49 protein-coding genes and 1 pseudogene are annotated in these 57,671 nt (G+C 73.5%); 17 read left to right on the forward strand and 33 right to left on the reverse strand.

From position 1 onward, the window contains the following. Window positions 1-780: pseudogene (locus AB0K25_RS25370) on the forward strand (hypothetical protein); the annotation flags it as partial. Here the strand turns inward: AB0K25_RS25370 and AB0K25_RS25375 are convergent. Beyond that, a complete protein-coding gene (locus AB0K25_RS25375; RefSeq protein ID WP_357533464.1) occupies window positions 768-2,873 on the reverse strand; it encodes a molybdopterin oxidoreductase family protein in 2,106 nt (701 codons plus the stop codon). The pseudogene AB0K25_RS25370 and the gene AB0K25_RS25375 overlap by 13 nt on opposite strands. Before the next feature lie 253 nt (window positions 2,874-3,126). On the opposite strand from AB0K25_RS25375, the gene AB0K25_RS25380 reads away from it, so the two are divergent. Then, window positions 3,127-3,468: an RNA polymerase-binding protein RbpA gene (locus AB0K25_RS25380; RefSeq protein WP_007070998.1), complete on the forward strand. Its 342-nt coding sequence runs from the start codon at window positions 3,127-3,129 to the stop codon at window positions 3,466-3,468. A 171-nt stretch (window positions 3,469-3,639) separates the two neighbouring features. Here the strand turns inward: AB0K25_RS25380 and AB0K25_RS25385 are convergent, their stop codons facing one another. The 9 genes from AB0K25_RS25385 to AB0K25_RS25425 form a co-directional block, all read right to left on the reverse strand. Beyond that, window positions 3,640-4,173, reverse strand: coding sequence for an FxsA family protein (locus AB0K25_RS25385; protein WP_219461984.1), 534 nt, complete (start codon window positions 4,171-4,173; stop codon window positions 3,640-3,642). 96 nt (window positions 4,174-4,269) lie between these two features. Next, window positions 4,270-5,043 carry a polyprenol monophosphomannose synthase gene (locus tag AB0K25_RS25390; RefSeq protein ID WP_219461981.1) on the reverse strand — a complete coding sequence of 258 codons (774 nt, stop codon included), beginning with the start codon at window positions 5,041-5,043 and terminating at the stop codon, window positions 4,270-4,272. Between the two features lie 23 nt (window positions 5,044-5,066). Next, a complete protein-coding gene (lnt, locus tag AB0K25_RS25395) occupies window positions 5,067-6,626 on the reverse strand; it encodes an apolipoprotein N-acyltransferase (protein WP_308291095.1) in 1,560 nt (519 codons plus the stop codon). Between the two features lie 606 nt (window positions 6,627-7,232). Next, window positions 7,233-8,579: a glutamate mutase L gene (locus AB0K25_RS25400; RefSeq protein ID WP_363823097.1), complete on the reverse strand. Its 1,347-nt coding sequence runs from the start codon at window positions 8,577-8,579 to the stop codon at window positions 7,233-7,235. Continuing rightward, window positions 8,576-8,968, reverse strand: a complete 393-nt coding sequence (locus tag AB0K25_RS25405) for a hotdog domain-containing protein (RefSeq protein ID WP_208565960.1) — start codon at window positions 8,966-8,968, stop codon at window positions 8,576-8,578. The genes AB0K25_RS25400 and AB0K25_RS25405 overlap by 4 nt, the downstream gene beginning before the upstream one ends. After that, on the reverse strand, window positions 8,965-9,759 hold the full coding sequence (locus tag AB0K25_RS25410; protein WP_363823173.1) for an OAM dimerization domain-containing protein: 795 nt from the start codon (window positions 9,757-9,759) through the stop codon (window positions 8,965-8,967). The genes AB0K25_RS25405 and AB0K25_RS25410 overlap by 4 nt, the downstream gene beginning before the upstream one ends. 92 nt (window positions 9,760-9,851) lie before the next feature. Next, on the reverse strand, window positions 9,852-11,447 hold the full coding sequence (locus tag AB0K25_RS25415) for a lysine 5,6-aminomutase subunit alpha (protein ID WP_307799036.1): 1,596 nt from the start codon (window positions 11,445-11,447) through the stop codon (window positions 9,852-9,854). After that, window positions 11,444-13,009: an amidohydrolase family protein gene (locus AB0K25_RS25420; RefSeq protein ID WP_219461976.1), complete on the reverse strand. Its 1,566-nt coding sequence runs from the start codon at window positions 13,007-13,009 to the stop codon at window positions 11,444-11,446. Before AB0K25_RS25420 ends, AB0K25_RS25415 begins: the two co-directional genes overlap by 4 nt. 5 nt (window positions 13,010-13,014) lie before the next feature. Continuing rightward, the gene (locus AB0K25_RS25425) at window positions 13,015-14,064 is read right to left on the reverse strand and encodes a zinc-binding alcohol dehydrogenase (RefSeq protein WP_219469976.1); all 1,050 of its coding nucleotides are present in this window, start codon (window positions 14,062-14,064) and stop codon (window positions 13,015-13,017) included. Between the two features lie 214 nt (window positions 14,065-14,278). On the opposite strand from AB0K25_RS25425, the gene AB0K25_RS25430 reads away from it, so the two are divergent. Beyond that, complete coding sequence (locus tag AB0K25_RS25430; protein ID WP_219469975.1) at window positions 14,279-15,667, forward strand: lysine 2,3-aminomutase; 1,389 nt, start codon at window positions 14,279-14,281, stop codon at window positions 15,665-15,667. 61 nt (window positions 15,668-15,728) lie between these two features. On the opposite strand, the gene AB0K25_RS25435 is transcribed toward AB0K25_RS25430, so the two are convergent. The 3 genes from AB0K25_RS25435 to AB0K25_RS25445 all read right to left on the reverse strand — a co-directional run bounded on the left by AB0K25_RS25435 (window position 15,729) and on the right by AB0K25_RS25445 (window position 17,617). Beyond that, the gene (locus AB0K25_RS25435; RefSeq protein ID WP_219461973.1) at window positions 15,729-16,064 is read right to left on the reverse strand and encodes a YnfA family protein; all 336 of its coding nucleotides are present in this window, start codon (window positions 16,062-16,064) and stop codon (window positions 15,729-15,731) included. A gap of 64 nt (window positions 16,065-16,128) precedes the next feature. Continuing rightward, window positions 16,129-16,320 carry a CsbD family protein gene (locus AB0K25_RS25440; protein WP_219461971.1) on the reverse strand — a complete coding sequence of 64 codons (192 nt, stop codon included), beginning with the start codon at window positions 16,318-16,320 and terminating at the stop codon, window positions 16,129-16,131. A 178-nt stretch (window positions 16,321-16,498) separates the two neighbouring features. After that, the gene (locus AB0K25_RS25445; protein WP_219461969.1) at window positions 16,499-17,617 is read right to left on the reverse strand and encodes an NAD(P)/FAD-dependent oxidoreductase; all 1,119 of its coding nucleotides are present in this window, start codon (window positions 17,615-17,617) and stop codon (window positions 16,499-16,501) included. Window positions 17,618-17,670: 53 nt separating this feature from the next. On the opposite strand from AB0K25_RS25445, the gene AB0K25_RS25450 reads away from it, so the two are divergent. Together AB0K25_RS25450 and AB0K25_RS25455 are read left to right on the forward strand one after the other, a co-directional pair. Then, complete coding sequence (locus AB0K25_RS25450) at window positions 17,671-18,363, forward strand: TetR/AcrR family transcriptional regulator C-terminal domain-containing protein (RefSeq protein WP_219461968.1); 693 nt, start codon at window positions 17,671-17,673, stop codon at window positions 18,361-18,363. 150 nt (window positions 18,364-18,513) lie between these two features. Continuing rightward, on the forward strand, window positions 18,514-19,080 hold the full coding sequence (locus AB0K25_RS25455; RefSeq protein ID WP_208565966.1) for a histidine phosphatase family protein: 567 nt from the start codon (window positions 18,514-18,516) through the stop codon (window positions 19,078-19,080). A 49-nt stretch (window positions 19,081-19,129) separates the two neighbouring features. Here AB0K25_RS25455 and AB0K25_RS25460 read toward each other — a convergent pair whose 3' ends face one another. Genes AB0K25_RS25460 through AB0K25_RS25470 form a run of 3 tightly spaced genes read right to left on the reverse strand, consistent with a single transcriptional unit; the run spans window position 19,130 to window position 21,048 of the window. After that, window positions 19,130-19,621, reverse strand: a complete 492-nt coding sequence (locus tag AB0K25_RS25460) for an Lrp/AsnC family transcriptional regulator (RefSeq protein ID WP_208565967.1) — start codon at window positions 19,619-19,621, stop codon at window positions 19,130-19,132. Between the two features lie 59 nt (window positions 19,622-19,680). Then, entirely contained in the window at window positions 19,681-19,896 is a 216-nt protein-coding gene (locus tag AB0K25_RS25465; protein ID WP_208565968.1) for a DUF433 domain-containing protein, read from the reverse strand. Between the two features lie 9 nt (window positions 19,897-19,905). Beyond that, window positions 19,906-21,048: an acyl-CoA dehydrogenase family protein gene (locus AB0K25_RS25470; RefSeq protein ID WP_219461965.1), complete on the reverse strand. Its 1,143-nt coding sequence runs from the start codon at window positions 21,046-21,048 to the stop codon at window positions 19,906-19,908. Between the two features lie 192 nt (window positions 21,049-21,240). Between AB0K25_RS25470 and AB0K25_RS25475 the strand changes: the two genes are divergently transcribed. Further along, on the forward strand, window positions 21,241-22,374 hold the full coding sequence (locus AB0K25_RS25475; RefSeq protein WP_363823104.1) for a glycoside hydrolase family 5 protein: 1,134 nt from the start codon (window positions 21,241-21,243) through the stop codon (window positions 22,372-22,374). Between the two features lie 117 nt (window positions 22,375-22,491). Here the strand turns inward: AB0K25_RS25475 and AB0K25_RS25480 are convergent, their stop codons facing one another. After that, a complete protein-coding gene (locus AB0K25_RS25480) occupies window positions 22,492-23,559 on the reverse strand; it encodes a DUF4037 domain-containing protein (protein WP_363823107.1) in 1,068 nt (355 codons plus the stop codon). 239 nt (window positions 23,560-23,798) lie between these two features. Here AB0K25_RS25480 and AB0K25_RS25485 point away from each other — a divergent pair, with 239 nt between their 5' ends. Continuing rightward, on the forward strand, window positions 23,799-24,719 hold the full coding sequence (locus AB0K25_RS25485; RefSeq protein ID WP_363823110.1) for a 5'-3' exonuclease: 921 nt from the start codon (window positions 23,799-23,801) through the stop codon (window positions 24,717-24,719). Window positions 24,720-24,897: 178 nt separating this feature from the next. Here the strand turns inward: AB0K25_RS25485 and AB0K25_RS25490 are convergent, their stop codons facing one another. Together AB0K25_RS25490 and AB0K25_RS25495 are read right to left on the reverse strand one after the other, a co-directional pair. Next, window positions 24,898-25,785 carry an MHYT domain-containing protein gene (locus AB0K25_RS25490; RefSeq protein WP_219461955.1) on the reverse strand — a complete coding sequence of 296 codons (888 nt, stop codon included), beginning with the start codon at window positions 25,783-25,785 and terminating at the stop codon, window positions 24,898-24,900. Window positions 25,786-25,952: 167 nt separating this feature from the next. Then, window positions 25,953-28,757, reverse strand: a complete 2,805-nt coding sequence (locus AB0K25_RS25495; protein ID WP_363823112.1) for a DEAD/DEAH box helicase — start codon at window positions 28,755-28,757, stop codon at window positions 25,953-25,955. 164 nt (window positions 28,758-28,921) lie between these two features. Here AB0K25_RS25495 and AB0K25_RS25500 point away from each other — a divergent pair, with 164 nt between their 5' ends. Continuing rightward, on the forward strand, window positions 28,922-29,611 hold the full coding sequence (locus tag AB0K25_RS25500) for an HAD-IA family hydrolase (RefSeq protein ID WP_363823176.1): 690 nt from the start codon (window positions 28,922-28,924) through the stop codon (window positions 29,609-29,611). Next, a complete protein-coding gene (locus tag AB0K25_RS25505; protein ID WP_363823114.1) occupies window positions 29,608-30,477 on the forward strand; it encodes an EamA family transporter in 870 nt (289 codons plus the stop codon). Before AB0K25_RS25500 ends, AB0K25_RS25505 begins: the two co-directional genes overlap by 4 nt. 62 nt (window positions 30,478-30,539) lie before the next feature. Here AB0K25_RS25505 and AB0K25_RS25510 read toward each other — a convergent pair whose 3' ends face one another. Continuing rightward, entirely contained in the window at window positions 30,540-31,466 is a 927-nt protein-coding gene (locus AB0K25_RS25510; RefSeq protein ID WP_091240171.1) for a diacylglycerol kinase family protein, read from the reverse strand. 401 nt (window positions 31,467-31,867) lie between these two features. After that, the gene (locus AB0K25_RS25515) at window positions 31,868-32,191 is read right to left on the reverse strand and encodes a TraR/DksA C4-type zinc finger protein (protein WP_091240169.1); all 324 of its coding nucleotides are present in this window, start codon (window positions 32,189-32,191) and stop codon (window positions 31,868-31,870) included. 412 nt (window positions 32,192-32,603) lie between these two features. Between AB0K25_RS25515 and AB0K25_RS25520 the strand changes: the two genes are divergently transcribed. From AB0K25_RS25520 to AB0K25_RS25530, 3 genes are all read left to right on the forward strand, one after another. Then, window positions 32,604-34,262 carry an FAD-dependent oxidoreductase gene (locus AB0K25_RS25520; RefSeq protein WP_363823116.1) on the forward strand — a complete coding sequence of 553 codons (1,659 nt, stop codon included), beginning with the start codon at window positions 32,604-32,606 and terminating at the stop codon, window positions 34,260-34,262. Next, window positions 34,259-35,695, forward strand: a complete 1,437-nt coding sequence (locus AB0K25_RS25525) for an ATP-binding protein (RefSeq protein ID WP_357018565.1) — start codon at window positions 34,259-34,261, stop codon at window positions 35,693-35,695. The genes AB0K25_RS25520 and AB0K25_RS25525 overlap by 4 nt, the downstream gene beginning before the upstream one ends. A 231-nt stretch (window positions 35,696-35,926) precedes the next feature. Then, window positions 35,927-36,664 (forward strand): MerR family transcriptional regulator, encoded by a 738-nt coding sequence (locus AB0K25_RS25530; protein ID WP_219461946.1) that lies wholly within the window; start codon window positions 35,927-35,929, stop codon window positions 36,662-36,664. 46 nt (window positions 36,665-36,710) lie between these two features. Here the strand turns inward: AB0K25_RS25530 and AB0K25_RS25535 are convergent, their stop codons facing one another. The 10 genes from AB0K25_RS25535 to AB0K25_RS25580 all read right to left on the reverse strand — a co-directional run bounded on the left by AB0K25_RS25535 (window position 36,711) and on the right by AB0K25_RS25580 (window position 49,364). After that, on the reverse strand, window positions 36,711-39,590 hold the full coding sequence (locus AB0K25_RS25535; protein WP_219461945.1) for a LuxR family transcriptional regulator: 2,880 nt from the start codon (window positions 39,588-39,590) through the stop codon (window positions 36,711-36,713). 196 nt (window positions 39,591-39,786) lie between these two features. Continuing rightward, window positions 39,787-40,440, reverse strand: a complete 654-nt coding sequence (locus tag AB0K25_RS25540) for a DUF305 domain-containing protein (RefSeq protein WP_363823119.1) — start codon at window positions 40,438-40,440, stop codon at window positions 39,787-39,789. 35 nt (window positions 40,441-40,475) lie between these two features. Further along, entirely contained in the window at window positions 40,476-41,231 is a 756-nt protein-coding gene (locus tag AB0K25_RS25545) for a lytic polysaccharide monooxygenase (RefSeq protein ID WP_363823121.1), read from the reverse strand. 186 nt (window positions 41,232-41,417) lie between these two features. Continuing rightward, window positions 41,418-44,444 (reverse strand): M48 family metalloprotease, encoded by a 3,027-nt coding sequence (locus tag AB0K25_RS25550; RefSeq protein ID WP_363823123.1) that lies wholly within the window; start codon window positions 44,442-44,444, stop codon window positions 41,418-41,420. Continuing rightward, entirely contained in the window at window positions 44,441-45,022 is a 582-nt protein-coding gene (locus AB0K25_RS25555) for a hypothetical protein (protein WP_219461932.1), read from the reverse strand. The genes AB0K25_RS25550 and AB0K25_RS25555 overlap by 4 nt, the downstream gene beginning before the upstream one ends. A gap of 155 nt (window positions 45,023-45,177) precedes the next feature. Then, the gene (locus tag AB0K25_RS25560) at window positions 45,178-46,170 is read right to left on the reverse strand and encodes a zinc-binding dehydrogenase (protein WP_363823126.1); all 993 of its coding nucleotides are present in this window, start codon (window positions 46,168-46,170) and stop codon (window positions 45,178-45,180) included. Then, complete coding sequence (locus AB0K25_RS25565) at window positions 46,170-46,532, reverse strand: hypothetical protein (RefSeq protein WP_208565987.1); 363 nt, start codon at window positions 46,530-46,532, stop codon at window positions 46,170-46,172. Before AB0K25_RS25565 ends, AB0K25_RS25560 begins: the two co-directional genes overlap by 1 nt. Next, window positions 46,529-47,392 carry an extradiol ring-cleavage dioxygenase gene (locus AB0K25_RS25570; protein WP_145920058.1) on the reverse strand — a complete coding sequence of 288 codons (864 nt, stop codon included), beginning with the start codon at window positions 47,390-47,392 and terminating at the stop codon, window positions 46,529-46,531. Before AB0K25_RS25570 ends, AB0K25_RS25565 begins: the two co-directional genes overlap by 4 nt. 32 nt (window positions 47,393-47,424) lie before the next feature. After that, complete coding sequence (locus tag AB0K25_RS25575) at window positions 47,425-48,222, reverse strand: citryl-CoA lyase (RefSeq protein ID WP_219461930.1); 798 nt, start codon at window positions 48,220-48,222, stop codon at window positions 47,425-47,427. Continuing rightward, the gene (locus AB0K25_RS25580) at window positions 48,204-49,364 is read right to left on the reverse strand and encodes a CoA transferase (protein ID WP_219461928.1); all 1,161 of its coding nucleotides are present in this window, start codon (window positions 49,362-49,364) and stop codon (window positions 48,204-48,206) included. Before AB0K25_RS25580 ends, AB0K25_RS25575 begins: the two co-directional genes overlap by 19 nt. A gap of 249 nt (window positions 49,365-49,613) precedes the next feature. On the opposite strand from AB0K25_RS25580, the gene AB0K25_RS25585 reads away from it, so the two are divergent. Together AB0K25_RS25585 and AB0K25_RS25590 are read left to right on the forward strand one after the other, a co-directional pair. Beyond that, the gene (locus AB0K25_RS25585; protein WP_219461925.1) at window positions 49,614-51,074 is read left to right on the forward strand and encodes an amidohydrolase family protein; all 1,461 of its coding nucleotides are present in this window, start codon (window positions 49,614-49,616) and stop codon (window positions 51,072-51,074) included. 61 nt (window positions 51,075-51,135) lie between these two features. Continuing rightward, a complete protein-coding gene (locus AB0K25_RS25590; RefSeq protein ID WP_208565991.1) occupies window positions 51,136-51,954 on the forward strand; it encodes an IclR family transcriptional regulator C-terminal domain-containing protein in 819 nt (272 codons plus the stop codon). Here AB0K25_RS25590 and AB0K25_RS25595 read toward each other — a convergent pair. Further along, window positions 51,885-52,583 (reverse strand): TetR/AcrR family transcriptional regulator, encoded by a 699-nt coding sequence (locus tag AB0K25_RS25595; protein ID WP_357533484.1) that lies wholly within the window; start codon window positions 52,581-52,583, stop codon window positions 51,885-51,887. The genes AB0K25_RS25590 and AB0K25_RS25595 overlap by 70 nt on opposite strands. Window positions 52,584-52,774: 191 nt before the next feature. Here AB0K25_RS25595 and AB0K25_RS25600 point away from each other — a divergent pair, with 191 nt between their 5' ends. Beyond that, window positions 52,775-53,941, forward strand: a complete 1,167-nt coding sequence (locus tag AB0K25_RS25600) for an acyl-CoA dehydrogenase family protein (protein WP_363823132.1) — start codon at window positions 52,775-52,777, stop codon at window positions 53,939-53,941. Further along, window positions 53,931-55,070 (forward strand): CaiB/BaiF CoA-transferase family protein, encoded by a 1,140-nt coding sequence (locus tag AB0K25_RS25605; protein ID WP_357533486.1) that lies wholly within the window; start codon window positions 53,931-53,933, stop codon window positions 55,068-55,070. The genes AB0K25_RS25600 and AB0K25_RS25605 overlap by 11 nt, the downstream gene beginning before the upstream one ends. A 16-nt stretch (window positions 55,071-55,086) precedes the next feature. Here the strand turns inward: AB0K25_RS25605 and AB0K25_RS25610 are convergent, their stop codons facing one another. Beyond that, entirely contained in the window at window positions 55,087-55,734 is a 648-nt protein-coding gene (locus AB0K25_RS25610) for a DUF2238 domain-containing protein (RefSeq protein WP_219461912.1), read from the reverse strand. 259 nt (window positions 55,735-55,993) lie between these two features. On the opposite strand from AB0K25_RS25610, the gene AB0K25_RS25615 reads away from it, so the two are divergent. Then, window positions 55,994-57,604, forward strand: a complete 1,611-nt coding sequence (locus AB0K25_RS25615; protein WP_219461909.1) for an RICIN domain-containing protein — start codon at window positions 55,994-55,996, stop codon at window positions 57,602-57,604. Window positions 57,605-57,671: the final 67 nt, after the last annotated feature.

Consider the following 57,671-nt stretch of genomic DNA (forward strand, 5'->3'; position numbering starts at 1 on the left):
TACGTCTTGGTCAGGGCCCGGGCGAGCAGCCGCGACACGTGCATCTGCGAGACGCCGATCTGGTCGGCGACCGACGCCCGCGCCGCCGAAGCACAGCAGCGGGCCGGGCAGGCCGACACCGCCGCCGACGCGGCCCGCCGCGACGCCAGCGCCGCGCAGGCGCTGCGGGTGCAGGCCGAACGTGACCGGGACGCCGCCCGGCACGAGCTGCGGACCCTGCGCGCGGAACGCGACGCCGAACGGCAACGCACCGCCGACCTGACCGCCGAACGTGACGCCGCCCGCGCTGACGCCGCCCGGGAGTCGGCCGACGCGCAGCGCGCCGCCGCCGAGGCCGCCGCCGCCCGCCAGGAGACCCGGCAGGCCCACGCCGACGCCGCGGCGGCCCGCACCCGGGCCGACACCGCCACCGAGCAGGCCCGGCAGGCGGAGGCCACCGCCGAGGCGGCCCGGCGGGACGTCGCCGCCGCGCGGGCCGACGCGACGGCCGCCCGGCAGGAGACCGCCGCGCTGACCGCCCGCGCCGCCGAGGACCTGGCCGCCGCCCTGGCCCGGGTGGACACGCTGACCGCCGAGCTGACCCGGGCCCGCGCGGAGGTGACGCAGGCGCACCGGGCGACCGCCGCCGACCGGGCCCGGCTGGCCGAACTGGACCGGCTGCTGCCGGCGGCGCAGGCCGACCGTGACGCCGCCCAACGCCGGGCCGGTCAACTCGCCGACCAGGTCAGTGACCTGGCCGGCGCGCTGGCCCGGCTCAGCGGCCCCACTCAGCCGGGCTGAGTCGACCCCGACGGGTCACCGCCCGCGTCGCCCGGTCGGCCCACCGGGGCGGGGTGCACCTCGACCCGGGTGTCGTGGAACGTGGGCCCCCCACCGAGGTCGGTGTCCCGGACCCCGGTGACCGCGTTGACGGTGCTGCCGCCGGGGCTCAACCGGGCCCAGTACGCCTTGTAGGTGAACGCCAACCCGGGGCGGGTCGCGTCGTCCACGGCGACGGTGGCGAGGAACTCGCCCCGGTCGTTGTGCACCCGCGCCGGGTCACCGTCGGCCAGGCCCCGGGCGGCGGCGTCGACGGGATGCAGATGGATGCGCGGCGGACCGGTGCGACCGAGGTGCCACGGCAACGACGCGAACGTCGAGTTGAGGAAGAACCGGCCGGCGGGGGAGATCAACGCCAGGGGGAACCGGCGGGCCAGCGCCGCGTCACCCACCTCGACCGGCGGGGTGTACCCGACGAGCGGGTCGACGCCCTGCGCGGTCAGCCGCGGGTCGTGGAACCGGGCCCGCCCGTCGAGGCTGGGGAACCCACCCTCGGCGTACGGGGCGGACCCCACCGCCACCCCCGTGGCCCGCACGTACGTGCTGCGCACCAACTCGTCGTAGCTGATGCCGGTGCCGTCGAGCAGCTGCCGGGCCAGGTCCTCGTCGCTGTCCCGCAGCCGGGGATGGTCCAGCCCGAGCGCGGCGGCGATCCGCCGGAAGATCTCCGTGTTGGGCAGCGCCTGCCCCGGCGGGTCCAGCACCGGCAGGTTCAGGGTGGCGTAGTGGTGACCGTAGGAGGTGTGCAGGTCCAGGTGCTCAGGTTGCATGGTGGCCGGCAGCACCACGTCGGCGAAGTCGCAGGTGTCGGTCCAGCGTTGCTCCAGCACCACGGTGAACAGGTCACCGCGGGTCAACCCCCGACGCAGCAGGTTCTGGTCCGGGACGGTGGCGACCGGGTTGGTGTCGAACACCACCAGCGCGGTGACCGGCGGGTCCGCCTCCCCGGTCAGGGCGGCGGCGAGTCGACTCATGTTGATCGACCGGGCCGGGGGAGCGGGCATCCCGGCGGGCCGGGCGACCCGGTCGGAGTCGACCCGGTGATGCCCGCTGGTGGTGGCCAACGCCCCGCCGCCGGGATACCGGAAATCCCCGGTGAGCAGGGGGATCGCCGCGATGGCCCGGACCGCCTGCCCGGCCCCGGCGTGCCGTTGCAGGCCGAGCCCGATCCGGATGGCGGTGGGACGGGTGGTGGCGATCCGCTCGCCGAGGCGACGCACCACGTCGACGTCGAGGCCGCACTCGGCGGCGGCACGCTCCACCGGCCACTCGTCCAGGCGGGCCGCCATCCGCTCCCACCCGACGGTGTGCGCGTCCAACCACCCACGGTCGACCCCACCGACGTCCCGTACGTGCCGCATCAACCCCAGGGCGAGGGCGGCGTCGGTGCCGGGCAGCGGTGCCACGTGCTCGTCGCTGCGGGCCGCGGTGTCGGTGCGCAACGGGTCGATGGTGACCACGTACGCGCCGCGTTGTTGGGCCTGCCGCACGAACGGCCAGTGGTGCAGGTTGGTGGAGAGCAGGTTCGCCCCCCACAGGACGATCAGTTTCGCCTCGACCACCGACTCCGGTTCGAAACCGACGGACCCGCCGTAGATCGACCCGAGGGCGGCCCGGGACGCCGCGGTGCAGATGGTGGTCCGCAACCGCGACGCCCCCAGGTGGGCGAAGAGCCGCGGACCCATCGACCAGCCCTGCACCAGACCCATGGTGCCGGCGAAGTAGTACGGCAGGACCGACTCCGGTCCGTTGAGGTCGATGCTGGCCCGCAACCCGGCCGCGACCCGACGCACCGCCTCGTCCCAGCTCGCCGGCCGGTACGACACCGGCCCGACCCCCTTGGGGCCGACCCGCACCAGGGGGGTGGTCAGCCGGTCGGGCCCGGTGACCGCGTCGAGATAACGGTTGACCTTGCCGCACAACGCGCCCCGGGTGAACGGGTGACCCGGGTCGCCGCGCAGCGCCACCGGCCGCCCGTCGGTGACGGTGAGCTGCCAGACACACGTGTCGGGACAGTCCAGGGGGCACGCGCCGGGATGCACGGTGGTGGCCATGCCGCGGATGCTATCGCCACCGGCCGCCCCGGCACGGCCCGTCGTCGGCGCGGGACGCACCGGCGGCGGCTACCATCGCGGTGCACACCCGGGACACGGCACCGATGTCGACCCGGCCGCAGACGAACCCGCCGGGGCGGTGCGACGGCGGGCTACCCTTGCGGGGGCCGTCCCACCCGACGGGCGGGAATGCCCCGGCGGTGACCGGCCGTTATACCGGAAGACCAGCACCACGAACGAGGGGAAGTCGATCATGGGCGAGCGCATGCTGCGCGGAAGCCGTCTGGGCGCGGTCAGCTACGAATCCGACCGCAACACGGAGCTCGCGCCGCGCCAGACCCGCGAGTACCTCTGCGCCAAGGGCCACCAGTTCGAGGTCCCCTTCGCCGTCGACGCCGAGGTCCCCACCACCTGGGAGTGCAAGTTCGACGGCAGCGTCGCCCGGCTCGTCGACGGCACCGAACCGGAGCAGAAGAAGGCCAAGCCGCCACGCACCCACTGGGACATGCTGCTGGAACGGCGCTCCATCGCCGAGCTGGAGGACATCCTCGCCGAACGGCTCCAGGAGGTCCGCACCCGCCGCGGCCGCGCCTGACGTACCGCACCACGACGGCGCCCCCGGGGAGGAGATCCCCGGGGGCGCCGTCGTGTCACCACCGCTTCCCTGCCCACCGGGACAACCGGAGCCCACGCCCCACCCGGGCTGCGGGGCGGACCGAAAGGTGTGGGACGACAGTGCCCGCTCCTGGGCGGGACCACCGGCCGGTCAGGGCCGGCGGGGCTCCACGATCTCCCCCTCGATGGCCCGACCCCCGTCGACCGGCGGCGGGGCCACCACGTCACCATCGACCGGCGGCGTCGACGTCGCCGGCTCGCCCCGACGCACCCGCACCGTACGCGGGCCGAACAGGTCACCGGCCACCATCGACGACACCCGCCGCTCAGTGGCCCGCTGCACCCCCGAGCGCACCAACCGGCGCACCGGCGGCACCAGCAACACCAAACCCACCACACCACTGAACAGACCCGGCACCGCCAGCAGCAACGCACCAGCCAACCCGACCAGACCATCGGTCACCTGCCGGCCCGGCGGCTGCCGCGACTCCACCGACGTACGGAACCCCCGCCAGGCGCGCATCCCCTCCCGGCGCAGCAACACCAGACCCACCAGGGACGCGGCGAACACCAGCAGCACCGCCGTGCCGAACCCGACGGCCCGGCCCACCACGACGAACACCGCCAACTCCGCCACCACCGCCAACAGCAGGGCCGGTGGCACGAACCTCAGGTATCGGCGCATCTCACCTCATCCGCGTCGCGCGGCACCCGCCCACCACCGTCAACCGGACAACGCCCGGGGCGACAGGCCCGCTCCTCCAGCATGCCACGCCCCACCTCACGGCCACCGGTCGTGACCGCGACGCAGCCGACCCGGCCGCCGGTCCCGCAGCCCCCAGGTGGTGATCCGCCACAACGCCTCCGCCACGATCAACGGACTCATCTTGCTGGCCCCCCGCTCCCGCTCGACGAACGTGATCGGCACCTCCACGATCCGCACCCCCGCCCGGTGCGCCAACCGCGACAACTCCACCTGGAACGAATACCCCTGCGAACACACCGACTCCAGACGCATCGCCCGCAACGCCGACAACCGGTACACCCGGAAACCACCGGTGGCGTCCGACACCGGCATCCCCAACGCCATCCGCGCATACAGGTTCCCGCACCGCGACAGCACCAACCGCCGCCACGGCCAGTTCACCACCCGCGCCCCACCCACCCACCGCGACCCGATCACCACATCCGCGTCGCGGGCCGCAGTCAACAACGCCGGCAGATCCTCCGGGGCGTGCGAACCGTCGGCGTCCATCTCCACCACCGCGTCGTAGCCGCGCTGCCGCGCCCACCCGAACCCCGCCAGGTACGCCGCCCCCAACCCCTCCTTACCGGGCCGGTGCAGCACGTGCACCTGCGCGTCGGTGCCGGCCATCGCCTCCGCCAACGCCCCCGTACCGTCGGGACTGTTGTCGTCGGCGACCAGCACGTCCACCGCCGGTGCCGCCCGGCGGACCCGGGCCACCACGTCGGCGACGTTGTCGGCCTCGTTGTAGGTGGGAATCACCACCAGCACCCGACCCACCCCGGGCTGCCCCGCGACTGCCTCACCCACGCCTGTCCCCCGTTCCTGCCGGCTCACCCGGCGACGGTGACCTCCCGCCGACGGCGCAGCATCCCCGCGACGACCAACGCCGCCACCGCCAGACCCGCCAGCGTCGACTCCGGCCACCGCCCGGCCCGGGTGGCCGGGGTACGCCCGTCGGAGAGCGTCACCTGCCGCACCACCACCGCCCGGGTGTTGAACCCGGTGGCGTCGCTTACCCGCCCGTCCGGGGCGACGAACCCGGACACCCCGACCGTCGAGGCCATCAACGCCGCCCGACCGTGCTCCACCGCCCGCAACCGCACCATCGCCAACTGCTGCCGGGCCTCCGCCACGTCGAAGGTGGCGTTGTTCGTCTGCACCACCAGCAACTGCGCCCCACCGTCGACGGTGTCGCGCACCAGACCGTCGTAGGCCACCTCGAAACAGATCACGTCACCGAGGACCACCGGGCCCACGTCCACCACCCCCGGGGTCGACCCCGGCACGAAATCCGCCCGCACCCGGTCGACCTGCGACGACACCTTCCGCGCCAACGACCGCATCGGCACGTACTCGGCGAACGGCACCGGATGCCGCTTGGTGTACAACTGGGCCATGTCCGGGCCGGTGCCCGGCCGCCACAGGATGCCGGCGTTGCGCACCTCACCGTCACCCGGACCGGCAAGCACCGCACCGACCAGGATCGGCGCACCGATCGCGTCCGCAGCCGCGGAGATCCGCGCCCCGGCGGCGGCATTGCGCAACGGGTCGATGTCCGAGGAGTTCTCCGGCCACACCACCAGGTCCGGACGCGGCACCGCACCGGCGGCGACCCGCCCGGCCAACTCCACCGTCGCATCGGCGTGATTGTTGAGCACCGCCTGCCGCTGGGCGTTGAAATCCAACCCCAACCGCGGCACGTTGCCCTGCACGATCGCCACCCGCACCGACCGGCCACCGCCGGCACCCGTGGGCACCGCCAACCCCACCCCCACCAGCAGCAACAACCCGACCGCGACCCCGGCCACCGGCCGCCACACCCCGTCCGGGCCCGGCCACCGCCGCCACGACCCCACCACCAGCAACCCGCCGGCCACCGCCACGACCCCGGTGACCAGTGGGGCCCCACCGAGCCACGCCCACCCCAGCAGCGGCGACGCGTCCTGGCTGAACGCCAACCGCCCCCACGGGAACCCCCCGAACGGCGTCCGGTCGCGCAGCGCCTCCTGCCCCACCCACAACACCCCGGTCACCACCGGCCACGCCCACCGCCACCGGTCCACCACCGGCGACACCCACGCCGACGCCGCCCCCAGCAACGCCACATAGCCGGCCTGCAACAACGACAACAACACCCACGGCAGCAGCCCGGTGTGCAGATTCGTCCACGCCAACAACGGGGCGAACAACGCCACCCCCGTCAGGAACCCCAACCCCGCGCCGGCCCGCAACCGCCGCCGGTGCACCGCCACCGCCAACCCGGCCACCCCCACCGGCGCCAACGGCCACCACCCGTACGGCGGGAACGCCACCAGCAGCGCCAACCCGGCCGCCACCGCCACCGGCACCGCCACCCGCAACGGCACCGGCCCCCTGGTCGGTCGTACCACCACCGGGGTACGCGTCTCATCCCGGTCGAGCGTCGTCACCGGCACCTCACCACGATCACGGGCCGAAGGCTACCCGCCCCACCCCGGCACCCCCGAACCACCGAGCCGCAGGCCCGAGCCCACCCGACGCCGACCCGCCCCGCCCCGGACAACGCGACGCCGGTCGGCCCGCCCCGGGGAACACCGGTGACACCGACCCCCGCAGCGGGCGGACACGAAATCGGGGCGCGGCCTCAGCCGCGCCCCGATGCTCCCAGGCCCTTCCCGGCCGGTGGGACAAAATGAGCGACGCCGACCTTCGGACCGACCCGACGGTGGACTGGCTGCCCCCGCCCGGCCGTTGTCTACTGGCCGTACCACTCACCCTGCCCGTACACCGGTAACCGCGGCCGGTTCGCGCCGCCCCGCCGACCCCCGCCCGCTGGACCTGGCCGCCGCGACAAATACGCACCAACAATGTCGCTCGGCCAGCGGACGAAGGGACGAAGCGAACAACAGCCGCTTCCCGTAGTAGGACTCAAAGACGGTACGGCCTACACCCCCGCCGCTGTCAACCCACCACCGGCCAGTCACGTCCACCAACCCGGCGTGTCGCGTCGGCGGGTCTCAATCCCCACCGAGATGCCGACGCAACAAAGCCGCCGCCGCCACCGGATGCTCCCCCGCCAACAACCCCCCGGCGGCCAGCACATAATCCACATCCACCACCGGCCGCGCCGCCCGCGGCAACGGCCACCCACCCGCACGATCCGCGAGCACCTGCGCCAACACCCCCACCCCGGCACCGGCCGACGCGTGACGCAGCACACCACCGGAACCCACCAGCAGCCGCACATCCCGCAGATCCCGACCCGCCCGCTCCCCCGTCGCCGCACCCCGGGCATGCCGCCGCAACGCCACCGTCGCCGCCAACACCGCGATCCGCCCGTCCACCGCCCGACCCGCCGCATCAACCGGCAGGAACCCCGGATCAGCCGCCCGCACCGCCGCCGCCGCCGCCAACTCCTCCTGCCCGACCGCATCGAGCAACCGTTCCTGCACCGCCGCCCGGACCACCCCCGGCGCGCTCCACCGCATCCCCAGGTCACCCTCCACGGTGCGGGCCCGCCACAACGCCCCAGCCACCTCCCGACCCGGCCCACCGGCCCGCTCGTCCGGCGTCAACACCGAATACACGTCGGTCGTCGCCCCACCCACGTCCACCACCGCCAGATCACCCCCCACCACGTCGGCGAGGACCTCCACCCCGGTCAACACCGCATCCGGGGTCGCCGCCCGCACCAACCGGGCGAACCGGGACCCCCGCGACAACCGCTTACCCCCGATGACGTGCCGCAGGAACACCTCCCGGATCGCCGCCCGCGCCGACGCCGGCGCCAACACCCCGATCCGGGGCAACACGTTGTCCGCCACCGTCACCGGCACCCCCGCCGCCGCCAACACCTCCCGCAACCCCTCCCGCACGTCCACGTTGCCGGCCAACACCACCGGCACCCGCCACCGGGCCCGCGCCAACCGCGTCGCGTTGTGCGTCACCGTGTCGACGTCCCCACCGTCGGTGCCACCGACCAGCAACACCACATCCGGCCGGGCCGCCCGCACCGCCGCCAGCTCCGCCGCCGCCAACCGGCCCGCCGCCACGTGCACCACGTTCGCCCCCGCCGACAACCCCACCCGCCGACCCGCCTGCGCCGTCACCAACGGCTCGTAACCCACCACCGCCAACCGCAACCCACCACCCGCCGACGAACACACGTACCACGGCAGAGCACCCGCACGCCCCGCGCCGGCCCCGTCGACCGCCGCACCCACCGCCGCGTCCAACCCGTGCAGCACGTCCGTACCGACCGTCGTCGGCGCCGACGCCGCCCCCACCAACCGCCCCACGGCCAGGTCCACCACCGCCGCCTTCGTCCAGGTCGACCCGACGTCGGCGCAGACCGCCAGACTCACGCCGCCCCGGGAACGACCACGGTGCCCGTAGCCGTCACCGCCACGACCGGCTCCGCCAACACCTCCGCCGCCGACCCACCCCGCTCCGGCCGACCCCGACACACCACCCGCGCCACGAAATCGACCGTCCGGCTGCGGGTACCCACCCGCACCACCGTCGCCGTCACCTCCAGCACGTCACCCGCCCGCACCGCCGCCAGGAACTGCACATCCGCGTACGACGCGAACAACCCCTCGTCACCATCGGTACGGATACACACCTCCGTCGCCACGTCCCCGAACAACCCCAACGTGTACGCCCCGTCCACCAGGTTCCCCGCGTAATGGGCGTGCGAATACGGCACATACCGCCGATGCGTCACCGTCAACCCGACCCGCGAATCGCTCATGCCCCCGCCTTCCTGCTCGTCACCAACGCGTGCACCAGATACGACGCCACCTCACCCGGCGTGGTGCCCCGACCGAAGATCCGGTCCACCCCCAACTCCGCGGTCATCGTCTCGTCGAACCGCGGCCCACCCACGATCAGCAACGGCCGCTTACCCGCCGGCAACGCCTCCCGGAACGCCGCCGACATCTCCCGCGTGTTGTGCAGATGCGCATCCCGCTGCGTCACCACCTGCGACACCAACACCGCATCCGCCCGCTCCCGCCGCGCCGCCTCCACCAACTCCGGCACACTCACCTGCGCACCCAGATTGGTCACCTTCAACTCCCGGTAATACTCCAGCCCCTTCTCCCCGGCGATACCCTTCACATTCAGGATCGCGTCGATACCCACCGTGTGCGCATCCGTGCCGATACACGCCCCCACCACCGACAACTTCCGACGCAACCGCTGCTTCACCACCGCGTTGACCTCCTTGGCGCCCAGCAACGGAAAGTCCCGCTCCACCACCTGCACCTGATCCAGATCCACCAGGTGGTTCACCCGCCCGTACACCACGAAGAACGTGAACCCGTCACTCATCGGCTTCGCGTGCACCAGCATCGCCGGATCGATACCCATCCGGTTCGCCAACTGCACCGCCGCACCCTCGGCCCGCTTGTCGTGCGGCACCGGCAACGTGAACGACACCTGCACCATCCCGTCACCGGTGGTGTCCCCGTACGGCCGCACGACCCGCTTCCCGGCGACCGCGCCAGCCCCCACGACACCCGTGCCGTTCCCGTTGGGCATGCCTTCGCGGCCCTCACTGCGTTCGGTGCGCTCACTCATGCCGTTCCCGCCGGGCATGCTCTCGCGGCCCGCACTGCGTTCGGTGCGCTCACTCATGCCGGCTGCTCCAGGATCTCCGTCGCCGGGTTGTAGTAGCCGGCCTCGTGCCGCGCCACCCCCGCCAACCCCTTACCCCGGTCCGCCGGGCGCTTCATGATGCCGAACGTGCCCTCGGCGATCGCCGTCAACAACGACTGGTCCCCGATCCGCTCCAACAACTGCACCGCCTCACCCAACACCCGGTTCGCCCGCTGCTGGATGAACCCACCCGGCGCCGGCACGAAATCCTCGTGCAACCCACCCGCCGCACCCAACACGTACCGCACGTTCTGCAACGCGATGTCCCGATCCGACAACCACGGCGTCACCACCGCCTCCGTCATCATCCCCACCAACAGGATCCCCTGCCCCGTCATCGTGCCCACCAGATTGAAGAACCCGTCCAACAGGTTCCCCCGGAACACGTCACCCGTCATGTGCTTCGTCGGCGGCATCCACTTCAACGGCGCATCCGGAAACAACTCCCGCGCCAACAACGCATGCGCCAACTCCAACCGGAACGACTCCGGCACATCCGGATTGATCTCGAACGCGTGCCCCAACCCCAACTGCCAGTCCGCCAACCCCGCCTCATGCGCGAAGAACTCGTTGAGCAACTGCGACACCGTCACCGTGTGCGCCTCGTCCACCGCATCCGCCGTGGTCAGATAGTTGTCCTCACCGGTGTTGATGATGATCCCCGCCCGCGCGTGCACCTGCCGCGAAAACCGCTGGTCCACGAACGTCCGGATCGGATTGATGTCCCGGAACAAAATCCCGTACATCGAATCGTTGAGCATCATGTCCAGCCGTTCCAGACCCGCCAACGTCGCCATCTCCGGCATACACAAACCAGACGCATAATTCGTCAACCGCACATACCGACCCAACTCCTTCGACGTCTCATCCAACGCCGCCCGCATCAACCGGAAGTTCTCCTGCGTCGCATACGTCCCCGCGAAACCCTCCCGGGTCGCCCCCTCCGGCACATAGTCCAACAACGACTGCCCCGTCGACCGGATCACCGCGATCACATCCGCACCCGCCCGCGCCGCCGCCTGCGCCTGCGGAATGTCCTCATAGATGTCCCCGGTCGCCACGATCAGATAGATCCACGGCCGCCGCACCGGATCCCCGTACCGCCTGACCAGACGCTCCCGCTCCACCCGCCGCCGATCAACCCGCCGCACCCCCGCCGCCACCGCCCGCCGCGACACCCGCCGCGCCGCCGTCGCCGCCCTCCCCGACGGCACCACGAACCGCACCGACCCCGCTGCCGCCTCCTGCGCCAACACCGTCACATCGTCGACACCCTCCCGCGCCAACGCGTCGAACACCGGCAACGCCACCCCGTGCCCCAGCCCCACATCCGCCACCACCGCATCGACCAACCGGTTCACCCACGGAATACCGTCCGGATCCGCCCCCGACACCCCCGCCAGCCGCAACACCGCCCGCTCCACCGACACCGTCGTGTGACTCCGCGCCAGATCCACCACCGGCTGCCCGGCCCGACGCGCCAACTCCCGCGCCCGACCCACCAACACCGGATCAAGACCAAGCTTGCCCGACCCGCCCTGCCGCGCCGTACCGATGGATCGCTCGCTCACGAAACGCCTTCCTCATAGATGACCTCACCACGCAACACCGTGCGCCGACACACCGGCAACGGCGTCGGATCCGCCGGACCCCGCAACTCAGGATCCTCGGCCTGCACCACCGGCAACCCCCGCTCCACCCCCGCCGGACTCGACCACACCGCGAACGTCGCCGGCGCACCCAACGCGATCACCCCCTCGTTGTCCAGATGCACCGCCCGCCACCCGCCCCGGGTGTGCGCCGCGAACGCCGCCCGCACACTCATCCGCTGCGACGCACTGTGATGCGCCGCCGCCGCCCGCACCGAACCCCACGGATCCAACGGCGTCACCGGCGAATCCGACCCGAACGCCAACGCCACCCCCACCGCGTGCATCGCCCCCATCGGATTCGACTCCAACGACCGGGCCAGACCCAACCGCGACTCATACATCCGACCCGCACCACCCCACAACCGGTCGAACGCCGGCTGCATACTCGCCACCACCCCGTACTCCACGAACCCCGCGATCAACCGCTTGCTCATGATCTCCGCATGCTCCACCCGGTGCCGCGCCGCCCGCACCCGGTCCGTGCCCAACACCGCCGCCGCCCCCGCGAACCCCTCCAACACCGTCGCGATCGCCGCATCACCGATCGCATGGAACCCGCCCTGCATCCCGTGCGCCGCACAATCCACCAAATGATCACGAACCTGACCGGCACTCAGATAACCGTGACCGCAACCCTCACCGTCGAGGTAATCCCGCGACACGTGCGCCGTCCGCGACCCCAACGCCCCGTCCGCGAACAGATCACCACCCGCACCCACCGCACCCAACTCCCGCGCCCGCGCCGCCCCCGACAACTCACCCCAGTACCCGTACACCTCCGGCAACCCCGCCCCCGACAACGCCAACAACCCGGTGAAGTCCTCCTCGTCGGAAATCTGCGGACCACCACACTCGTGCACCGCCGCGATCCCCAACGACGCCGCATGCGCCAACGCCACCCGCTGCGCCGCCACCCGCTGCGCCCGACCCACCGAACCCAGCGCCGCCGCCCGCACCACATGGTGCGCGTCGCGCCGCAACCACCCCGACGCATCGAAACCCGGCACCACCGCCGCCTGCGGACACGCCGCCAGCAACGCCTGCGACACCAACGCCGAATGGATCGACGCCTGCGACAGGTACACCCGCCGGCCACCCGCCGCCCGATCCAGCTCCACCGCATCCGGCAGCCGCGGATCCCCCCACGCCGACTCGTCCCAACCGTGTCCCAACACCACCGCGTCACCCGGCAGACCCGCCGCGAACGCCGACACCGCCGCCAGCAACTCCCCCGCCGACCGCACCGACGACAGCTCCAGACCCGACAACACCAGCCCGGTATCCGTCGCGTGCACGTGCGCGTCCACGAACGCCGGCGTCACCAACGCCCCGTCCAGCTCCACCACCCGATCGGCGGCCGGCGCATCCGCCGCACCACCCAACCAGGCGATCCGCCCGTCCCGCACCAACAGCGCCGTCGCGCTCGGCTCCGCCGGACAGTGCAGCACTCCACCGCGATACAACGTCGAGGGGTTCGTCATGGCACTCAGTCTGCCGCCAACCGGGACTCGAAGAGACCACGTACCCCCGGCTCCGACCGCAACAACCCCAACGCCAGATCCGCGTGCCCCGGCACGAACCCGTTACCCACCAGCATCGTCACGTCCGCCGCCAACCCCTCCGCACCCAACGCCGCCGCCGCGAAACTCGTCGCCATCGAGAAGAAGATCACCGTGCCGCCGTCCGCCGTGGCCAACACCGCACCGTGCTCACACCCCGGCACGTCCACGCACACCACCGTCACGTCCGCCGGCCCACCCAACGCCGTCGTCACCGCCGACGACAACCCCACCGGATCCCGGGCATCAGCCAACGCCACCACCGACGCCAGACCAGCCGCCACCAGCGCATCCCGCTCCGCCGCCACCGGCACCACCCCCACGGTACGACCCGCACCCGCCCGCCGCGCCGCCGCCAACGACAACGACCCGCTCTTACCGCCCCCACCGATCACCGCCACCGTCACCGCCGACCCGTCACCGGCGCGTTCCCGCCGCGCCACCTGCTCAGCGACCACCCGGGCCGTCAACGCCGGCGCCCCACACACGTCCAGCACCGCCAACGCCAACTCCGGATGCAGGTCCCCCGGCAGCACCGCCGCGATCGACCGGGCGAACAGGATCGCGTACCCGTCACACGGCACCTGCTCGCTGCGCCCGTCCCAGCGGGCCAACCCGTCGAGGATCGTCAACGGCGTCAACGTCAACGACACCAGCGTCGCCACCCGGTCACCCACCGCCAACCCCAACGGCGACCGACGACCGACCTCCTCCACGGTGCCGATCAGCATCCCCCCCGAACCGGTCACCGGATTCTGCATCTTGCCCCGCGTCGACACGATCTCCAGCACCTCGGCGCGGACCTTCTCCCCGTCCCCGTCGTGCTTCTGCGCCAACTGCCGGAAACTCGCCGCGTCGAGATTCAACCGCTCGACCCGGATGCGCACCTCGTTCGGGGCGATCCGGGGGTCGGCGTCCAGCCGCCAGGCCGCCTGCGGCAGCACCCCCGCCGGCTCCACGACACGGTGCAGGCCCACCGGTGACGTCACACCAACCTCCCCCCTCAACCGCCCGAAGCCCCGACCAGGACTCGCATCGCGGGAAAACTTACGGCAGACTAATTTCTTCGCCGGATATTTTCCAGTAGCCTTCGGATCTACCGATCATCAACCGCCGGCCACCCCGGCTCGCACCCGCCGGCCACCCCGGCCACGCACACCACGAGGAGGGGCCGTGACCCAGACCCAACCGATGGCGACCATCCCTGGGCCCCGCCCCGCCCCGGTCGCCGCACCGACCGCCGGCCAGCCCTACGAATACCGCCGCAGCCCCCTGGTCGAGCCCGACTGGACCCGCTTCCCCGGCTGGCGTCACGTCACCCGCGAGCAGTGGGAGAACGCCCAGTGGCAACGCGTCAACTGCGTCAAGAACATCAAGCAGCTGCGCGCCGTCCTCGGCGACACCGTCGACGAGACCTTCTACACCGACCTCGCCGCCGACCAGCAGGCCCTGGCCACCATGTCGATGCTGGTGCCACCCCAGATGATCAACACGATGGTGCCGTTCGCCCCGATGACCACCGAGGCGTTCCGCGCCGACCCGATCCGCCGCTACATGATCCCCGTCGCCGCCGACCGGCGCACCGACTGGCCGTCACACCCCTACGCCAGCCGTGACTCACTGCACGAACACGACATGTGGGTCGCCGAGGGTCTCACCCACCGCTACCCCACCAAGGTCCTCGCCGAACTGCTCTCCACCTGCCCCCAGTACTGCGGACACTGCACCCGGATGGACCTGGTCGGCAACTCCACCCCCGCCGTCGACAAACTCAAGCTCACCCTCAAGCCCGTCGACCGCTACGACGCCCACATCAGCTACCTCAAGGCCCACCCCGGCGTCCGCGACGTGGTCGTCTCCGGCGGCGACGTGGCCAACGTCCCGTGGCGCAACCTTGAGTCGTACCTCATGCGGCTGCTCGAACTCGAAACCGTCCGCGACATCCGGCTCGCCACCAAGGCCCTCATGGGCCTGCCCCAGCACTGGCTCCAGAACGACGTCGTCGAGGGCCTGGAACGGGTCGCCCGCACCGCCGCCCGCCGCGGCGTCAACCTGGCCATCCACACCCACGTCAACCACGCCCAGTCGATCACCCCGCTGGTCGCGAAGGCCACCCAGACCGCCCTCGACGTCGGCGTCCGCGACGTGCGCAACCAGGGCGTACTCATGCGCGGCGTCAACGCCACCACCCCCGACCTGCTCGACCTGTGCTTCGCCCTGCAGGGCGAGGCCGGCATCCTGCCGTACTACTTCTACATGTGCGACATGATCCCCAACGCCGAACACTGGCGGGTCCCGGTCTGGCACGCCCAGCAGCTCCAACACGACATCATGGGCTACCTGCCCGGCTACGCCACCCCCCGGATCGTCTGCGACGTGCCCTTCGTCGGCAAGCGCTGGGTGCACATGCTCACCGAGTACGACCGGGAACGCGGCATCTCCTACTGGACGAAGAACTACCGCACCTCCATCGAGTCGGCCGACCTGGAGGCGCTCAACAAGCGCTACGCCTACTACGACCCGATCGACACCCTCCCCGAGGCCGGCCAGCAGTGGTGGGCCGCACACCGCGACGACTGACCCCACGACACACCCACCCCGCCGCCCCCGACGACCCGACCGGTCCCGGGGGCGGCGCGCGTCACACCCCGCGCGGGGCGTACATGATCACAGCGACGCCGAGCAGGCAGATCGCCGCGCCCGTCAGGTCCCACCGGTCCGGCCGGAAACCGTCCACCAGCACCCCCCACGCCAGCGATCCCGCCACGAACACCCCGCCGTACGCGGCCAGGATCCGGCCGAAGTTCGCATCCGGCTGGAAGGTCGCCACGAAGCCGTACACGCCCAACGCGAGCACCCCGGCGGCGATCCACCACAGCCCCCGGTGCTCCCGCCAGCCCTGCCAGATCAGCCACGCCCCACCGATCTCGGCGAGCGCGGCCAGGACGAACAACACCAACGACCGGGCGACCACCATGCCCGCACGCTAACCCGGACAGCCCCCTGAGCATGCTCAGGGGGCTGTCCGGATGGTGATCCGCTCAGCGCATGGCGTCCCGGGCGTCGCGACCGGCGTCCTTGACGTGCTCACCGGCCTGCCGGGCGCGCGCCTCGCTCTGCTCGGTGGCACCCTCGGCGCGCATCCGCTCGTTGTCGGTGACGTCGCCGATCCGTTCCTTCGCGGCGCCGGTCAGCTCCTGGGCCTTGTTCTTCGCCTTGTCGGTGAAGCTCATGTCGCCTCCTGTCGCTCCGGCGGTCACGGGGCCGATGCCCCGCACCCGTGGCGTCCCCGCTCTGTCCGGCTCGAAACGGATTTGCGCCGTGGGCGCTGATGTTCGTGGTGTGCCGGGGCACACCACCGGTAGGCCATCCTAGGACAATAGGCGGCAAGCGGTGGTCTGCTGCCGGTGGTCAGGAGGGCTGGACCTGGTCGAAGAGGGCGAGGGCTTCGGCGGGGTCCGGGCTCACCAGGCGTTCCAGACCGGCCGTCGTGATCCTCGACCAGGTGGCGGCCCGGGCCCACATCCGTTCCTCGAAGGCGCGGACCGCCTCGTCCAGATTCTCCGGGTCGGCGGCGATGGCCTCCGCGAGCTCGGCACCGTCCAGCATCGCGAGGTTCGCGCCCGCCCCCAACGGTGGCATCAGGTGGGCGGCGTCGCCCAGTAGCGTCACCCCCCGGACATGGTCCCAGGTGTGGGACGCGGGTAGGACGTACACGGGTCGGTGGGCGAAGGCGGTGCCGTGGCCGAGCAGGTCGCGCACGGGAGCGGCCCAGCCGTCGAACAGCGCCAGCAGACCCGACCGGGTGGCCTCGACATCGGCCAGGTCCAGGTGCGCGTGCCAGTCCAGCGGCGCGCGGAGCCTGGCGTACACCTTGACGTGACCGCCGCTGTTGCGTTGGGCGACGAGAGACCGGTTCACGCCGTACACGGACACCGAACCCTCACCGATGAGCCGGGCGAGGTCAGGGTGGCGGGTGTCGACGTCGTCGAGGGAGGTCTCGACCGAGGTGACGCCGGTGTACTGCGGCGTCACCGACGAGACCGCCGGACGGACCCGGGACCAGGCGCCGTCGGCGCCCACCACGAGATCGAACGCCTCCGGCGGCCCGTCCGCGAAATGCACCAGGACGCCCTCCCCCGCCCCCGGCACCACCCGCGTCACCTCCCGCCCCCACCGCACGTCCAGAGAGCCGAGCAGCAGATCGCGGAGTTGCCCGCGGTCGATCTCCGGATTGGCCCGCTCGTCCGGGGCGGGTTTCCAGTCCCGCAGCACGGTCCCCGCGGCGTCCAGGATGCGCATGGCCTGTCCTTCGGGACGGGACAGCGCCTCGAACTCCGCCAGCAACCCCGCCTTGTCCAGGGCCCGCTGCCCCAGCCCCTCGTGCAGGTCCAGCGTGCCGCCCGGAGGGCGGGAGTCGGGCGAGGGATCACGTTCGAGGACGGCGACGGGGTGGCCGTGGCGGTGCAGGACCCGGGCGAAGGTCAGACCCGCCGGGCCACCCCCGACCACAGCAATACGATGTCTCATGGCGATACACCGTATAGCTCCCCTACAATTCAGCGCAACGACAGGGAGTGATCATGAGTGTCTGGGACCGGCCCGCCCCGCCGAACCCCCCCGTACCGCTCGACCGGGGGCAGATCATCGCCGCCGCCATCGCGCTGGCCGACGAGGGCGGGCTGGCGGCGGTGTCGGTGCGTAAGGTCGCCGCCCGACTGAACGCCGGCCCGATGCGGCTGTACGGCCACATCTCCACCAAGGACCAACTGTTCGACCTCATGGTGGACGAGGTGTACGCCGAGATCCTCCCCGGGGAGCGACCCGGTGACTGGCGGGAGGCGTTGCGCGGCCTCGCCCACCGCACCAGACAGGCCGCGCTGCGGCACGAATGGCTGGCGGACCTGCTCGGCGGCCGCCCGGCCCTGGGCCCGAACGGCCTCGCCGTCACCGAAGCCACGCTGGCCGCCCTCGACGGCCTCGCCGACGTCGACACCGTCATGCGCGCCGTGGAGACGGTCAGCGCCTACTTCACCGGCGCGATCAGGCGCGAGGTCGCCGACCTGCGGGCCGAACGCGCCACCGGCCTGTCCAAGCGCGAGTGGCAGCGTGCCTGCGGCCCGCACGTGACGAAGATGTTGGCCACCGGCCGTTTCCCGGCGCTGAGCAGGGCCGTGCACGACGGCACCGAGGTGGCCGCCGAGGTCTCCTTCGCCACCGGCCTGGACTGGGTCCTCGACGCCGTCGCCGCCAGACTCACCCGACCGGCGGGGTGACGATCCACTCCCGCCGCAGGTGGGAACCCCGCAGAACGACGGCACGCTCCCGGTGGCGGTGGCGGAAACCGGCAAACGGACCGGTGTCTCCGCGCCGGGAACTGCGGGCGGAGCCGGGCCGGGCCCGGCGAATGCTGGTTGACTGGGGGGATGAGCGAGATCATCCTGATCCGGCACGGCGAGACGACGTGGAGCGCCAGCCGGCGGCACACCTCGTACACCGACCTGGAGCTGACCCCCGACGGCGAGCGGCAGGCCCGCGCGCTGGCCGGGGTGCTGACCGGCCAGCGCCTCGCCACCGTGCTCGCCAGCCCCCGGCGGCGGGCGCTGCGCACCGCGCAGCTCGCCGGCCTCACCGTCGACCACACCGACGACGACCTCGTGGAGTGGAACTACGGCCGGTACGAGGGCCGCACCACCGCCGACATCCACACCGACCGGCCGGACTGGGACATCTGGACCGACGGCTGCCCCGACGGGGAGGCCCCCGACGAGATCGGCGCCCGGGTCGACCGGCTGCTCGCCCGGCTCACTCCCCTGCTGGAGCGGGGCAACGTGGGCCTGGTCGGGCACGCCCACCAGCTGCGGGTGGTCGGCGCCCGGTGGATCGGGCTGCCCCCATCCGGCGGCGGCAAACTCCGCCTGGACACCGCCACCGTCAGCGTGCTCGGCCACGAACACGGCCGACCGGTGCTCCTGCGCTGGAACGGCCGCTGAGCGGGCCCCGCGTCACGCCACCGACCGACGGCGCACCCACCGGGGGGTGTCAGGCCGACGCCTCCGCGCCACCCCGGGCCCGGGGCCGCAACTCGCCGACGGTGATCTTCGGCGGTCGCCCCTCGTACGGCGTCGACAGCACCACCGTCGTGCGGGTGGTGACGTTCGCCGCGGTGCGGATCTCCTGGAGCACCCGTTCCAGGTCGGCCGGCCCGGCCACCCGCACCAGCAGCAGGTAGAAGTCCTCCCCCGCCACCGAGTAGCAGGAGTCGATCTCGGGCAGGTGGGCCAGCCGCTCCGGCGCGTCGTCCGGTTGGGACGGGTCGAACGGCCGGATCGCCACGAACGCCGTCATCGGCAGGTCCAGCGCCTCGAACGACACCCGGGCGGTGTACCCGTTGATCACGCCGCGCTGTTCCAGCCGGCGGACCCGCTGGTGCACGGCCGAGACCGACAGGCCGACCCGCTCCGCCAGATCCGTGTACGACAGACGGCCGTCGGCGGTCAGCGCGGCGACGATGGCACGGTCGATCTCCTCCACGCGTGCAACCTACCCGGTGGAGCGCTCCCCTGGCGACGACGTCCCGCCGGAGATGACGCTCAGCGGGCCGCCCGGTCGCGCACCGCGTCCGCGGCGAAGTTCAACACCTCGGCCAGATCGTCCTCGTCGAGGAAGGGCAGATCGGTGAGGATGTCCGTCACCGACATCCCCTCCGCCATCATCGCCAGCAGGGTCGCCACCGGGATCCGGGACTGCCGCACGCAGGGTGCGCCACCCATCACCTCGGGGTCGATGGTGATCCGGGGAAAGGTCACCGGCACAGGCTAGTCCCTCGCCAACGCCCGGGAGATCACCAGCCGTTGGATCTGGTTGGTGCCCTCGACGATCTGGAGCACCTTCGCCTCGCGCATGTACCGCTCGACCGGATGGTCGGACACGTAACCGGCCCCGCCGAGCACCTGCACCGCGTCGGTGGTCACCCGCATCGCCACGTCGGTGGCGAACAGCTTCGCCTTGGCCGCCTCGATCGAGTACGGCCGGCCGGCGTCGCGCAGCCGGGCGGCGGCCAGGGTGAGCGCCCGGGCGGCGGAGATCTGGGTGGCCGCGTCGGCCAGCAGGAAGCCCAGCCCCTGGAAGTCGATGATCGACCGGCCGAACTGCTGCCGTTCCCGGGCGTAACCGACGGCGTAGTCCAGCGCCGCCTGGGCCAGGCCCACCGCGCAGGCGGCGATGCCGAGCCGCCCCGAGTCCAGCGCGGACATCGCGATGGTGAACCCCGCCCCCTCGCCGCCGATCAGCCGGTCGGCCGGCACCCGGGCGTCGTCGAAGGCGACCTGAGCCACCGGCGAGGAGCGCAGCCCCATGGTCCGCTCGGCCGCCTGCGGCACGATGCCCGGCGTGTCCCGGTCGGCCAACAGGCAGGAGATGCCCTTCGGGCCCGGCTCGCCGGTGCGGCAGAAGACGTTGTAGAAGTCCGCCACCCGGGCGTGCGTGATCCACGCCTTGACCCCGGTGACCCGGTAGTCGTCGCCGTCGCGGACCGCCCTGGTGGTCAGCGACGCCGCGTCCGAGCCCCCCTGCGGCTCGGAGAGGCAGTACGCCCCGAGCAGTTCCCCGCCCACCAGGTCCGGCAGCAGTTTGCGTTGGGCGTCGGTGCCGAACTCGGCCAGCGGGTAGCAGGACAGGGTGTGCACGCTGACCGCCTCGGCGACCGCGAGCCAGCGCCCGGCCAGGATCTCCAGCACCTGGAGGTACACCTCGTACGGCTGGGCGGCACCGCCGTGCTCCTCGGCGTAGGGCAGGCCCAGCAGGCCCGCCCGGCCCAGGGTGCGCAGCACGTCCCGGGGGAACTCGGCGCGCTCCTCGAAGCCGGCGGCCCTCGGCGCGAGCTCCCGGTCGGCGAGTTCGGTGGCGAGGTCGAGCAGGTCGTGGGCCTCGTCGGTGGGCAGGATCCGGTCGACAGTCATAGCGCGATGAACTCCAGGGTGGTGAGCCGTTGCCCGTCGTCGGGCGCCACCCCGTCAGCTTAACGGTCGTTTGGGCCAGGGCCCAGTCCGGCGGTCGGGAGGCGACCATGTCCCGGGGTGAACCGTGGCCGCGTCGATCTCGTACCACCGGATGCCTTCCCCGGGTCCCGACGAGCCCGACCGGAGATTCCGATGCACCGACGCGCAGCACTGACCTGGACCGGGGTGGCCCTCGCCGCCCTGGTCGCCGGCTGGGCGGCCCTGGCCGTCCCCACCGCGAGTGCCGACACCGAGCCCGCGCCACCGGCCACGGCCGGCCCCGTCGCCACCGACCCGACCACCGGCACCACCGCTCCCCCGGCCACCGCCACCGACGGGCCCACCGCGGGCCCGGCCAGCGCGCCCGCCGGGTCCCCGGTGGCCGTGCACGGCCGGCTACGGGTGTGCGGGGTGAACCTGTGCGACGAGGCCGGCGAACCGGTCCAACTGCGCGGGATGAGCAGCCACGGCCTCCAGTTCTTCCCGAACTGCCTCAACCCGGACTCGCTGGCCGCGCTGCGCACCGACTGGCAGGCCGACTTCGTCCGGGTGGCCATGTACGTCCAGGAGGGCGGCTTCGAGACCGACCCGGCCGGCTTCACCCGCAAGGTCGACGAGGCCGTGGCGACCGCCAGCGCGCTCGGCCTCTACGTGGTGGTCGACTTCCACATCCTGACCCCCGGCGACCCCCGGTTCAACCTGGAGCGGGCACAGTCGTTCTTCGCCGAGGTCGCCGCCCGGCACGCCGAGCGGACCAACGTGCTCTGGGAGATCGCCAACGAACCCAACGGGGTCGGCTGGGCCGACATCAAGAGCTACGCCGAGCAGGTCATCCCGGTGATCCGGGCCGCCGACCCGGACAGCGTGGTGCTGGTCGGCACCCGGGGATTCTCCTCCCTCGGCGTCTCCGAGGGCGCCGACGAGACCGAGGTGATCGACGACCCGGTCGACGCCACCAACATCATGTACACCTTCCACTTCTACGCCGCCTCCCACCGGGACCTGCAACGGGCCACGGTGGCCCGTGCCGCCCGGAGCCTGCCGCTGTTCGTCAGCGAGTTCGGCACCCAGACCTTCACCGGCGACGGCCCCAACGACCTCGACAGCGCCACCACCTGGCTGGACCTGCTCAAGAGCCTGAAGATCAGCTACGCGATGTGGAGCTACTCCGACGGACCGGAGAGCAACTCGGTGTTCCGGCGGGGCACCTGCGCCGGCACCGACTTCACCGGCACCGCCGTGCTGACCGAGTCGGGGGAGTTCATCCGCAGCCGGATCCGGGGCTGACCCGGCTGGCCACCGACGGTCGGCGTCGCCGCACGCGGCGGGGCCGACCGTCGGTGGCCGCGACCCACCCCGACGGAGACCGCCGCCCGGCGACGCCACGGCCCCCCGGCGATACCGTCAGCCGGCGACGACGGCGCAGACCCGGCGCGCACGATCGGGGTGGGTCAGCACGTCCACGCTGTCGACGTACTGGTCCACGGCCCCGAGCAGCGGCCGGTCCCGCAGTACCGGGTCCACGACCGCGGCCCGCAGCACGGCGGCGAGGCGGGGCGCGTCGAGCACCAGGAAGGGCCGCCCGTGGAAGGGGCGGGCCGTGGTGACGACCGGCGCGGCCAGCCCGGTGGCGTTGGTCCACTCACCGACCGTCTCCAGCGCCCGCACCAGGCCCGCCTGCCGGTGCGGCCAGTCGCCCGGCCCGAGGGTGTCCGCCAGCGCAGCCACCACCGGCCCGGCATCCGGCAGCGCGGCGAACGCGGTGCCGAGCCACTTGTCGTACGGCGGCCAGCGCCGGTGCAGCAGCAGACCGAGACGCATCAGGTCGTGGGCCACCCGGGCGGCCAGCAGGCGGCTGCCCAACGCGTCGCCCACCTCGGCACACCGGCCGACGAGATGCTCGGCCTGCCCCACCCGGGTCCACCCGGCGGCCAGCACGTGCCGCCACACGTCGTCCGGATACCAGGCCAGGCGGGCGCGGACCGCGCCGACCGCGCCGCCGAGCCCGTCGTGGAAGACCGCACCCGCGGTCAGTTCGGCCAGCCGCTGGGTCGGGGTGGCGAGCCAGTCGTCGGTGGTGACCGCGACGGTGGGGTCGAAACCGAGCCGGCCCCGCAGCCAGTCCCGCCAGCCCGCCACCTCGACCCCGCTACGGTCCCCGGCGGCGTCGGGCACCCCCAGCCGGGCGGTCGGCCAGCTGAGGAACCGGGTCGGTCGGCCCAGGAACCGGGTCGGCAGGTCGACCAACGCCGCCCGCACCGACGCCAGGTCGGCCGGCTCGGCCAGAAAGATCTGCGCCCGGGGGCCCCAGTCGTGGTCGGTGGAGCGCTCGGTGTCCAGACCCAGCAGCTCCGAACCGCCGTCGAGCAACCCCGCCGAGTACCGCAGGCCCGGCAGTCGGCTCGCCAGCAGCGGCGCGAGGACCTCGTCGTGGAAGCGGCGGCACAGCACCAGACCGGGCACGAACTCCATGCCCGCAGTCTCGCCCCGCCGGCCGGTGGGTGTCACGCCGGTTTCCCGCCACCACCGGTTACCCGACCGGCTCCGGGTCCCGTATGGCCGGGACACCCTCATCGTGGTCACCGTGCCGGTGCGCTGGTGACCCGACGGGTGCGGGAGACCGCCGCGTCACCGGCCGGCCCGAGCTGCGGCCCGGGTCGACCGTCGTGCCGTCCCCCATCCCGTCGGTGGGGTGTGCCAGGCTGTCGGGCGTGGCAGACCAACCCCCGATCCTGCTGATCGACGCCCCCAGCCTCTACTTCCGGGCCTACTTCGGGGTGCCTGAGTCGGCGGCGCGGACCGACGACGGCCAGCCGGTCAACGCCGTGCGCGGGTTCCTCGACATGCTCGCCCACCTGGTCCGCACCCGCCGGCCCGACCGGATGGTCTGCGCGCTCGACCACGACTGGCGGCCCGCCTGGCGGGTGGAGCTGCTGCCGTCGTACAAGGCGCACCGGGTCGCCCCCGAGGGAGGTGAGGAGGTGCCGGACACCCTCTCCCCGCAGGTGCCGGTGATCCTCGACGTGCTGGCCGCGATCGGCATCACCGCCGCCGGGGCCACCGGCTACGAGGCCGACGACGTGCTGGGCACCCTGTCGGTCACCCAACCCGGCCCGGTGGAGGTGGTCTCCGGCGACCGGGACCTGTTCCAGCTCATCGACGACGCCCGCCGGGTCCGGTTGCTCTACGTCGGTCGCGGGGTGGCCAAGCTCGACGACTGCGACGACGCCGCCGTCCGGGCCCGCTACGGTGTCCCCGCCGACCGGTACGCCGACTTCGCCGCGCTGCGCGGCGACCCGAGCGACGGGCTGCCCGGGGTGCCCGGGGTCGGCGAGAAGACCGCCGCCCGGCTGATCGACCGCTACGGCGGCCTGCCCGGCATCCTCGCCGCGCTCGACGACCCGGGCTCCGGCTTCGCCCCGGGGCTGCGGGCCAAGCTCGACGGCGCCCGCGACTATCTGGCGGTGGCCCCGAAGGTGGTCCGGGTCGCCACCGACGTGCCGCTGCCGACGCTGGTCACCACGCTACCCACCGCGCCCGCCGATCCCGACCGGCTGTTGGAGCTGGCCCAACGGTGGAACCTGGCCGGCTCCTGCCGACGGCTGGTCGACGCCCTCGCCGCGCAGCCCTGACCCGGCCGGCCACGGCTGTGCGGGCCCGGCCGGTGGACGTCCCGGCCGGGCCGGGCCCGGTGCGCGCGACGCACGCCCGGCAAGCGCGGCGGGGACAGCCCCGGTGCGAGCCCGGTCAGCCCCGGTGCGAGCCCGGTCAGCGCGGGGGCGGGCCCGGTCAGCGCGGGGGCGGGCCCGGTCAGCGCGGGGGCGGGACGTCCCGGCGGGACGGGAACGGGGTGCCCGGCCGACCCAGGGTGGCCGACCGGCTACGCAGTCCCACCGGGTCCGGGGCGGTCTCCGGTTCGACCACCGGCGCGTTGGCCTGCCGGGCGTGCAGGTAGGCGGCGGCGGCCCGGTCGTCGTCGGTGGGGGCGGCGAGCAACGCGTAGACCAGCCCGACCACCACGAGGATCACCGCGAGGACGATCGGCACCAGCAGCGTGCTCACCCCCGCGCCGGTCAGCTCCCCGCGCCGCTCGTGCAGGTGCACCGACAGGGCACTCATCCCGGTGAAGTGCATACCGTTGACGGCGACCCCCATGACCAGGGCCGACCCGGCGATCGCCAGCCCCCGGCGGACGGTCATCGCCAGCCACAGCGCCACGGTGGCCGCGACGACGGCGATGGCCACCGACAGCCCGACCCGGGTGGCGTCGTAGCTCAGGTCGCCGTTGAGCCGCATCGCCGCCATCCCCGTGTAGTGCATGGCGGCGACACCGATGCCGGTGAACAGGCCACCGCCGAGGACCTTCGCGGCACCCAGCCGACCGGTGCCGACGATGGCCAGGCCGATCCCGACGGCGGTGACGGCGATCACCGTACTGGCGACGGTGAGCGGAACGTCGTAGCGGATCCGGGTGCCGGTGACCGCGAAGCCGAGCATGGCCATGAAGTGCATCGCCCAGATCGCCGTGCCGCCGATCGCCCAGGCCGCCAGCAGACCCCACCAGAAGCGCTGCCCGGAGCTGGTGGCGGTACGGATCCGCCCGACGCAGACCAGACCGAGGAACGAACCGAGCACGGACAGTGCGTAACTCAACGCGGGTGTGATCCACCCGTACTCAAAGTGATTGATCTCCGCCACGGCGGCCTTCCCCCCACTCATTACCGGCGCGTAGGAGACCGCGCCCGAGCAATGATCGGGGAGGCTCCGAGCAGGCGCAACATCGGCCCCCCGGTTTCCTGGCCGGTGCCGTCACGGTGACCGTGCGATGCGTCGATTCACCGCCCGTCGGTGACCGAAAGTGATGATCAGGCGGAGGTGTAATGGGCAAGTACGCCCCGGTTCACGGCCGCGATCGCCTGCCGCGCGGTGGCCCGCAGCTCGATCGACGCCCCACCGGAGTCGGATAGCTGACCGAGCAGGTCGGCGACCTGCCGGGCCCACCGGACGAAGTCCCCGGCGGGCATCTCACCGTCGATCTGGTGCCCGCTGGCGAGCACCTTGGCCAGGGTCTCCCCCCGCGCCCAGCGGTAGATCGGCCAGGCGAACCCGAAATCCGGTTCCCGGGTCACGGTCAACCCCCGCTCTGCCTCGTCGGCCTCGATCTCGCTCCACAACTTGAGCGTCTCGTCGACCGCGTCGGCGACCGGCCCGCGCGGCAGCGACGCCCGCTCGTCGACGTCCCGGCGGGCCTCGAAGACCACCACCGACACGGCGGCGGCCAACTCCGCCGGGGACAGCCCGTCCCAGACGCCCCGCCGCAGGCACTCGGCGACCAGCAGGTCCGCCTCGGTCCAGATCCGGCCGAGCATCCGCCCGGCGTCGGTCACCCGCCCGTCGGCGGACAGGTAGCCCCGGGCGGTCAACAACGCGACGATTCGGTCGAAGGTCCGGGCCAGCGAGCCGGTCCGCCCCGACACCCGCTGCCGCAGCTCCTCCGTGTCGTTCTCCAACCGGCGTCGCCGCTCCGCCCAACGGGCGTGGTCCTCCCGTTCCGGGCAGGCGTGGCAGGGGTGCCGACGCAGCTCGGTGCGGAGCTGGCTGAGCCGGTGGTCCTCACCGGCGGCCTGCCGGGAACGCCCGCCCCGCCGGCCGCCGTGCCGGTCCAGCCCGGTGCTGCTCACCTCGGCCGCGAGATCCCGCCGGGCGGCCGGTGAGCGGTGGTTGAAGTGCTTGGGCACCCGGATGCGGGCGAGCACCTCGGCCGGGGTGGTGAAGTCGCCGGGACTGATCCGCCCCGCCCAACGGTCCTGGGTGAGCACCAGCGGCCGGGGCTCCCCGAACCCCCCGGTCGCCGGGTCGAGGACGACCGCGAGCCCGGCCCGCCGCCCGGACGGCACCCGGATCACGTCACCGACCCGCAACCGCTCCAACGCCGCCACCGCGGCGGCCTTACGCTGGGTCTGCCCCTGCCGGGCGATGGCCCGCTCCCGGTCGGCGATGGCCACCCGCAACGCGAAATACTCGTCGAAGTCACCCTGGTGGCAGACCGCCTCCGCGCCGTACGCCTCGATGGTCTCGGTGTTGCGCTGCACCTGGCGGGCCAGCCCGACCACCGACCGGTCCGCCTGGAACTGCGCGAACGACGACTCCAGCAACGCGCGGGCCGGCTCGACGCCGACACTGCCGACCAGGTTCACCGCCATGTTGTACGACGGCCGGAAGCTCGACCGCAGCGGATAGGTGCGGGTGGAGGCCAGGCCCGCCACGTGCCGGGGGTCGGTCTCCGGCGACCAGACCACCACCGCGTGCCCCTCGACGTCGATGCCCCGTCGACCGGCCCGCCCGGTGAGCTGGGTGTACTCCCCCGGGGTCAGATCGACGTGGGCCTCGCCGTTGAACTTGACCAGCCGCTCCAGCACCACGCACCGGGCCGGCATGTTGATGCCCAACGCCAGGGTCTCGGTGGCGAAGACCGCCTTGACCAGGCCCCGGACGAACAGCTCCTCGACGACCTCCTTGAACACCGGCAGCATCCCGGCGTGGTGGGCGGCCAGACCACGCTCCAACCCGTCGAGCCACTCCCAGTAGCCCAGGACGCTGAGATCCTCACCGGGGATCGCGGTGACCCGCGACTCCACCACCCGGCGGATCTCGGCGCGTTCCTCCGCCGAGGTCAACCGCAGGCCGGCCGCCAGGCACTGCTGCACGGCGGCGGCGCAGCCGGCCCGGCTGAAGATGAACAGGATCGCCGGGAGCAGCCCCTCCCGGTCCAGCCGGTCGACGATGTCGGGGCGCATCGGGCCCCGCCAGCGCGGGCCACGCCGCCCGCCGCCGGGGCCGGCGCTGCGCCCCTCCCCCAGCTCCAGCCGCCGGGTCTGCTCCCGGGTGTAGCGCAGCAGCTCGGGGTGCACGTCGTGCTTGCGGGCCGCGTCGGCGTCGTGGAAGAGGTCGAACATCCGCTTGCCGACGAGCATGTGCTGCCACAGCGGCACCGGCCGGTGCTCGCTGACCACCACCGCCGTCTCACCGCGCACGGTGACCAGCCAGTCGGCGAACTCCTCGGCGTTGGAGACCGTCGCCGACAGCGACACCAGGGTCACCGAGGAGGGCAGGTGGATGATCACCTCTTCCCAGACCCCGCCCCGGAACCGGTCGGCGAGGTAGTGCACCTCGTCCATCACCACGTAGGCCAGGCCGGCCAGGGTGGTCGACCCGGCGTAGAGCATGTTGCGCAGCACCTCGGTGGTCATCACCACCACCGGGGCGTCCCCGTTGATCGCGTTGTCGCCGGTGAGCAGGCCGACCTGCGCGGCCCCGTAACGCTGCACCAGGTCGTGGTATTTCTGGTTGGACAGCGCCTTGATCGGCGTGGTGTAGAAACACTTGCGCCGCACCGGTGGCGTCGCCGGCTCGTCGGCCGCCGCCGACACCGCCGCAGGCGTGCCCCGCAACGCCAGGTGGACGGCGAACTCACCCACCACCGTCTTGCCCGCCCCGGTCGGGGCGCAGACCAGCACCCCGCTGCCCCGCTCCAACGACTGGCACGCCTCGCGCTGGAAATCGTCGAGATCGAACCCCAGGTCGAGGGCGAACTCTTCCAGGGCCGGGAACTGGGCGGCCTGGGCAGCCCGGCGGCGTGCCTCGGCGTACCGCTCGGCGGGGCTCGACATGTCAGCAAGATTAATCGGTACCCCCGACGGCCACCCGCCAAGGCCGTCCGGCAGCGGGGTCGGGGCGGGTCGGTAGGGTGCACGACGTGCCGGATCACGTCGAACCGCCCGAAGCCACGAACGGCGTCGGGGACACCCCCCGAACCGACGCGTCCCGCCGCCCCGTGCAGGCCGTGCTCTTCGACTTCCACGGCACCCTCGCGCAGGTCGAACCCGCCCACGACTGGGTGGTCGCCGCCGCGGCGACGTGCGGGGTGAGCCTGGAGCGGATGCGGGCCACCGCGCTGGCCGACCGGCTGCTCACCGCGGGCCGGGCCGGTGGACCGCTGCCGGCCCGGGTGCCACCCCGACTGGCCGAGCTGTGGGCCGACCGGGATCTCTACGAGCACGCCCACCGGGCCGCGTACACCGGGCTGGCCGAGACGGTCGACGCCGGGATCGAGGGCTTCGCCGAGGCGCTCTACGAACGGGTGCTGGTGCCGCAGGGCTGGGTGCCCTACCCGGACACCGCGCCGGTGCTGACCGCACTGCGGGCCGCCGGGATTCCGGTGGCGGTGGTGAGCAACATCGGCTTCGACCTGCGGCCGTTCTTCGCCGCCTGGGGGCTGGCCGACCTCGTCGACGCGTACGCGCTGTCGTACGAGGTGGGCCGGTGCAAACCGGACCCGGGCATCTTCCTGCGGGCCTGCGGGATGCTGCGGGTGGACCCCGAGCGGACCCTGATGGTCGGCGACACCCCCGCCGACGCCGGGGCGGTCGCCGCCGGGTGCGGCGCGCTGGTGCTGCCGGCCGCCGGCCCCGGCCGCCCCAACGGCCTCGGCGCCGTGCTCGACCTGGCCCTGCCCTCCCCATGATCGACACTTCCGGCCGGACGGCGGCGGTCGGACTGGTGCTCGGCGGGGCGCTGTCGGTGCACTTCGGCTCCGCCGTCGCCGCGCTGCTCTTCCCCCGGGTCGGGGTGGCCGGCACGGTCACCCTGCGGCTGGCCATCGGGGCGCTGCTGATGCTGCTGGTGTGCCGTCCCCGGTGGCGCGGGCACGACCGGGCGGACTGGCTGGCCGTCGGTACCTTCGGCCTCGCCCTGGCCGGCATGAACTCGGTCTTCTACCAGGCCATCGAACGCATTCCGCTCGGCCCGGCGGTGACCCTGGAGGTGCTCGGGCCGCTCACCCTGTCGGTGCTGACCGCCCGCCGGTGGACGGCCTGGTGCTGGGCCGGGCTCGCGCTCGCCGGGGTGGCCCTACTGGGCCAGGGCGGATTCGACCGGCTGCACCCGGTCGGCGCCGCCCTCGCGCTCGGGGCGGGCGCGCTGTGGGCCGCGTACATCGTCTGCTCCGCGCGGGTCGGCGGCCGGTTCCCCCGCGCCGACGGACTGGCCCTCGCCCTCGCCCTCGCCGCCGTGCTCACCCTGCCGTTCGGTCTGGCCGACGCCGGGGCGCGACTGTGGCATCCGGGGGTGCTGGCCCTCGGCACCGGGCTGGCGCTGCTCGCCTCGGTGCTGCCCTACACCCTGGAACTGCTGGCCCTGCGCCGGCTGGCCACCTCGACCTTCGCGGTGCTGATGAGTCTCGGGCCGGCGCTCGCCGCGCTCGCCGGCTGGCTGATCCTCGGCCAGGACCTGCACCCGGTCGAGGTGCTGGCGATCGGCCTGGTGGTCGTCGCCAGCATCGGCGCGGTCCGGGCCGCCGCCCCGCGCGTCGCCGCCCCTCCCGGCGGGTAGGTGGCCGGCGGGTGGGGGCGGTCCTGCCCTGCCCACACCGGTGCCGCCGCCGCAGGGGCCGCTCAGCGCAGCAGCCGCACCGCCCCGGGCACCGCGGTGATCCGCACCGGCAGGTCCAGGGACCGCTCGCCGTCGGCGTACGTGGTGATGCCCTCGGCGGCCACCTCGACGGTACGGGCCCGGTAGCTGCGCACCAGCGGATGCGCCACGTGGGTGCCGGCGTAGATGCGCGGCTTGACCCGGATCAGGGTGCGCCGGTCGAACCGGCCGCCGACCACCACGTCCAGCAGCCCGTCGGTGGGGTCGGCGGCGGGGCAGATCCGCATCCCACCACCGTAGCTGGCGCAGTTGCCCACGGCGATCAGCACGGCGTCCACGTGGTGTTCCGTGCCGTCGAGGCGCAGCGTGTAGCGACGCGGGCGCAACCGGGCCAACTCGACCAGGATCGCCAGGTCGTACCGGCGGGGGCCGCGCGGCCAGCGCATCCGGTTGGCGCGCTCGTTGACGATCGCGTCGAATCCGGCGGCGAGAACCGCGCCGTACCAGCGGTCGGCACCACCGGCGGTGGACATCCGGGCCAGGTCGACCGGGTGGGTGCGACCGGCGCGCAGCGCGGCGGCGATCACCTCGACGGCGGCGAGCGGGTCGGCCGGGAACCCGGTGTCGGCGGCGAAGTCGTTGCCGGTGCCCGCCGGCACCGGGCCGAACGGCACGGCCGTGCCGGCGACCACCTGGAGGGCCTGGTGGACGGTGCCGTCACCGCCGACCGCGACCAGCGCGGACGCTCCGGCGGCGACCGCCGCGCGGCAGGCCGCCTCCGCTTCGGCCGGGGTGTGCGCGGTGAGCAGTTCCACCGGCCGACCGGCCGTGGCGAGGCCGTCGAGCACCCGGGGCAGCAGACCCCGATGGCGGCCCCGGCCGGCGGTGGGATTGGCGAGCACGGCGACCGGGCCGGCCGCCCGGTGATCGTCTGCGGTCACGGCGAGCACCGTACCGGTTCGTACCACGCTCCGGCTCCCCTGACTGCGGCGTCCTGATTGGGCGCCTGGTCGATGGTGACGCCGGGGGTCAGCTCGCGTAAGGCATCCTAGGTAGCTAGGTGGTTGATGGGGCGGTCGTCGGGGCCGGCGGCCCGGTGGGTGGGTTCCCCGGCATCATGGCGGGGCGGAACGGGGTTCCGAGCTTCCCCGGCCTCCCGGCAGGACACCGTTGCCGGGAGGCCGGGGAGAATCCGCCCGCCGGGGCGACCGCCCCGCTGGCGGCCGGCCCGACACCAGCGAGGCCATCAATCAGAAAGGCCGGCCACCGGCGAGGCCATCGACCGGAAAGGGCAATCAGCGGATGGGGTCCCCGACCCCATCCCGCCCCACCGCCGGCTACGGACGGCCGGTCAGCCGTGCGCCTTCTGCTGGCAGGGAACGCAGAATCGGGCCTGCGGCAGCACCTCCAACCGTTCCGCCGGGATCGCCGCCTCGCAGCGTTCGCAGCGGCCGTAGCCGCCCTCGGCCAGCCGTCGCAGCGCTGCGGCCAGGTGGTCCAGGCTCTGCCTGGTGGCCGCGATCAACGCGCCCCGGGTGTGCGCCTCGGCCGGGTCGCCGGTGTCGGCGGTCAGCTCGGTCAACCGGGCCGTCTGCGTCGCGAACTGATCGGTGAGGGCCTGGCGGAGCATGGTCAGCCGGTGCTGCTCGGCCTGGTGGTGCAGGTCGGTGCTCATGGCGTGTCCTTTCGGGGCACCGCGCTTCGGGAAGCGGGGAACGACGGGCAGAAAAAGGGACGGAAACAGAAAAAGGGCCGAAGCCGAAATGGCTTCGCCCTGGTGGCCGATCCGGAGGAGGAGCGTTTCTCCGGGTGGGCCACGCCCGGCGGGGATCGGGCTCGGCCGCCCCTGGGTGGGCACGACGGCGGACTGTGCCGCACCGGGCGCCACCGCCTCGAACCGGCCGACCACGACCGCCGTCACCGGAGAACCGGTGGCGGTGGGACGGCGCAGTCGAACGGCCAGGGACATGAGGCCCACCATAGGCCGCGCCCCGACGAAAGCCAACGGATAATGCCACGGACACCCACCGCCGGACCGCCCCGGCGGCGCGGCGGCCCGGACCGCCCGCTGTGCTTACATGGGCACCATGGCACAGCCGGTGATCCTCACCATCGACGACGACCCCGCCGTCTCCCGGGCGGTCGCCCGGGACATCCGCCGCCGCTACGGCGACCGCTACCGGGTGGTCCGGGCCGACTCCGGCTCCGGCGGGTTGGAGGCGCTGCGGGAGATCAAGCTGCGCGGCGAACGGGTGGCGGTGCTGCTGGCCGACTACCGGATGCCCGAGATGAACGGCATCCAGTTCCTGGAGGCCGCGATGGACCTCTTCCCGGCCGCCCGCCGGGTGCTGCTGACCGCGTACGCCGACACCGAGGCGGCGATCGACGCGATCAACGTGGTCGACCTGGACCACTACCTGCTCAAGCCGTGGCACCCGCCGGAGGAGAAGCTCTACCCGGTGGTGGACACCCTGCTGGAGGCCTGGGCGGCCAGCCCCGACCAGGCCAGCGACGAGATCCGGGTGGTCGGGCACCGCTGGTCGGCCCCGTCGTTCGCGGTCCGGGACTTCCTCGCCCGCAACCTGGTGCCCTACCGCTGGCTGCTCACCGACGACCCGGAGGGTGGCCGGCTGCTCGCCGCCGCCGGGGCCGACGCCACCGACGTACCGCTGGTGGTCACCCCGGACGGCAAGGCGCTGATCGCCCCGACGGAGGCGGAGTTGGCGGCGGTGGCCGGGCTCACCGTCGCCCCGTCCGCCGACTTCTACGACCTGGTGGTGGTCGGTGGCGGGCCGGCCGGACTCGGCGCGGCCGTCTACGGGGCGTCGGAAGGGCTGCGCACCGTGCTGGTGGAGCGGCGGGCCACCGGCGGCCAGGCCGGGCAGAGCAGCCGGATCGAGAACTACCTCGGTTTCCCCGACGGGGTCTCCGGCGCCCAGCTCACCGACCGGGCCCGCCGGCAGGCGTTGAAGTTCGGCGCGGAACTGCTCAGCACCCGCGAGGTGGTGGGGCTGGAGAGCGCCGGGGCGGCCCGGCTGCTGCACTTCGGCGACGGCAGCACCATCGCCGCCCACACGGTGGTGCTGGCCACCGGGGTGTCCTACCGGGTGCTCGACGCGCCCGGCCTGGCCGACCTGACCGGGCTGGGGGTGTTCTACGGCGCGGCGTCGACCGAGGCCCCGAGCTGCGTCGACCAGGACGTGTGGATCGTCGGCGGGGCCAACTCGGCCGGCCAGGCGGCGGTGTACTTCTCCCGGTACGCCAGCCAGGTGCACCTGCTGATCCGGGGCGCCGACCTGACCGCCTCGATGTCGTCGTACCTGATCCAGCAGCTGGAACGCAACGACCGGATCGTCGTGCACCCGCACACCGAGGTGGTCGGTGGCGACGGTGACGGGCACCTGGAACGACTGCGGCTGCGCGACACCCGCAGCGGCGACGTCCGCGAGATGGACGCCAGTTGGCTGTTCATCTTCATCGGCGCGGAACCACGCACCGAGTGGCTGGACGGGGTGCTGGTCCGCGACGAGCGGGGCTTCATCGTCGCCGGCCCGGACCTGACCGCAGGCGGCCGGCGACCACCCGGCTGGACCCTGGCCCGCGACCCGTACCACCTCGAGTCGAGCCTGCCGGGGGTGTTCGCCGCCGGGGACGTGCGGGCCTCGTCGGTCAAGCGCGTCGCCTCGGCGGTCGGTGAGGGCGCGATGGCCGTCTCGCTGGTACACCGTTATCTGGAGGCACAGTGAGCGACTCCGACGAACGACTCACCCCGGACCAGCTGCGGGAGCTGTTCCTGTTCGCCGCCCTCGACGCCGGGCAGCTCGACTGGCTGGCCGAGCACGGCCGGGTCGAGCAGCGGGCCGCCGGGACCGTCGTCTACGCCGAGGGCGAGCCGGCGACCTGCTTCTTCACCCTGCTGTCCGGCACCGTGTCGATGAGCCGGCGGGTGCACGGGGACGACCTGGAGGTCAACCGCACCGACCAGCGCGGGGTGTACGGCGGGGCCACCCAGGCGTACCTGGGCGGGCAGGTCGACCAGGTCTACCTGAACACCCTGCGGGCGGTCACCGACGCCGAGTTCCTGGTGCTGCCCTCCGAGACGTTCGCCCACGCGGTGCGGACCTGGTTCCCGATGGCGATGCACCTGCTGGAGGGGCTGTTCTTCGGGATGCGCGACACCCAGAGCATCGTCGGCGAGCGGGAACGGCTGCTCGCCCTCGGTTCGTTGTCGGCCGGGCTCACCCACGAGCTGAACAACCCGGCCGGCGCGGCCGTACGGGCCACCTCGGCGTTGCGGGACCGGGTCGCCGGGATGCGGCACAAACTGGCGATGATCGCCGACGGCCGGCTCGACGGCAGCCGGCTGCACGCCCTGGTGGAGTTGCAGGAGGAGGCGGTGAAGCGGGCCGCCCGCGCGCCGCAACTGTCCCCGATGGCCGTCAGCGACGCCGAGGACGAGCTGGCCGACTGGCTGGACGGGCAGCGGCTCACCGCCGGCTGGGACCTGGCGCCGACACTGGTCGCCGCCGGCCTGGACGTCGCCTGGCTGGAACAGGTCCGCGAGGTGGTCGGCCCGCAGGACCTGGAGTCGGCGGTGCGGTGGCTTGCGTACACGTTGGACACCGAGCAGTTGATGGCCGAGATCGACGACGCGGTCACCCGGATCTCCACCCTGGTCGGCGCGGCCAAGCAGTACTCGCAGCTGGACCGGGCCCCGCACCAGGTGGTGGACGTGCACGACCTGCTCGACGCCACCCTGGTGATGTTCAAGGCCAAGATCCCGCCGGGGGTACGGGTGGTCCGCGACTACGACCGGGACCTGCCGCCCCTGCCGGCGTACGCGGCTGAGCTGAACCAGGTGTGGACGAACCTGATCGACAACGCCCTGTCGGCGATGGGCGCGCAGGGCGTGCTGACACTGCGCACCGGGCGGGCCGGCGACCTGTTGACGGTCGAGGTGGCCGACACCGGACCCGGCATTCCCGAGGCGGTACGGCCGCGCATCTTCGAGCCTTTCTTCACGACCAAGGGCGTCGGTGAGGGCACCGGTCTGGGGTTGGACATCTCGTACCGGATCGTGGTCAACAAGCACCACGGCGACATCCGGGTGGACAGCGTGCCGGGGGCGACCGTGTTCCGGGTGCTGCTGCCGTTCACCGCGCCCGCCCGCGCCGGCTGACCGCTGGGACAGGCTGACCGGTGGGACAGGAGTGGAGAGACCGGGCGATACGGGACAGTGATCGCGCGCTCACGGAGGATAATGGTTGATCGCCGACGGGGACAAGTAGTGGTTCCCCTCCTGTCGCCCGGCAGTTACCCGGTCATACGCTCGGCCCCGGGAAGTCCCGCCGTCCGCCGCAACCGGCCGGCAGGTCGCCGTACCCCGTCCCCGACGCCTGCGGAGGCCACCGTGACCATCGACCGGGTGACGACCGGGCCGGCTACCGCCGGCACCGCGGTCGGATACACCGTGGAGGAGCTAGCCCGTAAGGTGGGGATGTCGGCGCGCAACATCCGCGCCCACCAGGCCCGCCGGCTGCTGGCCCCACCGGTGCGCCGGGGTCGGGTAGCGCTCTACGACGACTCCCACGTCCGCCGCCTCGAGGCCATCCTGACCCTGCAACGGCAGGGCTTCAACCTGGTCTCCATCGAGGCGATGCTCGGCGTGCGCAGCGGCGACGAGGCACCCGACGGCCTGACCGCGATGCTGCAACGGCTGGCCACCGAACGGCCCGCGCTCACCCACGCGCTGACCCGGCACGGGGTGCTCGGACGTGCCCCCGACGGCACGGTCCGCACGGTGCGGCCCCGGCCGCTGCGCGCCGCGCTGGACCTGCACCGGGTACGGATGGGCACGGTGCCGGCGTTGCAGGCGCTCAGCGAGGTGCTGGACAGCGTCCGGCCCCTCGCCGACGAACTGGTCGCGGCCGTCACCGCCCGGATGTTGGCCCTCGCCCCCGAACTGGGTGGCACCGGTGACCGTCCGTCGTGGTCCGACGTGGACCGGGAGACGATCCTGCTGACCCAGGGGGTGGTCAACGTGCTCACCGAGGCGTTCCGGCTGGCGGTGGAGGACCAGGCGGAGGCCTACGTCGCGGACCTGCTGGAGAATCCGCCCGGCCCGCAGCGGCCCGTCGACAACGGCTGACCGGGTCGTGACCGACCCGTGGGCCGCTCCTGCGTCGCGGGGCCGGTCAGCGGTCCGTGTCGTCGAAGCGGGACACCCAGGCGACCAGACCGGACCGGGACTCCACCCCCGCCTTGCGGTAGATCCGGGTCAGGTGCGCCTCCACGGTGCGGGGGCTGATGTGGAGCTGACGGCCGATCAGCCGGTTGGTGACACCGGTGGTGGCCAGCCGGGCGATGTGCCACTCCCGGTCGGTCAGCGCGGTCTCGGCGAGCGCCCGCAGCGGTCGGGCCAGCCGCAGGCCGACCCGGTCGGTGCCGCACCGGGCCGCCAGTTCCAACGCCCGGTGGCGGGCCCGGGCGGCGGTGGGACCGCCCTGGTCCACCACGTCCGCCGCGCGGGCGATCGAGACCAGGGCCAGGCTGTGCCGCAACACCATGCCGGCGGCCCGGAACCGGTCCGCCGCGGCACGCAGGTAGGGCATGGCCGCCGCCACCTCCCCGCGGGCGAGCAGCACCTCCCCGTACGCCGACTCGGCGAAGGCGCGCTGCCCGGGCAGGTCGATCAGGTCGGCGGCCACCAACGCGGCCTCGGCCCGGCGCTGCGCCTCGGGCAGTTCCCCGGCGGCCAGCGCCGCAGCGCAGAGCAGCTCGTGCCACATCGGACGCAGGGATGCCTGGAGGCGGGTCAGTCGGCTGTCCCCACCGGCGTCGGTGAGCATCTCCCGGCAGGTGACCGGGTCACCGGCGAGCAGGGTCGCGGTGGCCAACGCGGTCGCCGCGGTGCGCCCGGACCAGCTGTCCAGGTCACTGGCGTACTCCACCGCGCCGCGGGCCAGCGCCACCGCGCGTTCGTCGTCGCGGGGGCCGCCCCGCCAGGCGGTGCCCTGCGCCTCGAACGCGAGGGCGAAGCTGAGCAGGGAACGGCTGCCGATCCGGCGGGCGACGGTCCCGGCTTCGGTGGCCAGCGCGATCACCGTGCCGAGCTGCCCCCGGTGGTAGGCCACCTGGCTGCGGCCGAGCAGCAGTTGGCACAGGCCGTCGTCGCGGTGGGCGTCACGGACCAGGGCGATGCCGCGGTCCAGGTGCCGGCTGGCGTCGGCGGGGCGTTCCAGGAACAGCTCGGCCAGGCCCAGGGCCAGCAGACAGTCGGGGTGGTCGCGCAGGTCCCGGTCGGGCAGCGCGTCGACGATCGGCGTCGCGGTGGCGAGCAGGTCCCGGGCGATGGCGACGTCACCGTCGTGGGCGGCGGCGAGTACCCGTACCGCGAGCAGACCGGCCCGGTCGATGCCGCTGGCGTCTCCGTCGGGTGCGCCGCCGGGCACCGGCGCGGGGTGGCCGGACAGGATGCCGACGGCACCGAGTTCGGTGGCGAGCTGGTACGCCCCGGCGCTCGGCGTCGGCATCCTGATCAGCTCCCGGCGGCTGATCGCGGCGGCCTCCGCGTAGTTGCCCAACAGCCGTTCCACCCGCACCCACTGGGCGACGGCGGCTGCCCGCCGACCCGCCGGGTCGGCGGGCAGCTCCGGGACGACCTCCCGCAGCAACGTCCGGCTCTCGGCGAGGTCGCCCGCCTCCCCGGTGATCCGGGCCAACAGCAGGGTGACGTCGTGCCGGCTGTCGGGGGAACCGGCCGGTGGGCGTAACGCGCGCAACGCCGCCCGCAGCCAACGGACGGCCAGTTCCGGGGCCTCGCGGCGGATCTCCCTCGCGGCCCGGCAGAGCACCTCGACGTACGGTTCGACCGGCCGGTCGTGGGGCAGGCCGAGCAGCTGTTCGGCCTGCGCCACCCGTTCCGCCGGAGGCGCGTCCCCGGCGAGCAACGCGGTCAGCGCTCGGTGGTGGGCCTCGGCCCGCCAGGCCGGGTCGGTGTCCTGACGGACCGCCGAGCGCAGCAGCGGATGTCGGAAGGTGAACCGCGAGGTCGCCGGGACGACCCGCAACAGGTCGCGGCGGACCAGGCGCCACGCGGACTCGTTGACCAGCGGTGGGGGCAGGCCGGCCACCTCGGCGAGCAGTTCCACCGCGCACGGCGTGTCCAGCACTGCGGCGGCGCGTAGGCACGCCGTGTCGGCCGGGGGCAGGCCGGCCCACTCGGCACGCAGGGTGGCCACCGCCCGGTCGGTGAGCCGGGGCGGGCCGGTCGACGGGGCGTCACGGTCACCGGTCGGCACGACGCCGGCCAGTGCGGTGAGGTAGCCGGGGACACCGGCGGCCCACTCGTGGCGTTCGTCCAGCTCATCCGGGTCGTCGTCCGGGTAGAGTTCGACGGTCTCGGCGAGGCTGAGCGGCTCCAGCTCGATGCGTTCCCGGCACCGACCCGCCGGGACGCCGGTGGCCGGTGGGCCGAACGGCATCGCGGTGGCCATCTGCCGGGGCCGGTAGGCCAGGATCAGCAGCAGCGGCGCGGGCACCGGGTAACGCAGCAGGTGGGTGACGAGCCCGATGGAGGCGGTGTCGGCCCAGTGCAGGTCGTCCAGGACGAGGGTAAGCCCGTCCCGGGCGGCCAGGGCGAGCAGCCGGCGGGCCAGTTGATAGGTGCGGAACAGCCGCACGTCGACCGGGCCGGCGAAGCGGGGCAGCAGCGCGCCGTCGGGTTCGGCCCCACCGGTGGGAGGTCGCCGTGGGTCGGCCCGGGGTGGCCGGGCGGTGCCGAAGGCGTGCCGGAAGACGTGGAACGGGATGCCCTGTTCGGCCTCCGCGCCGGTGCCGACGACGAGGGGCAGGGCCGGGGCGCAGCGGTCCAACGCCGCGTGCACGAAGCGGGTCTTGCCGATGCCGGGGTCGCCCACCACCTCGCAGACCACCTGCGTCGCGGTGCGTACGCGGTCGACGTGCGCGGCGCGCAGACGCGCGATCTCCGGGTGCCGCCCGACGAATGGTGGGCCGGCCACCGCGTTCTCCAGCCCAGCTGCCATCACGCAGATCACGTGCTTTCCCTGCGACACTCCAATGAGGATTGACGGGACTATACCGGGGCCAAGGAAGACGAGGAACATCGATTCCGTCGGGGTGGCCGAACGACTCCCACCCGCTGACCGTACGGGTGGTTATTTCAGCCGCTTGCGCTATGGCTCCGGCACCCCACCGTACTGCTGACGTCGGCTGGTGGGGCCGGTCGTCCGCCGACAGCTGCCCGCCCGGTCAGGGCGCGACCCGGGCCACCGGCAGCTCGGTGAGCAGCCGGACCTGCGCGGTACGGGACTCGTCGATGCGCCGGGCCAGGTCGCGCACGATCGGGGAGACCGCCGACGCCCGGTGGGCCCGGGCCAGCACGGCCGCCTGCCGTTGCTGCACCACCAGCACCGCCACCAGGGCGGCGTCGTACCCGGTGACGGGGGTGTCCCGCAGCCGGGACACCGGGTCGGGTGCGCCGCCCGGGGCGGGATGCTCGTGCCGGTGCCCGCCGGGCTCCGCCCCGGCGGCGCGCAGCCACTCGCGGGCCTGGGCGACCTCGTCGGTCTCGGTCGCGTCTATGGCGGCGACCAGGGTACGCAGTCGCGGGTGGCGGATCCGCTGCGGCGCGACCCGGACGATGACCAGGGTGCGCTCCTGGTGGGCCGTCATGGTGTGCAGGAACACCAGGTCGGATCCGCCGATCACGGGCGGCGGGCCGGACCCGCTCGACGGGGGCGGCCCCGGGGTGGCCGGGGACACGGCGGGCGCGCACCCGGTGAGCAGCACGACCGCGCCGACCACCACACCCAGTCGGCGCAGGCCGGGACGGCGGCGGTCGGACCGGGTGCGGTCGATGGTGGACGGTGGCGCTCCGCCATCCGCCTGCCGGGGTACGGGCACGGCCCGGATTCGGTGGACGGGCACGGCGACGCCGGTCAGACCCGGGTCCACAGGGCGGGCACGTACGGCGGCTCCCAGCCCGGGAGCGCGGTGTGCGCCTGCCGGCACCGGTAGCTCGCCCCCTGGTAGGTGACGAGGTCGCCGACCTGGTAGCTGCGGCCGGCCGTCCAGGTGCCGCCGGCGGTCGGCGAGGGCCCGGGAGTGGTCGGGGGCGGGGTGACCGTACGGGTGGGGGTGGAGGTGGGAGTCGGGGTACGGGTCGGGGTGGGGGTCGGGCCACCGCCGCCGAGTTGCACGTCCACACAGGAGTAGAAGGCGTTGGCGGTGTCGGCGATGTTCCAGACGGCGAGGATCTTCTGCCGGCCGGTGAGGCCGCCCAGGTTGACGGTGTGCGAGACGGTGGCCTCGGGTTGCCGGCCGCCGCCGTCGACGACACCGACCCGGGTGTCGCCGACGAAGTACTCCCAGTTGCTGGTGGCGTGCCGGGCGGTGTTCACCCAGGTGAAGGTGAGTGTGCTGCCGACCGGGGTGGCCGGCCAGCCCCGGTTGTCGTCGTCGAGGACGGCGAACCCGGTGATCCCGGCGCTGCAACTGCGCAGCCCCTTGCGGCCCTCGACGCTCTGCGGCTCGTACCGGATCTGACCGCAGTCGGGCACTTTCCCCTGGGCGCAGAGGGCCTGGCGGCTGGGCGGGGCGGAGACGTAGCCGTGGGCCTGGGCGGGCGCGGCGAGACCCAGGGAGGTGACGACGGCACCCGTCGCCAGCAGGGGGACGGTGACGGTTCGACGCATGGGGACCCTCCTCGGGGCGGGACGTGCGGTCGACGGCGGGCGCCGGACGGCCCTACGACGCGCCGCTCGGATCGAACCCGGTGACTGCCCCACGGTAATTTAAAGTTTGTTAACAGTAAAGTGGCAGACGGTTCCGCGTCGGGCGGGACGCCGTCCGATCGGCCGCCCGGTGTGGGTCGTGGACGGTCAGGGCGGACCGAGTGCACCGACCACGGTGGTCACCACAGCGGTGAGCAGCCGCTCGTCCAACGGCTGTGCCGTCACGACCATGGACACGGCGACCAGGTTGTGTCCCACCCGCACCAGGACGAATGCCGTCGCACCGGTGATCCGGCTCCGCCCGCTACCGACGGCCAGCGCATAGTCGACCCGCCAGGACTGCTCACCCAGGGCCGGGGCGGGGCGGCCCCCGACGGTGAACCGCACGCCACCGCTGACGAACCGCCGACAGGCGGCCCGGGCGGTCTCGGCGGCGGCGAACACGCCCCCGCCCACCGGCCCGACGTACGAGGTGACACCGACCTCCACCGTGGTCGAGGCGATGCCGAGTCTGCCGCGTGGGGTGGCGTACCGCGCCGCCGCCCGGGCCCGTTCCCCCGGTCTGAGCCGGTCGAGGTAGCTGTCGCGGGCCAGCGGGACACACTCGGTAGGCTCGATCCGATCGTTGCCGGCGGCGGTGACCGGTCGGGACTCCCAGGACGTCGGTAGCGCCGACCGGACGGCATCGACGGCGACCCGCGCCTCGGCAGCGGTGAGACGTCGCCCGGCAGCGGGCGGCGGGTCGGCAGCGGACGTCGGGGCGGGGACCACCCGTGCCGACGGGGTCGTCGCGTCAGGGGCTGCGCGGGAGGCGGACGAGGTGCCGGCCGTCGGCACCGGGACCCGGACGCCGGGCACCCCCGGCCCGAGCACCAGCACGGTCACCGTCAGCACGATCGACACCGCCGTCGGCAGCACCAGCCGGGTCGGCAGCACCAGCCGGCGGGGTACGGCCCGGGGCAGCAGCAGCACCGGCACGACGAGGGCCGCCAGATACAGCAGCCAGACCAGCGGGTTGCCCACGGTCAGCCGCAACGCCGACCCGTCGGCGGACCGCCCGGCCAGGACCGCGTCCAGGTACTGCACCAGCGCCGACCCGAGGGTCGCCGCGGTCGCGGCGAGCAACGCCCCACCGAGCCGGTCCGCGACCCCGCCCCGACGGCCCGGGGCGGGTGAATGACCGGCCCCGGGATCCGACGGGGACGCGGGACCGGGGTGGCTCGTCGGACCGGGGTCGGACCCGGCTGCGGTGATCACCAGGACGACGACGCCGACGAGCCCGGTGAGCAGCCCACGGGCCTGTGCGTCGCCGACCGCCTCGTCGAGGGTGCCCGGCGGGGCGAACCGCAGCTGCCCGACCGCACCACCGGCGCCGACCAGCACGGCCACCGCGACCACCCGGACCCGGGTCGAGTCGACCATCCGGCGGGCCAGGGAGCCGCCGTGGTGCCGGTCGGCGCGTCGGGCGGTCACCAGGAAGCGCACGCCCAGCAGTACCGGCAGCCCGAGGGCGAGCAGCAGCCAACCGGTGTCGGGCAGGTCGTAGGCCAGCCAGATCCGCACCAGATCCGGGTCGGACCAGAGCGGTGGCAGCCCCGGCACCGGCCAGAGCACCGCGACCGTCACCGCGAGGGCGGTGGCGTACCCGGCGTACCGCCAACTGCCGGCGCGAGGTCGGGTCAGGTCGGCCAGCGCCGACGCGACGAGCACGCAGAGCGCCACCGCGCCCGCGCCGAGCACGCCGGTCACCGCGGCGAAGACCAGACCGGCGACCGCCCCTTCGGCGAGGAAGAGTCCCGCGCTGCCGGGCAGTGGCAGCACGGCGACGACCAGGGTCGCGCCGAACAGACCCAGGCCCGTACCGGCGACCGGGCGCCACCAGCCGGGCGCGGTCGCGGACCGGTGGGCGGTGGTCGCCCGCCGCAGCAGCGACGGAAACAGCCCGCCGACGAGCAGCACGGCGGCGACCCAGACGTCGACCAGCCGGGGCAGCCAGCCCAGCGCCGGGTAGTGCGCGTTCGCGACGAGTTCGTGGACGGCGGCCATGCTCACCACCGTCACCGCGCCGACCGCCACCCCCTGGGTGACCTCACCGCCGCGCCGGTCCGACGACTCCCGCAGCGACCTGATCCGTTGCTCAGGAGTCGGGTGCCGGGCGAACACCGTCCGCAGCGCTGCCCGCGCCGGCCCGCCGCGCGCCCGTCCGCCGCCGTCGGCGCGCAGCAGGGCGGTCAGTGCCCCGGCCTGGTCGTCCCGGGCCGCCTGCCGGTCCGCCGCCCGTTCACGCGCCCGCAGCAACGCCGCCGACAGCACCGCGACCAGGGTGGCCAGCAGCCCGGCCCGCAGGAACGCCCCGGCGACGGTCCGGTTCGGTCCGAACACGCCGACCTCCAGCAGCCCACCGACGGCGACGGCCGGCAGGGGCAACCAGACCAGGGCGCGGACGGCGGCCACCCACACCACGTCCCGGGCCCGGACGTGGGCCAGCTCGTGGCGCACCACCGGGTCGAACCGTCGCGGGTCCCGGTGGGCCAGGGCGAGCCCGACCGGGAGGACGACGATCGGCCGTCGACCGACGATCCCCACGGTGAACGCCTGCCGCACCGGTGGACCGGCGATCAGCAGGCGCGGTCGATCCCGGCCGGTCAGTCCCTCGGCGGCGCAGAGCACCGCGAACCGCTGCGCCGCCGCGCCGACGGTGAAACGCCGGTGCCGACGTAGCCGCCACAGGTCGACCGCCGGCACCGCCACCAGCAGCACCGCCGCGCAGCCCAGCACGACGGCGACCGCGACGAGCAGCACCAGGGCCCGCTGTCGGGTCGGCTCGGCCAGGCAGTCGGTGAACCCGGGTGGCACCGGGTCGACGGTGGTCGCCCCGAACGCCCGCTCGCAGGCGTCGAACGCCACCGCCCAGGGCAGGCTGAGCGACCGGTCGGCGAGGAAGTACAGGTCTCCCGCACCGACGCCCACCGCGCCGAGCGCCGCCACCACGAGCAGGTACCACCAGCCCAGCCGGTCCGGTGCGGGACCGGATCGCGCGCCGACCGCCCCGACGGGTTGCCGAGGGCCGGGCCCACCGGCGCTCGACGCCGAGGCGGGCCCACCGGCGGGACGGGTGGCGCCCGGTCCGGCCGCGTCGACCGGACCGGGCGGACCGGTGGCGGGTCCGGTCACCGGTCGTCCGGGGTGACCGTCGCGCCGATCGTGGCATCGGCGAGCAGGTCGGCCGCCTCCGGAGGCAGGCCCAGCGCGAGCGCGTGCCGCCGGCAGGCCGCCCGCAGCAGGACCGCCTGCTCGGCGGTCAGCTCCAGCCGGTCCTGCTGTGCCGGTGTGCCGGGAAGCGGGGCGGCGGACGCGCAGACGGCCGGTCGAGGGTCGGCCGACGTGCCGTCCCGGTCCCCGGCCGGCGGGGTCGACGACGGTTCGGTTCCCGGGGACGGTTCGGACGGGCGACGGCGGCGACGCCAGCCGGCCAGGATCCCGGTGCCGATCCCGGTCGCACCCAGGACGAGCACCTCGCTGGTGGCGGCGGCGACCGCCTGCAGGAACAGCTCGCCGACCAGTGACGTGTCGATGCCGAAGCCGACGGCGCTGCCCGGTGCCCCCGACGTCCGGGCGGGTCGCCCGGTGCCGGCCCGCCAGTCGGCGGCGACCGCGTCGAAGACCTCCAGCTCCTCCGGGGCGTAGCGGGTGACGGCCGTACGGGCGGCATCGACGACGAGGACGGCGACCCGCGGTGATAGCTCGAGCACCGCCTCATCCTCGCGCCGGCAGGCAACCCGGCGGCAGCGGCGGTCGGGAATCGGTCAGCCGACCTGCTCCCGCCCGCAGACGACGGCATCGCCGGTCGGCCGGATGGAAGCCGACCGGCCGACGCTGTCGCCGACGGGCTGCACGGAGCGGACGGTCAGCCCGGGGGCACCAGCACGAACCGGCCGGCGGTGGTGCCGGCGCGCTGGTCGGCCCAGGCCTGCGCCGCCTCGGCCAGCGGCCGTACCTGGTGGGTGACGGTCAACCGACCGGCGGCGGCGTGCCCGGCGACCAGGGTGATCGCCGTGGCGCGTTCGGCGGCGGTCAGCTCGTTGTTGGTGTAGCCCAGGATCCGCAACGACCCGCCGCGCAGGGTCGCCGAGTCGATCGTCGCGGTCGGTGCGGCCGAGCCGCCGAGGTTGACCAGCCGGCCGCCCGGGGCCAGGGCGCGCAGGGCCGCCGCGGCGGGCACCCCGAACAGGGGGTCCAGCACCAGGTCCACCGGGCCGGCGGCGGCCTGCCGGAACCGCCGGGCGAGGGTCTCCGGATCGTCGGTGTCGGCGAGCCGGACCACCGCGTCCGCGCCGCAGCGGCGGGCGGAGTAGACGGCGGCGTCGGACCGGCAGGCCGCGACCACCCGGCCCGCCCCGGCGAGCCGGGCGAGTTGCACCGCGGCCTGACCGACCGTGCCACCGGCGGCCAGCACCAGCACCACCTCCCCGGGGCGCAGGCCGCCCCGCAGGGTCAACGCCGCCCAGGCGGCGACCGCCGAGAGCCCGAGGGCAGCCACCAGGCAGTGGTCGGCGTCGTCCGGCAGCACGACCGGGTCGGCGGCGGGGACCACCGCGTACCCGGCCAGGCTGCCGTCACCGGGGGCCAGTCCCGCCCGGGTCGGGAACCAGACCGGGGTGCCGTCGTCGAGGGTGCCCACGCCCTGCACCCCGGGGACGTACGGCAGCGCCGGGGCGCCCAGGTAGGAGGTGCCCGAGGCGCAGAGCAGGTCCAGCGGGGTCAGCGGGGCGGCGGTGACCCGTACCCGCACCTCACCCTCGGCCGGCACCGGGCGGGGGCGGGTGACCACCTCGGGTGGCTCGCCGTGACCGGTGACGACGACGGCGGGCATCGACGCGGCGTCGGGTCCGGCGGTCATCAGGTGGCGATGTCCGGGTAGGGCAGCGAGAAGTGGGCCAACCGCAGGCCGTACTGCTTCTGGTAGGCCATCGGCTCGTCGTGGTCCCGCTCGAACATGGCGATGAACAGGGTCAACGTCAGGAACGGGTGGGCGCCGAGAGCGAAGAGCCGGACGTGGTCGTGGCTGGCCAACGCGTCGCGTTCCTCGTCGGTGAACCGCAGCCAGGTGCTCGCCTCACCGGTGGTGCAGTTCAGCACGGCATTGGCGCGTTCGGCCTCCCACCAGGCCACCGTGGCGTGCGGGTCGGTGCGGTAGCGCTCGACCAGCTCCGGATCGCGGTCGACGGTGTAGAGGAACTTGTCGACCAGGTAGCGGCTCATGCCGGCGCTCCGTTCGGATACCAGGTGAAGTACGCCTCCATGGTGTGGAACAGGTCCAGGGTGTCCACGTGGTCGGCCTTGGCGCCCGCGCCGGCCACCCCCATCATCAGCATGAAGTCCATGAAGCCGTGGGTGGCGTTGCCGGGGGCGTGCAGGCTGTCCAGGGTCACCTCGGACAGGCAGCCGTCGAGGTCGCCGTTGGCGATCCACTCCACCGCCCGGCGGTCGAACTCCGGGTCCGGGCCCTGCGGGCCGAACTGGCGGGGCCCGCCCAGCTCCAACGACAGGTGGCCGGTGCCGATGACGGCCACCCGCAGGTGGCTCGGCCAGCTCTCGACGATCTCCCGGATGGCCGCGCCGAGCTGCACGAACCGTTTCGGCTGCGGCAGCGGCGGGGCGAAGATGTTGGTGTAGATCGGCACGATCGGCAGGTCCGCCTCGGGCCGCAGCGTGATGATCGGGCAGGTGATGCTGTGGTCGATGCGCAGCTCGTTGCTGAATGCCAGGTCGAAACCGGCGTCCAGGCCGGCCCGCAGCACGTGGGCCGACAGGTCCTCCTGGCCGCGCAGCAGCATCCGGGGCAGCCCGAACTCGCGTTCCTCGTTGTACCAGTTGGCGTCGTAGAACGGGGCCTTGCCGACCAGGAACTGCGGCATGTTGTCCAGCCAGAGCTGGTGGAAGTGGTCCGAGCCGACCATCACCAGCACGTCCGGCCTGGCCCGGGTGAGGGTCTCCCGGAACGCGAGGATCTTGCGGGCCCACTCGTCGGCGAACGGGGGCCGGTCCTCGCCGGTGGCGGTGGTGGCGCGGTAGTAGAACGGGTGGTGGGTGGAGGCGATGACCGCGACGACCTGGGCCATGGCCGCTCCTCTCGCAGACGGTGGGGTGGGGATCAGTCGGCGTCGTCCGGCACGTACCGGGCGTTGCGGTCGACGGTGCGGTAGATGTCCATGCCGAGCGGGCGGCGGCGTTCCTCGGCGAGGTGGCCGAGCAGGCCGGCGGTGCGGGCCAGCAGCGCGAAGCCGCGCAGCAGGTCGATGGGCAGGCCGAGGTCGGCCAGGGCCGCGCCACACACCCCCGCGCCGTTGAGCGGCAGGGTGCGGCCGAGTACCTGCGGGTGGACCCGGCCGATCGCCTCGAACAGCCGCAGGTGCGGCCCGCGCAGCCCCTCCTGCTCGGCGATCGCGATCAGCACCGGGGTGCGCGGGTCGGTCTCCTTGTGCACCGGGTGGCCGAGCCCCGGCACCAGGCGCTTGGCGGCGCGGGCGGCGCGGACCGCGTCCAGGGCGACGGCGTCCCAGCCGGCGTCGTCGGTGGGTGGCTCGGTGAGACCGGCGAGGGTGTCGGCGAGGAACCGGCCGCAGTCTTCGGTGACGCCGAGGAAGCGGGAGCCGCCGCCGAGCAGGCCGGCGGCGATCGCGCCCTGCAACGCCTCCGGCGCGCTGAGGTACGTCAGCCGGGCGGCGATCGCGGTGGGGGTGAAGCCGTGGTCGGCCAGGGCCACCAGGACGGTCTCGAAGACGCGGACCTCGCCGGGGCCGGGGCGACGCCCGGCGACCAGCCAGAAGGCCAGTTCACCGAAGCCCACCCGACCCATCAGGTCACCGGCCAGGTCCTGACCGAGTAGCCGGATGGTGGTCGGGTCGGAGGTGCCGATCGAGGTCGGGAAGTCTAGCTGCCGGTCAGCCACGCGCGGATCTCCTCGCCGTGTTCGTCGAGCGCGGGCGGCGGGGTGCCGTACCGCGCGGGGGTGTCCGAAAGGGTGATCGGGTGCCGGATGCCGGGGACCGCGGCGGCGCCCTCGCCGACGGTGACCACCGGGTCCAGCCCGAGGCGTTCGGCGAACGCGACCCCGCCGTCGATGGTGTTGATCGGGGCGCAGGGCACCCCGGCGGCCATCAGGTCGGTGAACCACTCGTCGCGGGTGCGCCGGCGCAGCCGCTCGACCAGCAGCGGACGTAGTTCCTCCCGGTTGGCGGTGCGGTCCTGGTTGCGGGTGAACCGGGGGTCGTCGACCAGTTCCGGCAGGTCGAGCACCTGGCAGAGCCGGCGGAACTGCCCGTCGTTGCCGGCGATCACGATCAGCTCGCCGTCGGCGACGGGCAACGGCTCGTACGGGAAGAGGCTGGGGTGGGCGTTGCCCATCCGGAAGGGCACCACTCCGCCCGCGACGTAGCCGCTGCTGTGGTTGACCAGCCCGGACAGCGCGGAGGAGAGCAGGTTGACCTCGACGTGCTGGCCGCGCCCCGAGTCGTGGCGGTGGTGCAGGGCGGCCAGGATGCCGATCGACGCGTGCAGCCCGGCCATCACGTCGAACACGGAGATGCCGGCCCGGTAGGGCGAGCCGTCCGGGTCGCCGGTGAGGCTCATCAGCCCGGAGATCGCCTGCACCATCAGGTCGTATCCGGGGTAGCCCGCGCCCGCGCCGGTGCCGAACCCGCTGATCGAGGCGTAGACCACCCGGGGGTTGCCGGCGGCCACGGTGTCGTAGTCGAGGGCGAAGCGGCGCAGCCCGCCGGGCTTGAAGTTCTCGATCAGGACGTCGGCCCGGGCGGCCAGCCGGTGGGCCACGGCCAGGTCGTCGGGGTCCTTCAGGTCAAGGGCGATGGACCGCTTGTTGCGGTTGATGCCCAGGTAGTAGGTGGAGACGTCGTCGCGGACCGGGGGCATCCACGTGCGGGTGTCGTCGCCGCCGGGCCCCTCCACCTTGATCACTTCGGCGCCGAGGTCGGCCAGCAGCATGGTGGCGTACGGCCCGGCGAGGATGCGGGAGAAGTCGGCCACCACGACGCCGTGCAGCGGGCCGGTCCGGCCCGGTGTCTCCTCCGCCATGATCCACCCTCTCGTTGACCGCTAGGCGGACGAGTGTCCGCTCGATCAGTTTCCCGATGACTCCATGAGACGTCAACACCTCGACTAAATTCTCGGGAAACTCCCAGGTCCACGCGTTAGAAAGCAACCGGAGACACGACGGTAACGTGCTCTTGACATGGCCGGTGACCGGGAACACACTGGCGAAACCCTGATCTGACCGTAGAGCGGACAAGCGTCCGCAGGCACCCCGGAACGGAAGTGGCGGCGATGAGTGCGAACGAGGGGCGGACACCGGCGGCAGGCCAGCCGGTGGTCTTCCGCAACGGCCTGGTGCTGACCATGGACGACACCCACACGGTGCTCCCCCGCGCCGACGTGCTGGTGATCGACGACCGGATCGCCGCCGTCGGCGCGGAACTGGCCGTGCCGGAGGGCACCTGGGAGATCGACGCGGCCGGCGGCATCGTCATGCCCGGCATGATCGACACCCACCGGCACATGTGGCAGACCGCGATGCGCGGCTACGGTGCCGACTGGACGCTGACCCAGTATTTCGTCTGGTACTACCTGGAGTCCGGCAAGCTGTTCCGCCCCGAGGACGTCTACGCCGGCAACCTGCTCGCCGCCATCGAAGCGGTCGACGCCGGCGTCACCACCACCGTGGACTGGTCACACGGCCTGCAGACCCCGCAGCACGCCGATGCCGCCGTCGACGCCCTGGAGGCGGTGCCGGGCCGGTTCGTGCTCGCCTACGGCAACCTGCAACAGGGTCCGTGGGAGTGGGCCACCACCCCCGAGTTCCGCGACTTCGTCACCCGCCGCATCCACGGCCGCGGCGACCGGCTCGGCTTCCAGATGGCCTTCGACGTCACCGGCGACCCGGCCTTCCCCGAGCGGGCCGCCTTCGAGGTGGCCCGGGACCTCGGGGTGCCGGTCACCACCCACGCCGGGGTGTGGGGGGCCACCAACGACGACGGCATCCGGCTGATGCACGAGCACGGGTTCATGACCGACTCGACGGTCTACGTGCACGCCGCCACCCTCAACCGCGACTCGTACCACCGGATCGCGGCAACCGGCGGCTCGGTCTCGGTGTCCACCGAGAGCGAGCAGAGCGCAGGCCAGGGCTACCCGCCCACCTGGCAGCTACGGCACCACGACATCCCGGTCTCGCTGTCCATGGACACGAGCGTCTGGTGGAGCGGGGACCTGTTCTCCGCGATGCGCGCCACGCTGAGCGCCGACCGGTCCCGGGAACACCTCGAGGCGCACGGTCGACAGGAGACCGTCACCCACTGCCACCTGCGCGCCGAGCAGGTGGTGGAGTGGGCCACCCGGGGCGGTGCCCGGGCCCTGGGCCTCGACCACCTCGTCGGCGCCCTCACCCCGGGCCGCAAGGCGGACGTGGTGCTGATCAAGAACGACAACTCCCCGGTGATGTTCCCGATCCTGCACCCCTACGGCCACGTGGTGTTCCAGGCCCAGCGCGGCGACGTGCACACCGTGCTGATCGACGGCCGGCTGGTCAAGCACGAGCACCGGCTGGTCGGCGTCGACCTCGCCGCCGCCCGCGCCGCCGTCGGACGCACCGTCGAACACCTCACCGACACCATGGGCGCCGACGCGTGGGAGAAGGGGATGAACCCGGACGTCCCCGAGACTGCGGTGCTGGACAACCCGTACACCTACACCCAGTGGGACGCCGGCTCGGCGCAGTGGAAACAATAGCCATCCGACGCGCCCGGCGGTGACCACCCGCCGGGCGCGGGGCAGCCAGCGAAGGGACTCCATGGGGCGCGAGGCCGGAACCGACTTCATCGAGGCGCTGGCGCGCGGCCTCGACGTGCTGCGCTGCTTCCGTCCGGGCCAGCCGACGATGACCCTCAGCGAGATCGCGGCGGTGACCGGGCTGGCCCGCCCCACCGTGCGGCGCATCCTGCTCACCCTGGAGGAGTTGGGCTACGTCCGCACCGCCGACCGGGGCTTCGCGCTCACCCCCCGGGTGCTGGAGCTGGGCGTGGCCTACGTCAACTCGTTGAGCATCTGGGACGTGGCCCGCCCGCACATGCGACAGCTGGTGACCGAGACCGACGAGTCGACGTCGCTGGCCCAGCTCGACGGCAGCGACATCGTCTACGTGTCCCGGGTCGCGGTGCCCAAGATCGTCACGCTCGCGGTGACCATCGGCACCCGGTTCCCGGCCGTGGCCACCTCGATGGGCAAGGTGCTGCTGGCCGCCCTCACCCCGGCGGAACTCACCGCCGTACTGGCCGTGCCCGGCCGTTCCGGCATCACCGCCCGCTGGCGGCCGGACCGCGACGAGCTGGACCGGGAGCTGCGTGAGGTGCGGGCACGCGGCTGGGCCCTGGCCGACCAGGACCTGGCCGCCGGCATCCGGTCGATCGCCACCGGGGTACGCGACGGCGACGGCCGGGTGGTGGCCGCGCTCAACGTCACGGTGCACGCCGCCGAGACCTCACTGGAACGGCTCACCGACGAGCACCTGCCCCGCCTGCTGCGCACCGCCGCCGGGATCAGTCAGGACTGGGCCCGGCTCGACACCGTGCCGATGGCGGTGCAACGGCCCGATCCGGCTCCACCCGCCTGAGAGGCCCCGGCCGGGCCGACGACCGCCGGATAGACCTGCTCCACGATGGTCAGCAGGGTGGCGGTCAGCAGCAGGTGCACCTGGTCACGGTCCAACGCGCCCCGCTGGAGCCACTCCCGGGCGGTCGCGGTGGCCAGCCCGCCGTACGCCCGGATCATGGCGCGCAGTTCGGCCCGGCGGACGGTCACGTCGGCCAACCCCACCGCCACCAGGACGCTGTCCGCCGCGACCTCCTCGGCCTCGGTGAGCACCCGGGCGACGTCGGCGTCGTGGCCCATCCCCCCGGCGGTCACCGCGGCCAGCCAGGAATCGCGGTGCCGGGACACCACGTCGAGGAACCAGGTGACGCTGGCGTCGACCCGGGTGCGCAGGTCACCGGCGGGCAGTCGCTCGACGGCCACCCCGGGCACGGTCACCATCACCCGGACGACCTCCAGGTAGAGCTGCTTCTTGGTGCCGAAGTAGTGGTTGATCAGGCCCCGGGCCACCCCGGCCTCGCGGGCGACGTCGGTGGTGGACACGTCGGCGTAGGGGCGCGCGCCGAACAGCCGCACCGCGCAGGCGAGGATCTGCCCGCGCCGGGCGTCGGGCTCCAGCCGCCGTCGCCGTGATTCCGTGTCAACGCTCACCCGCCGCACCCTATCGGCAGGTCGGCGCGACACACCCCGGGCCGACGACGGGTCCCGTCAGCCGGGCGGCGGCGGCTGCGCCGGTCTCCCCGACCCGGTGCGGCACCGGTCCGCTCGGGCAGACCGGGCGGGCCACCGGACGATGATCAGGAATTGTTGACACGCCGCCAACAGGGCGTGAGGGTGTATCCATGCCGACGCCTGGACTCCACGACTACTCCCCACCGTGGCGCGCGCCCGAGCACGACGACCTCGCCGACCTGGCCCGTGACTTCTTCACCCGGGAGGTGCTGCCGCACACCGAACGGCTGCTGGCGCAGGGCCACCCGGACCGCGACCACTACCGGCGTGCCGGCGAGCTGGGCCTGCTCGGCCTGTCCGTGCCCGAGGAGTACGGCGGCGGAGGCGGCGGTTTCACCCACGAGGCGGTCCTGCTGCACGAGCAGACGCACGTCGGGGAGAGCACCCTCGGCCTCGGCGTGCACAGCGGCATCGTCACCGGTTACCTGGTCGCCTACGGCAGTGCCGAACAGAAGCGCCGCTGGCTGCCCGGCCTGTGCCGCGGCGAACTGGTCGGGGCGATCGCGATGACCGAACCCGACGGCGGCTCCGACCTGCAGGCGATGCGGACCCGGGCCGTCCGCGACGGCGACGACTACCTGGTCACCGGGGCCAAGACGTTCATCAGCAACGGTGGCCTCGCGGACCTGCTCATCCTGGCCGTCAAGACCGACCCGACGCAACGGGCCGCCGGCATCTCCCTGCTGGTCTGCGAGGTCGCCGACGACCGGGCCGGGTTCCGGCGGGGCCGGCTGCTGTCCAAGATCGGGCTGCACGGCAACGACACCGCCGAGCTGTTCTTCGACGACCTGCGGGTGCCGACGACGCACCTGCTCGGCGGCGCCGAAGGGCTCGGCTTCGGCCAGATGATGCGGCAACTGCCCCAGGAACGCCTGGTCATCGGCATCGGGGCGGTCGCGGCGATGCAGCGGGCGGTGGAGCTGACCACCGCGTACGTCAAGGAACGCACCGCCTTCGGCAAACCGCTGATCGGCCACCAGAACACCCGGATGGTGCTGGCCGAGTGCGCCACCCGCACCCGGGTCAGCCGGGTCTTCCTCGACGACTGCATCGCCCGGCACGACCGGGGCGAGCTGGACGTGGCCACCGCGGCGATGGCGAAGGCCTGGCTCACCGAGGGGCAGTGCGAGGTCGTCGACCGTTGCCTGCAACTGTTCGGCGGCTACGGCTACACCACCGAGTACCCGATCGCCCGGATGTACGCCGACGCCCGGGTGCAGAAGATCTACGGCGGCACCAACGAGATCATGAAGGAGCTGATCGCCCGTGCCCTCTGACCGCCGGCCCGACGCCACCGGGCCGCTGGCCGGGGTGCGGGTGGTGGAGCTGGCGAGCCTGGCCCCGGCCCCGTTCGGCTGCATGGTGCTGGCCGACCTCGGCGCGGACGTGGTGCGCGTCGACCGGCCCGGCGGCCCCGCCCCGGGACGACTGGCCGCCCCGACGACCGGGCCGCTGCACCGGGGCCGCCGGGTCACCACCCTGGACCTGAAGACCCCCGCCGGGGTGGCCGACCTGCTGCGCCTGGTCGAACGGGCCGACGTGCTGGTCGAGGCGTACCGGCCGGGGGTGGCCGAGCGGCTCGGTTTCGGGCCCCGGACCTGCCGGGACCGCAACCCCCGCCTGGTGTACGCCCGGTTGACCGGCTGGGGTCAGGACGGTCCGCTGGCCGCCCGCGCCGGGCACGACATCGACTACATCGCGCTGTCCGGCGCGCTGGAACCGCTGGGCCGCCCCGGAGAACGCCCGCACGCCCCGCTGAACCTGCTGGGCGACTTCGCCGGGGGCGGGATGCTGCTCGCCACCGGCGTGCTGGCCGCGCTGCTGGAACGGGAACGCTCCGGCCTCGGGCAGGTGGTCGACGCCGCGATGGTCGACGGGTCGGCGCTGCTCACCGCGTTCCTGCACGGGATGCTCGGCGACGGTCGGTGGTCCGCGCCCCGCGGTGCCAACCTGCTCGACGGCGGCGCCCCGTTCTACGACACCTACCGCACCGCCGACGACCGGTTCGTGGCGGTGGGCGCGTTGGAGCCGGCGTTCTACGCCGCGCTGCTGACCGGGCTGGGCCTGGCCGACGACCCGACGCTGCCCGCCCAGCACGACCCGGACGGCTGGCCGGAGCTGCGCCGCCGGTTCACCGCCCGGTTCGCCGAACGCACCCGCGACGAGTGGACGGCGGTCTTCGCCGACCTCGACGCCTGTGTCGCGCCGGTGCTCGCCCCCACCGAGGCGCACCGCCATCCGCACAACGCCGCCCGGGGCACCTTCGTCGCGGTGGGCGGCGAGGTGCAGCCGGCACCGGCACCCCGGTTCGCCCGGACGCCCGCCGCTGCGCCGCGACCGGCACCGGACCCGGCGGACCCGCTGGACGTCGCCACCGTCCTCGACGACTGGGCCGACCGGCCGTGACCTGCCGCCCGGCCGGTCAGCCCACCGCGACGGCAGGAGCCGGGCGGGCGGGCGTCGCGGCCGGCAGCTGACGGTCGTGCCACCGGCTGAGCAGGGTCAGCGAGGTGACCGCCCCGACCAGCGCGAGGAACATGTCCCACTGGGTGTCCCAGACGTCGCCCTGGGTGCCGAGGAAGTCGGCGGCGGCGGAGCCACCGGCCACCGAGGACCACCACTCGATCATCTCGAAGAAGGCGCTGAAGGCCAGGCAGGCACAGACCACCAGCGGGGCGAGCCAGCGGCTGCCCCGCAACGGGGACCGGCGGACGAGGATCTCGCGGACCAGGATCGCCGGGACGAAGCCCTGCACGAAGTGCCCGAGCCGGTCGTACGGGTTGCGGGAGAGGTCGAGCGCGTCGCGTACCCAGTCGCCCAACGGGACCCGTGCGTAGGTCCAGTGCCCGCCCACAATGAGGATCAGCGCGTGCGCCGCCAGCAGGCAGCACAGCAGGGTGGTCAACGGGAACCGCCGCCACACCAGTAGCACCACCGGCACCCCGACGATCACCCAGACCGTCTCCAGCAGCCAGGTGAGCCGGTCGTAAGGGTGCAGGCCGGACAGCAGCAGCGCCACGACGACGAGGCCCAGCAGCACGGGCGGGACGAGCGTACGGGCCCGGGTCACGGCGACCACCTGTCCGGAGACGAGCGGGCGGCCCGGTCGCCGCCCGGCCGCTGACGATAACAGCGCCCCGCACCGCACCGGCACCGGTGGGCCGGTCGGCACGACGGCCGCACGGGTGCCCCCGTTCGGCCGACGGGACGGTGTCCTGGCCTGCCCGGATCGGCACTGATCGGCGGGCAATTGCCCGAATCCACCTCTGTCGATACGGTACAGCCGGAGGCCGCCCGTCCCGGCACCGCACCCCCGCAGAAGGAGCCCCATGCCACCCGTCACCCCCACCCGGAGATCCCGCCCCCGGCGACCCGGCCTGCTGGCCGTCACCGTCCTCGCCCTGGTCGCCACCGCCACCACCGTCGCCCCACCGGCCGCCTCGGCGGCCACCGTCGACCCCGGCGCGGACTACGTGCTCGTCAACCGCAACAGTGGCAAGGCGATGGACCTGTACGACTGGGCCACCGCCGACGGCGCACCGGTCAAGCAGTACACCCGCAACGACCTCGCCGTGCAGCGGTGGCGCTTCGTCGACGTCGGCAGCGGCTACCACCAGATCCGCTCGGCGCACAGCGGCAAGGTCCTCGAACTGCCCAACGCCCTCGACGGCACCGCCCTGGTGCAGAACCCGGCCGCCAGCGGCAACACCCGGCAGCACTTCCGGCTCGTCGACTCCACGGGCGGTTACGTCCGGCTGCTCAACCGGCACTCCGGCAAGGCCCTCGACGTGTGGGAACGGTCCACCGCCGACGGGGCGACCATCTCCCAGTACCAGGACCTCGACGGGGCCAACCAGCAGTGGCAGCTCGTCCGGCCGGGCGGCACGGCCGACTGCGGCAGCGGCGCGTTCCAGGCCGAGGCGGTGCTGGCCGGCGGCACCTGGACCGTCCGCAACGGTGGCACGACCGTGCACACCGGCACCGACCTGCGGGCCGCCGTGCAGGCCGCGGTGAACAGCCTCACCGCCGGGCGGACCAGCAAACAGCGGGTGGTGGTGCGCGGCTCGGGCACGATGAGCGCCAACTCCCGCATCTCGCTGCCCAGCTACACCACCCTCGACGTGTGCGGGACGATCAACGTCACCGGCACCGGCTCGGGGGACCAGGCCCCCGTCTACTCCCGGGGCACCACCCAGGTCGAGGTGCAGCACCTCACCCTCACCGGCACCCCGCTCTACGGGGTCTTCCTGCGCAACGTCACCAACGTCGTGCTGGGGCAGCTCGACATGCGGCTCTCCGCCGGCCTCGGCGTCCGCGTCGACAACCGGGGCGACACCAGCCAGTGGACCCGCAACGTGCGCATCGACAACGTGTACGTCTCGGGCGCCAGCTCGCACGCCGTGGAGACGTACGGGGTGGACGGGCTGACCGTGGGCACCGTCACCGCCCGCAACGTCGGCGAGTCCGGCCTGCTGCTCAACCAGACCATCAACGCCACCGTGTCCACCGTGGACGCCGAGAACGCCGGCACCGGCACCGGGTACGCCGCGTTCCGGATGGCCAACCGCAACGGCCGCATCGGCGACAGCTACCCGACCAACATCCGGGTCGGCACCGTCCGGGCCCGGGGCGGCGGCCGGGGCGTCTTCTGCGTCTCCGAGTCCGGCGGGGCGACGATCGACCGGGTCGACATCGCCAACACCGGCAACAACGCCGTGTTGATCGAGAACTGCTACGGGGTGAGCCTGGCCACCAACGGCGGAACCATCAGCGGCGGCGGCGAGGTGCGGCTGGCCGAACGCACCGAGTTCCCCGGCAACCGGGACCTCACCCTGCGCAACTTCACCCTGGTCAACAACCGGATCGTGGAGAACCCCTGCGCCGACAACCTGACCATCAGCAACATCACCCTGACCAACTCGACCATCGTCCGCTGCTGACCCGACCCGCCGACGACCGCGCGGCCCCACCGCCGGCGGTGGGGCCACCGCACCATCCCCCCGGGCC

The organism is Micromonospora sp. NPDC049257 (assembly GCF_040678915.1).
GTDB classification, from domain to species: Bacteria; Actinomycetota; Actinomycetes; order Mycobacteriales; family Micromonosporaceae; genus Micromonospora; species Micromonospora antibiotica.

Coding starts and splice junctions, on each gene's coding strand:
- AB0K25_RS25375 (WP_357533464.1), bottom strand. CDS start 2,873: ATGGCCACCACCGTGCATCCCGGCGCGTGCCCCCTGGACTGTCCCGAC.
- AB0K25_RS25380 (WP_007070998.1), top strand. CDS start 3,127: ATGGGCGAGCGCATGCTGCGCGGAAGCCGTCTGGGCGCGGTCAGCTAC.
- AB0K25_RS25385 (WP_219461984.1), bottom strand. CDS start 4,173: ATGCGCCGATACCTGAGGTTCGTGCCACCGGCCCTGCTGTTGGCGGTG.
- AB0K25_RS25405 (WP_208565960.1), bottom strand. CDS start 8,968: ATGAGCGATTCGCGGGTCGGGTTGACGGTGACGCATCGGCGGTATGTG.
- AB0K25_RS25410 (WP_363823173.1), bottom strand. CDS start 9,759: ATGCCCAACGGGAACGGCACGGGTGTCGTGGGGGCTGGCGCGGTCGCC.
- AB0K25_RS25420 (WP_219461976.1), bottom strand. CDS start 13,009: ATGACGAACCCCTCGACGTTGTATCGCGGTGGAGTGCTGCACTGTCCG.
- AB0K25_RS25430 (WP_219469975.1), top strand. CDS start 14,279: ATGGCGACCATCCCTGGGCCCCGCCCCGCCCCGGTCGCCGCACCGACC.
- AB0K25_RS25435 (WP_219461973.1), bottom strand. CDS start 16,064: ATGGTGGTCGCCCGGTCGTTGGTGTTGTTCGTCCTGGCCGCGCTCGCC.
- AB0K25_RS25440 (WP_219461971.1), bottom strand. CDS start 16,320: ATGAGCTTCACCGACAAGGCGAAGAACAAGGCCCAGGAGCTGACCGGC.
- AB0K25_RS25445 (WP_219461969.1), bottom strand. CDS start 17,617: ATGAGACATCGTATTGCTGTGGTCGGGGGTGGCCCGGCGGGTCTGACC.
- AB0K25_RS25450 (WP_219461968.1), top strand. CDS start 17,671: ATGAGTGTCTGGGACCGGCCCGCCCCGCCGAACCCCCCCGTACCGCTC.
- AB0K25_RS25455 (WP_208565966.1), top strand. CDS start 18,514: ATGAGCGAGATCATCCTGATCCGGCACGGCGAGACGACGTGGAGCGCC.
- AB0K25_RS25470 (WP_219461965.1), bottom strand. CDS start 21,048: ATGACTGTCGACCGGATCCTGCCCACCGACGAGGCCCACGACCTGCTC.
- AB0K25_RS25475 (WP_363823104.1), top strand. CDS start 21,241: ATGCACCGACGCGCAGCACTGACCTGGACCGGGGTGGCCCTCGCCGCC.
- AB0K25_RS25480 (WP_363823107.1), bottom strand. CDS start 23,559: ATGGAGTTCGTGCCCGGTCTGGTGCTGTGCCGCCGCTTCCACGACGAG.
- AB0K25_RS25495 (WP_363823112.1), bottom strand. CDS start 28,757: ATGTCGAGCCCCGCCGAGCGGTACGCCGAGGCACGCCGCCGGGCTGCC.
- AB0K25_RS25505 (WP_363823114.1), top strand. CDS start 29,608: ATGATCGACACTTCCGGCCGGACGGCGGCGGTCGGACTGGTGCTCGGC.
- AB0K25_RS25515 (WP_091240169.1), bottom strand. CDS start 32,191: ATGAGCACCGACCTGCACCACCAGGCCGAGCAGCACCGGCTGACCATG.
- AB0K25_RS25520 (WP_363823116.1), top strand. CDS start 32,604: ATGGCACAGCCGGTGATCCTCACCATCGACGACGACCCCGCCGTCTCC.
- AB0K25_RS25545 (WP_363823121.1), bottom strand. CDS start 41,231: ATGCGTCGAACCGTCACCGTCCCCCTGCTGGCGACGGGTGCCGTCGTC.
- AB0K25_RS25560 (WP_363823126.1), bottom strand. CDS start 46,170: ATGACCGCCGGACCCGACGCCGCGTCGATGCCCGCCGTCGTCGTCACC.
- AB0K25_RS25565 (WP_208565987.1), bottom strand. CDS start 46,532: ATGAGCCGCTACCTGGTCGACAAGTTCCTCTACACCGTCGACCGCGAT.
- AB0K25_RS25570 (WP_145920058.1), bottom strand. CDS start 47,392: ATGGCCCAGGTCGTCGCGGTCATCGCCTCCACCCACCACCCGTTCTAC.
- AB0K25_RS25580 (WP_219461928.1), bottom strand. CDS start 49,364: ATGGCGGAGGAGACACCGGGCCGGACCGGCCCGCTGCACGGCGTCGTG.
- AB0K25_RS25585 (WP_219461925.1), top strand. CDS start 49,614: ATGAGTGCGAACGAGGGGCGGACACCGGCGGCAGGCCAGCCGGTGGTC.
- AB0K25_RS25590 (WP_208565991.1), top strand. CDS start 51,136: ATGGGGCGCGAGGCCGGAACCGACTTCATCGAGGCGCTGGCGCGCGGC.
- AB0K25_RS25600 (WP_363823132.1), top strand. CDS start 52,775: ATGCCGACGCCTGGACTCCACGACTACTCCCCACCGTGGCGCGCGCCC.
- AB0K25_RS25615 (WP_219461909.1), top strand. CDS start 55,994: ATGCCACCCGTCACCCCCACCCGGAGATCCCGCCCCCGGCGACCCGGC.